The sequence below is a fragment of the Nonomuraea polychroma genome (genome assembly GCF_004011505.1).
Classification (GTDB): Bacteria; Actinomycetota; Actinomycetes; order Streptosporangiales; family Streptosporangiaceae; genus Nonomuraea; species Nonomuraea polychroma.
This window is the reverse complement of sequence record NZ_SAUN01000001.1, coordinates 11,458,019-11,515,238: the sequence shown is the minus strand read 5'-3', so window position 1 is coordinate 11,515,238 and position 57,220 is coordinate 11,458,019. Positions and strand designations below refer to the sequence as shown.

Here is a 57,220-nt window from a genome sequence, read left to right as displayed (position 1 = left end):
AGGTCTTCTCCCCCGGCCCTGAGGAACTGGACCGCTGCGCCCGGCTGGTGGCGGCCGTGGAGACGGCGCAGGCGAGCGGGTCGGGGGCGGTGCGGTTCGAGGGCGAGATGGTGGACGAGGCCATGGCCGCCACCGCCCGCCTCCTCCTTGAGCGCCACCGAGCCTGAGAAGAAGGACGGGCCCGCATCCTCGACCTCGGCTGCGGCGAGGCTGCGTGGTCACTGCGAGCGCTCGAACTCGTCCCGTCGGCCGTCGCCGACGGCGTGGACCTCTCTCCGCACGCCATCGCCGCCGCCGAACGCGCCGCGGCCGCACGCGGCCTGTCCGACCGGTTGTCGCTGCACCTGACGCCCGCCACGGAGTTCCCCGCCACCGACCCGTACGACCTGGTGCTCTGCGTCGGCTCCACCCACGCCTTCGGCGGCCTGAAGGAGACCATGGACGCCGTCTCCCGTTTCGTCCGCCCCGGCGGGCTGGCGCTGATCGGCGAGGGATTCTGGGAACGCACTCCCGATCCCGCCCTCGCCGCGGCCCTCGGGACGTTCCCCGACCTGGCCGGCACGATCGCGGCGGCGGAGTACGGCGGCTGGGTGACCGTCTACGGCCATGTGAGCGACCTGGCCGAATGGGACGAGTATGAGTTGTCGTGGACCGGCACGCTGGCCCGCTGGGCCGCCGCAACCCCGCCCCCGATGGCGAGCACGCCATGGCCGTCATGCCGGAGCACCGTGACATGTGGCTCACCGGCTACCGCGGCGTGCTCGGTTTCGTCACCCTCCTGCTCCAGCGTGTGTGAGCAGCGGTTGCCCTAGAGCCACCCATCACACGCCCGTTTCTATCAATTGATTGACAGCCTTCAGGGCCTGCGGCTAGCTTTCTATCAGTTGATAGAAAGGGCGGGCACCATGACGGTCAAGCGCGCCAGGCCCGGGCCACGCGCCGAGGAACGCCGCGAGCGACTGATCTCCGCGGGCTACCGCGCCATGGTCCGCTCCGGCCTGGAGGGGGCGCGCACCCGCGACATCGCCGCCGAGGCCGGCATCACGGTCGCCACCCTGCACTATTACTTCCCCACCAAGAACGACCTGGTCCGAGCCGTGCTGGAGCACACGATCCGTGAGCAGATGCTCGCTCCCCTGCGGTTGGACGCCGACTGGGACGACGGGCCGGCCGCACTGCGGACGATGCTCACCGGGCTGTCCCGCCAGGCCGAGGCGGAGCCGGGACGTTTCCGGCTGCTCAACGAGATGACCTGGGCCGCGCGTGAGGACGCCGAACTGCGAGCCATGCTCGCCACCTGGCACGGCGCCTGGCACGAGACCATCGTCGAATGGTTGCGCGCCGGGCAGCGCGACGGACGCGTACGCGGCGATATCGACACGGACGCCGCCGCAACCATGATCGTCTACCTCGTCCTCGGCATGGTGATGCGCCCTCCCCTTCCTGCCGGTGTCGAGGAGCACGTCAGTGACGAGCTCCACCGGCTGCTGGCCGCCTTCGAGCCAAAGGAATGACGACATGTCTCAGGAACGCACGCACGTGTTGATCGCCGGCGGGAGCCTGGTCGGCCTGTCCATCGCCCTGTTCCTGCGGCGGCACGGCGCGGACGTGGTGCTGGCCGAACGCCATCCCGGCACGTCCATCCACCCGCGCACCCCTGGCTACAACGCCCGGACCATGGAACTGTTCCGGGCGGCGGGGCTGGAGGAGGCCGTACGCGCCGCCGGCCCCTGGCAGCTGACCGGCTCCGGACTGCTGTGGGCCGAGAGCCTGACCAGCCCCAACCACCACTGGCTCAGCCCACCGAACGCCCGTGGCGCCCAGGAAGGTTTCTCCGACGTCAGCCCCTGCGACGACGCGGTCCTGTCCCAGGACGTGCTCGAGCCGGTGTTACGTGAGCACGCGGAAGCGCTCGGAGCCGACCTGCGCTTCGGAACCGAGCTCCAGTCGTTCGACAACGGGCCGGAGGGGATCTCCGCGATCCTGGCCGACCGCGCCACCGGCGCCCGCACCATGGTGCACGCCGACTACCTCGTCGCCGCCGACGGCGCGAACAGCCCCATCCGCGCCCGGCTCGGCGTCGGCCGGAGCGGTGTGGGTGTGCTGGAGCACGTCGCCGGCATCATGGTCCGCGCCGACCTCGGTGACGCGCTCGGCGACAAAAGCTTCGCCATCTGCCAAGTGAACAACCCAGGCTTCTCCGGCATGGTCCGGGTCATCGGCGACAAGATGGCGCTGCACGTCCCGTACCGTCCCGACCTCGGGGAGAGCCCCGGCCAGTTCACCCCGGAGAGATGTGTGGAGCTGGCCAGGGCGGCCGCGGGCATCCCCGACCTGGCGGTCGAGCCGCTCGACGTCCTGCCGTGGCAGACCACCGCCGCCGTGGCCGATCGGTTCGCGGCGGGCCGGGTGTTCCTGGCCGGGGATGCCGCCCATGTCATGCCTCCCGCCGGAGCATATGGGGCCAACACCGGCATCCAGGACGCAGCCAACCTCGCCTGGAAACTCGCCTACGTCGTGCGCGGTTGGGCGAGCCTGGCCCTCCTCGACACCTACGACGCCGAACGGCGGCCCGTCGCCCAGTTGACCGTGGACCAGGCACTGGCCACGGGCAGGGAGTGGTTCGGCGCCGCCTTGCCCTCGGACGCGGGAGCGATCGAGCTCCTTGACGAGGTGACTCTGAAGTTCGGCTACCGGTACGGCCCCGGCGACCCCTTCGAGGACCCGCGGCACCCCAGCGGCGCTCCCGGCACCCGGGCTCCCCACGTGTGGCTGGAGCGGGACGGCAAGCAGGTGTCCACCGTGGACCTGTGGGCCGATGGGCTCGTGCTCCTGGCGGGACCGGGCGGCGCGGCCTGGACGGAGGCCGCTGCCCGCATCGCCGAACGCGACGGACAGCCGCTGAGGCCTTACCGGCTCGCCGGACGCGACGGACTACCGTCGACGACGAGCCGGCTCACAGACGGGGGAGCTCCCTTCGTCATAGACCGCGACAACCGCTGCCTGGCTGCGTTCGGAATCACCAGCACAGGCGCGGTGCTGATCCGCCCGGACGGATTCATCGGGTGGCGTGCTCCGGAAACGGCCGGGCGCCGCTGCGGGGCCGTACTCGACGACGCCTGCCGCCAAGTGCTCGGCCGGGCGAATTCCTGAGCGACCTCACTCCCCCGTCATCGCGGCGTGGAGCCGCAGGTACGGCTCGGCTTCCTTCGGCCTGCTCTGGCGCTGCAGCGTGCGGCCGAGCAGCAGGCAGGCGTACCCCTCGGCCGGGTCGCGCTCCAGGATCACCCGGAGCTCGGCCTCGGCCCGGCCGAGCTGGGCCGAGTGGTAGTAGGCACGGGCCAGCAGCAGGCGGGCCGCCAGGTTCTCCGGGGCGGCCGCGACCACCTCGGCCAGGATGCGAGCGGCCCCGATGTAGTCCTCCGAGTCGAAGAACAGGCGGCCGCGCTCGTACTGCTCGGCCAGGTTCTCGATGACCATGTCATTCCTCTCCCGGGACGGGCCCGTCGGCGTGCGGGACACGTTCGGCGGGAACGACGCCCAGGCGGCCGGCCTGGTAGTCCTCCATCGCCTGAACGATCTCGGCGCGGGTGTTCATCACGAAGGGGCCGTAGTGGACGACCGGCTCCCGGATCGGCTGCCCGCCGAGCAGCAGCACCTCCAGGTTGGGCTCGGCCTGGGGCTGGGCGGTGTCGGCGGCGACGGTGATCGCCCCGCCCTGGCCGAAGACGACCAGCTGCCCCTTGCGCACCGGCCTGCGCTCCTCCCCGGCGAAGCCCTGCCCGGCCAGCACGTACGCGAGGGCGTTGAAGCCGGGGTTCCACGGCACCTCCAGCCGCGCGCCGGGGCTCACGGTCGCGTGCACCATCGTGATCGGGGTGAACGTGACGCCGGGACCGGCGTGCCCGTCCAGCTCACCGGCGATCACCCGCAGCAGCGCGCCGCCGTCGGCCGAGGCGAGCAGCGCCGCCTGGCGACCGCGGATGTCCTGGTAGCGGGGCAGGTGGAACTTGTGGGCGCGGGGCAGGTTGACCCACAGCTGCACGCCGTGGAACAGCCCGCCCGACACCACCAGGTGCTCCGGGGGCTTCTCGATGTGCAGCAGCCCGGACCCGGCGGTCATCCACTGGGTGTCGCCGTCGGTGATCGTGCCACCGCCGCCGTTGGAGTCCTGGTGCTCGAAAATGCCGTCGAGGATGTAGGTGACGGTCTCGAAGCCGCGGTGCGGGTGCCAGGGGGTGCCCTTGGGCTCGCCGGGCGCGTACTCGATCTCGCCCATCTGGTCCATGTGGATGAACGGGTCCAGCGCGGACTGCGGCACGCCGGCGAACGCCCGCCGCACCGGGAAGCCCTCGCCCTCGAACCCGCTGGGCGCGGTCGTCACCGACCGCACGGGGCGGCGTCCGACGACGGCCGGGTCGGGTACGGCGACGCGCGGCAGTGTCAGGGTGTCGGCGGTGATGGCGGGCATGACCCCTCCTAGCTGTTGAAAGTTCAATCAGTGCTCGCCTCAACGCAGACCCCACACTCCGCATTCCCGGATGCACATATACGACCGATCGGTCGTGCCCACATGACACCCGACGAAGTGGCAGCACCGTGCTGAAGTCGCGCCGGATCGCCGGACCCGCGGCGGCGGAGCCCGGCCCGCTGGTGGCCGCACTGACCGACTTCCGGATGAACCGGATCCTCGACCTGCCCGGCATCGCCCGGCGCGGCCTGTCGCTGAGCCGCCTGTGGCCGACGCTGCCGGGGGCGGTGGGCATGTGGCTGTGGACCGACGTGGCCACCCGCCGGGTGGGTTCGCTCTGCCTGTCCTACTGGCCTCCGCTTTCCCGCTCGGCCAGGAAGTCCTCCCAGGTCCGGCGGCCGACGGCGTGATCGGGAGCGAGGTTGGCGCCGGCACGGAACGCGGCCGCGGCTTTGCCCGGACTCCGGACCGGCAGGATCAGCCGCCGCTTGCCGGTGGCCTTCACGTAGTCGCGGGCCAGCTCCTCCATCCGGTACACGCGCGGCCCGGCGATGTCAGGCACGAGCCCGGCCGGCTGGTCCAGGGCGAGCTCGACCAGCCGGGCCGCCACCTCACCGGCGTCGACCGGCTGGAACCGGACACCGCCCCACGTCATCAGCACCGGTAGCTTGGCCATCATCCCCAGCGTCAGCCAGACCCAGTCGTGGAACTGGGTGGCACGCAGCGTGGTCCACGGCAGTCCGGACTCGGCGATGATCTGCTCGGCCTCCCGCTTGGCCGCGAAGTAGCCGAACATCGCGCGGTCGATGCCGCTGACGACCGGGACCCGATCGGCGCCGACGACCGAGACGAACACCACATGCGGGGCACCCGCCTGCGACGCCGCCCGCACCAGGTTCCGAGCCTTGACCTCATCGCCCTTGGCGCTCCCTGCACAGTGCACGATCGTCTCTACGCCGTCCACCGCGGCCTGGAGCCCCTCACCGGTGGAGATGTCGCCGGTCACGTACTCGATGCCGTCCTCGGGCGCGTGGGGGCCCCGGGTGAGCACCCGTACCTCGCAGCCGGCCTTCCGCAGCAGCGGCACCACCAGGCGTCCCAGCGTGCCCGTCCCACCGGTGACCAGGATCGGTGACGTCATGACTTCCTCCTCGTTTGCAGGTCTCTGGTGCGATGAACCGCGGCGAGTGAGAAATGTGACACGGGGGTACGCGGGCGGTTGCTAGCTCGGCACGTCCTTGATGTCGTACTCGCCGCTCTCAGCCAGCACGCGGCGATCGCCGCCACCGTGCGAATCGGCCGCCTGAGCTGCGTGAACGCAGGCCACAACGGCAGTGGCGGCCAGCGCCGCCGTCAGGATCATCTTCTTCGTCTTCATGCCCGACACTCTGGCGGCCGCCGCTTGGGTGTCAGTTGCAATCGGCGTGGGGCGCCAGACTCGCAGCGGCTTCAGGAATAGCATCAGATGCCGGGGCCGTTGGGCACGAGGGCCACGAAGGATCTGGATGCCGCGGCATATGCCCTCCCGGGGGAGGCGCCACCGCCTGACTCAGGGAGCAGCTTTTGTCTCGCAACTCGGCCGATTTACGTCCCAGGACCGCCTCCGCGGTCTATCCCGCCGGTCTGCTGGCGTCGCCACCCCGCACGTTGCTCGACATCCTCGACGAGACCACGCGCCTTCATCCCGAGGCGCCTGCGCTGGACGACGGCACCGTGCGCCTCGACTATCGCTCGTTGCGTGCCGAGGTGGACCGGGTCGCCGGCGAGCTCGCGGAAGCCGGCATCGGCCGCGGCGCCAGGGTCGGCGTGCGCATCGCGTCCGGGACCGCCGAGTTGTACGTCTCCATCCTCGCCGTGCTCGCGGCCGGCGCCGCGTACGTGCCCGTCGACGCCGACGACCCGGACGAACGGGCCGAACTGGTCTTCACAGAAGCCCGGGTCGACGCCGTCATCGGCGACAACCTGACGATCCGCGAAGGCGCGGGAACGGCCGCCGCGCCGTCCGGGAGCCTGGGAACGGCTCCGGCGGCGCCGCTGCCGGACGACGACGCGTGGATCATCTTCACGTCCGGGTCCACCGGCAGGCCGAAGGGCGTCGCCGTGACGCACCGGTCCGCGGCCGCCTTCGCCGACGCGGAAGCGGGGCTCTTCCTTCATGAGCGGCCGCTGGGCCCCGGCGACCGGGTGCTGGCCGGGCTCTCCGTGGCCTTCGACGCCTCCTGTGAGGAGATGTGGCTGGCCTGGCGGCACGGCGCCTGCCTCGTGCCCGCGCCCAGGGCCCTCGTACGCACCGGGTTGGACCTGGGACCCTGGCTGGCGGCCCAGCGCATCACGGCCGTCTCCACCGTGCCGACGCTGGCCGCGCTCTGGCCCGTCGAGCATCTCGGCGGGATCCGGCTGCTCATCTTCGGCGGCGAGGCATGCCCTCCGGAGCTCGCGGAGCGGCTCGCCGTTCCGGGCCGGGAGGTGTGGAACACGTACGGGCCCACCGAGGCGACCGTCGTCGCGTCCGCGGCCCGGCTCACGGGCGACGGGCCCGTACGCATCGGGCTGCCCCTCGACGGGTGGGACCTGGCGGTGATCGGCGACTCGGGCGAGCCGGTGGCCATGGGCGAGACCGGCGAGCTCGTCATCGGGGGCGTGGGGCTGGCCCGCTACCTGGACCCGGTGAAGGACGCCGAGAAGTATGCGCCGCTGCCATCGCTGGGCTGGGAACGCGCCTACCGCAGCGGTGACCTCGTACGGGCCGACCCCGAGGGCCTCGTCTTCGTCGGCCGGGCCGACGACCAGGTGAAGCTCGGCGGGCGCAGGATCGAGCTGGGCGAGGTGGACGCCGCGTTGCAGGCATTGCCCGGCGTCACCGGCGCCGCCGCCGCCGTCCGCACCGCGGGCGGCGGCCACCAGGTGCTCGTGGGGTACGTCGTCACCGGACCCGGCTTCGACGCCGGTGAGGCGCGCGAGCTGCTCGCCGACTCGCTACCCGCCGCCCTGGTGCCGCGCCTGGCGCCGGTCGACTCGCTCCCGACCAGGACCTCGGGCAAGATCGATCGTGACGCGCTGCCCTGGCCGCTGGCCGAGCCGTCCGCGCCCGCAGCCGAGTGGAGCCCGGCCGAGGCGCTGCTGGCGGAGCGGTGGACCGGCATCCTCGGCGTGGCGCCCGAAGGACCCGGCGCGGACTTCTTCGCCGACGGCGGCACCAGCCTGGCCGCGGCCAGGCTGGTCTCCGTGCTGCGCCCCGACTACCCGGATGTGGCGGTGGGCGACGTGTACGCACAGCCGACGCTCGCCGGACTGGCGCGGCTCCTGGTGGCGGGGAGCGGGCGCGAGCCCGCGCGGCCGCCCGTGACTCCCATGCCCCGGCGGGCCGCCCTGGTGCAGTCCTTGCTCATGGTCCCGCTGCTCACCGTCGGCGCGATGCGCTGGATCGTGCTGCTCGCCGCGCTCAACAACCTGCTCGCACCGGCATGGGCACCGGCTCTGTCGTGGTGGTGGGTGGCCCTGGGCGGACTGGCGTTCGTCACGCCCATGGGACGGATGGGCCTGTCCGCGGCGGTGGCCCGGCTGCTGCTGCGCGGCGTACGGCCGGGCAGCCACCCACGAGGGAGCGGCGTCCATCTGAGACTGTGGTTCGCCGAGCAGTTCGCGGCCAGGCTCGGTGTCCCCGACCTGGCCGGCGCGCCCTGGATGGCGTGGTACGCCCGGCTGCTCGGCGCCAAGGTAGGCGTGGACGCCGACCTGCACTCGCCACCGCCCGTCACCGGACTGCTCAGGCTGGGCCGTGGCGCGTCGGTCGAGCAGGAGGTCGACCTCAGCGGCCACTGGTACGACGGCGACCTGCTGCACATCGGCGAGATCCGGATCGGCGCGGGCGCCATCGTCGGTTCCCGCTCGACGCTGCTACCCGGTGCGCGGATCGGGAAGAACTCCCGGATAGCTCCGGGATCGGCGGTCTCCGGCGCCGTGCCCTCGGGCGAACTCTGGGCCGGCGTGCCGGCGTTCAGGCAGGGCAAAGCCCGTAAACCGGGAGAGCGGGCCACCCGGTCCCGCTTCTGGGCGTCGCTGTACGGCCTGACCGCCATCGCACTCAGCCTGCTCCCGGCGGTCGCGGCCGGAGCCGGCCTCGCGGTCCTGGCCACGTTCGCGGGGGACGCCCGCACGCTCGGCGATGCCCTCGCCGCCGCTCTGACCGGCGTACCGCTGGCGACGATCGCCGGTATGGCGGCCTTCGCCCTGATCACGCTGGTCAGCGTGCGCTTGCTCGGGCTGCGCCTGCACCCGGGGCAACATCCGGTGCACAGCCGCCAGGCCTGGCAGGCCTGGGCGACCGGACGCCTGATGGCCTCGGCACGCGTCTGGCTCTTCCCGCTGTACGCGAGCGTCCTGACCCCCGCGTGGCTGCGAGCCCTCGGCATGAAGGTGGGCCGAGGCGTCGAGCTGTCCACGGTCCTCGCACTGCCCACGATGACGTCGGTCGGCGACGGCGCCTTCCTGGCGGACGACACGATGGTGGCCCCGTACGAGCTCGACGGCGGCTGGATGCGCATCGCGTCCGCGCGGATCGGCAAGCGCGCCTTCCTCGGCAACTCCGGGATGACCGCGCCGGGCCGCAAGGTGCCCAAGGACGGCCTGGTCGGGGTGCTCTCGGCGGCGCCGAAGAAGGCCAAGTCCGGCTCCTCCTACGTGGGCATGCCTCCCATGGAGCTGCGCCGCACCGCCGAAGCGGCCGACAGGAGCCGGACCTACGACCCGCCCGCGCGGTACAAGGCGGCCAGGGCGCTCGTCGAGGTCTTCCGCGTGGTGCCCGCGATGGGCGCGGTGGCGCTCGCCGTCCTGGTCGCCGCCGCCTTCGAAGGGCTCGCGGCAGGCTACGGCTTCGCCGCGGCGGCCGCCCTGTCCGGCGTCGTCATGCTGGCCGCCGGGGTGCTCGCGGCGGCGGTCGCGACAGCCGCCAAGTGGGCGCTGGTCGGCCGGATCGGGATCGGGAACCAGCCGCTGTGGAGCTCGTTCGTGTGGCGCAACGAGCTGGCGGACAACTTCGTCGAAGTGCTGGCCGCCCCCTGGTTCGCGCAGCCGTGGCTGGGCACCGCGCCGCTGAACGTGTGGCTGCGTTCGCTCGGGGCACGCATTGGGCATGGGGTCACGTGTGACACGTACTGGCTTCCCGAGGCGGATCTTGTGACACTTGGCGACGGTGCGTGCGTCAACCGGGGCTGCGTTCTGCAGACACATCTCTTCCATGACCGCGTCATGAGCATGGACACGGTGACGCTCGAGGCCGGCGCGACGCTGGGCCCGCACGGCGTGGTGCTGCCGGCCGCGAGGGTGGGCGCGGACACCACGATCGGCCCCGCCTCGCTGGTCATGCGCGGCGAGACCGTGCCGAGCCGGGCCAGGTGGTTCGGCAACCCCATCTCGGCGTGGCGATGACGTCATACTTCCCAGAGCACGGCGACCACCGGTACGGCGTCACGCACTACGACCTGACGCTGAGCTACCGGGTCCAGGCCAACCGGCTCGACGGCACGGCACGGCTGACGGTGTCCGCCGCTGAACCTCTCAGCGCCCTCGACCTGGACCTCGGCAAGTTCCGGGTTTCGGGCGTCACCGTGGACGGCGGCGCCGCCCGCTATTCGTACGGCAGGGGCAAGCTACGCGTGAGCCTGCCCAGGTCGCTGCCCGCGGGAGCGCGCGCCGGGGTGGAGGTGCGCTACTCGGGCAGCCCCGTACCGGTGCCGAGCCCTTGGGGCGGCCTGGGCTGGGAGGAGCTGACCGACGGCGCGCTCGTCGCCGGCCAGCCGATCGGCGCGCCTTCCTGGTTCCCGTGCAACGATCGGCCCGACGACAAGGCGTCCTACCGGATCTCCGTGACGACCGCGTCGCCGTACCACGTCATCGCGAACGGCGTGCTCGTCGGCAAGCGCCGCGCGGGCGCGAACACGACGTGGATCTACGATCAGACCGAGCCCATGGCGAGTTACCTGGCCAGCGTGCAGATCGGGCGTTACCAGCTCTCGGACGTCGCCGGCACCCGGCTGGCGTACCCGGCGCGCCTCGCCACGCGGGTGCGGCGGGACTTCGGCCGGCAGGGCGAGATGATGGAGCTGTTCACCGACCTGTTCGGGCCCTATCCGTTCACCGGCTACACCGTCGTGGTGGCCGACGACGACCTGGACATCCCGGTCGAGGCCCAGGGCATGTCGATCTTCGGCAGGAACCATGTCGACGGCATGCGCGGGTTCGAACGCCTCATCGCGCACGAGCTGGCGCACCAGTGGTTCGGCAACAGCCTCACCGTGGCCTGCTGGCGCGACATCTGGTTGCAGGAGGGCTTCGCCGCCTACGCCGAGTGGCTCTGGTCGGAGGCGTCCGGCGGCCCGCCCGCGGGTGCCCACGCCCAGCGCTGGCACCAAAGGCTCGCCCTGCTTCCGCAGGACTTCGTCCTGGCCGATCCCGGCGCGGCCATGCTGTTCGACGACCGCGTCTACAAGCGGGGCGCGCTGACCCTGCACGCGTTGCGCCGGGCCCTCGGCGACGAGGTCTTCTTCCGGGTGCTGCTCGCCTGGACGACCGAGCGGCGGCACGGGAGCGTCACCACGCAGGAGTTCGCCGGACACGTCCAGCGGCACACCTCCCGGCCGGCCGGACCGCTGCTGTCCTCCTGGCTGTACGGCAAGCCGCTCCCACCCATGGACCCGCCTCCGCGCCTTTGAGCCCCGCCGGAGGGGGTGGGTGCCGCCAGGGAACCTACGGCCAGACGGCACCCGGTGAACGTCTATACGGGCGTGTGCATGTGGCGGGTCAGGGCGTGCTCCACCAAGGTGATCAGAGTCGACTTCACCGACTCCCGCTGCCGGGCGTCCAGGCGCACGATCGGGATGTGTCCGCCGACGGACAGGGCCTCGCGGATTTCCTCATCCGCATGTGCGAACTGGCCGTCCCAGCCGTTGATGCCGATCACGAAGGGCAGTTTCGCCTCTTCGAAGTAGTCGATCGCGGGGAAGCTGTCGGCCAGGCGGCGGGTGTCCACCAGGACGACCGCGCCGATCGCGCCCCGCACCAGGTCGTCCCACATGAACCAGAACCGGTGCTGCCCGGGCGTGCCGAACAGGTACAGGATCAGGTCACGGTCCAGCGAGACCCGGCCGAAGTCCATGGCGACGGTCGTGGTCGTCTTGTTCGGCGTGAGCGAGACATCGTCGACGTGCGCGGAGGCGTCGGTCATGACCGCCTCCGTGGTGAGCGGGAGGATCTCCGACACCGCACCCACGAACGTCGTCTTGCCCACGCCGAAGCCCCCGGCCACGACGATCTTCGTCGAGGTCAGGCCGGGACTAGAGCCTGCGAAGTCCACTGAGCACCCTTTCGAGCAAGTTGAGGTCCGGCTTTCCCGCGTCCAGCGCAGGCTGGTGCACGCGGATCAGGCCTTCCGACGCCATGTCGGCGATCAGCACCCGGACCACGCCAAGGGGCTGGCGTAAAAGGGCGGAGATTTCAGCAACCGACCGGACGTTCCGGGTCAGTTGGATGATCGCCTGATACTCCGGACTCAGTAGGGAAATGTCTTGGTATTCCGACGTCACGGAGGACACCAGTGCCTCCATGGCGAACTTCATCCGCGGCGCGGTACGCCCCCCGGTCACGGCATACGGCCGGACCAGGGAGCTCGGCTTCTGCGGACGGGGAGCCGCCGGATGCGGCGGAGTGCTATCACCAGCCCAACCCTGACCTGTCACCATGATCTCCTGTCACACGCCCCCGCTAGCGAGGGCGGGCCGCTTGCAGCTCAGCGCGTACGGCCGGAGTGAGAACCTGCCCCGCCCGTTCGACCAGCAGGGTCATCTGGTACGCCACCAGGCCCATGTCACAGTCCGGTGCGGCCAGGACCGCCAAACAGGATCCATCGCTGATGGACATGATCATCAATAGCCCGCGCTGCATCTCGATGACGGTCTGCGTCACCATACCGCCTTCGAAGACCCGCGCGGCGCCCTGGGTCAAACTGATCACACCAGAGGCGACCGCCGCGAGCTGGTCGGCCCGGTCCTTGGGAAAACCCTCGGAGAAGGCCAGCGGCAAGCCGTCGGACGAGACCACGACCGTGTGCGCGACACCTGGCACGTTGTTCACGAAATCCGTGATCAGCCAGCTAATGCCGCGTGCTCCCTGGCTCATCTCTCTCATTTGTCCTCCTCATTCTCTTCGCCGCGGGTGAACGCCCGGCCCTGCCGGACACCCTGCTGGAAGCTGGAGAGCCGGTTACGCAGTCGCTCAGGCGAGATCTGCGGCGCCGGTGACGTGGGCTGGGGCTCGGCGAGGCTGGCCGTTCCGGGCACCAGGTTGGCCTTGGGGACGCGGCGCGGCAGGCCCGAGGCGGTCGTGCCGCCCAGCGTGGGCTGCGCGGCCGCCTGCGCGGCCTGGAAGCCGGAGTCCGCGGGAGACGACCAGGACGCGCCCGCGCCCGACTGACCCGGCTTGCGCTGCGGCAACGACGTCCTCCCCGAAGGCGCGGGCGAGTCCGCCGGGATGGCCGGATGCACCGCGGTGATCTCCGGCTCGTCCTCTGCCGAGTGCCTTGCCCTCGCCTGAGGCGCTGCCTGTGGTTGAGACTCGTCCGAGAACGGGGGCTCGGAACGTGGCCTCAGCTGCTCGGGGTCCGGCCGGCGGAACCAGTCCGAGCCGACCGACGAGAAGATCGGCAGGTACTCCTCGTTCTGCTCCTCCATGGGCGAGTTGCGCACCACCGGGAGCGGGCCGGTCATGTCCTGGGAGGAGTAGCGGCCGGGCCCGAACGGGTCGTAGTCGGAGCGCCCGTTCTGCTCGAACCTGTCGGCGGGCTTGGGCTCCTGGGCGAACGGGGCGCGGTGGTCATCGCCGAACTGCGGCGCGGGCCGGTCCTCCGACTCGAACAGCGACCTGCGCGGCAGCGGATCGGCAAAGGACGACCACCCGGCGGACGGCTCCTCCCGGTCCTTCGGCGGCTCCGTGGAGAACGAGGGCCAGCGCGGCTCCTCCTCCTGCAGGGGCGGCGGCTGCTCGGCGAAGGACGGCCACTGGTTCTCCGCGAACGACTGAGGCTGCGCCGGAGCGGGCGGCGGCTCCTCCGCGAACGACGGCCAGCGCGAGTCCTCGAACCAGCGGTGATCCTCCTGCTGCCGGCCGGCAGGCGGTTCCTCGGCGAACGACGGCCAGCGCGGCTCGTCGCTCAGGCCACCTGGCGTCACGCCCGGCGCCCCGGCAGGCGTCCCACCCACCGGCTGCTCCCCGAACGCGGCCGGCTGCTCGCCAAAGGCCGCAGGCTGCTCGCCGAAGGACGGCCAGGCACCGGTCCCGGGTGCGGGCAACGAGCCCGGCCACTGGGTGTCCACCACCTGTTCGGACGGATCCACGGACTGGGCGCCGTGCCGCGGCCCCGACCCGTTCGTCGACGGCTCAGCGAACATGCTCGGGTCGAACGTCGTGAACGCCTCGTACTGCCCGCCCCTCTGGGGCACCCCGGCCGCGCTGGTGATCAGGACGTCGGGCAGCATGACCAGCGCGCTCAGGCCACCGGTCTCCCGCATGCTGAGCTGGACCCTGATGCCGTGCCGCAGCGCCAGCCGGCCGACCACGAACAGGCCCATGCGCCGCGACACCGACACGTCCACGACCGGCGGGTTGGCCAGCCGCCAGTTGGTCTCGGCCAGTTCCTCCTGGCTCATGCCGATGCCCAGGTCGTTGATGGTGACCAGCACGCCGCCCTCGGCAGGCGTGCTGGTGACCGTGACCTTGCTCTCGCGCGGGGAGAACGAGATCGCGTTCTCGATCAGCTCGGCCAGCAAGTGGACGGCGTCGGTGACGGCCGGGCCGACGATCAGCGTGCCGGACGGAATCTGGATCTGGACGCGTTCGTAGTTCTCGACCTCCGACAACGAGGCCCGGGCGATGTCGACCAGCGGCACCGGCTCGCTCCACTTGCGCGCGGCCTCCTGGCCGGCGAGGACCAGGAGGTTCTCGCTGTTGCGGCGCATGCGGGTGGCCAGGTGGTCGAGGCGGAAGAGGTTCGCGAGCCGCTGCTCGTCCTCCTCGCCCTGCTCCAGGCCCTCGATGAGCTGCAGCTGCCGCTCGACGAGCGTCTGGCTGCGGCGGGAGAGGTTGACGAACATGGCGTTGACGTTGGCACGCAGCTTGGCCTCGTCGCCGGCCAGCCGGATCGCCTCGCGGTGGACCTCGTCGAACGCCCGCGCCACTTCACCGATCTCGTCGCGGGAGTTGACGCCGACCGTCGGCACCTCGGGAACGTGCGCGCCCTCACCCTGCTCGCGCAGCACGCGGACGGTCTCGGGCAGCCGGGTGGTGGCGACCTGCAGCGCCTCGGCCCGGAGCCGCCGCAGCGGGCGGACCAGCGAGCCGGCCACGCGGGTGGTGATGATCAGGACGAGCAGCAGCAGGACGAGAATCATCGCGCCGGAGATGATCGCGCTGCGCTGCTCGGCGTCGCTCAGCTCGCGGGTCCTGGCCACGAGCTCGGTGGCCAGGTCCTCCTCGGCCTCGCGCATGGCGGTGGCGGTCACCGCCATGCCGTCGTGCCAGAGGGTCAGGTCGCGGGAGGTGGTGACGTCGAGATCCCGGATCCGGTTGTACTCCCGCATCTGGGCCAGCGCGCGCTGCCGCATGGCGTCGGTGCGGTCGATCTGCCTTCCCCTGACGAGCTGCCGGTACTCCTGCAGATGCTCGGGCTCGGCGACCTGCTCGAAAGTGACCAGCTCGGCCTGCTGCGTCTCCCAGGAGCCCAGGAAGTCGGTGAGCGCCTCGTTGTCCAGCTGGCGCTGGACAAGCGCGACGAGGAGGATGACCTGCTGGCGCGAGACCTCCTCCTTCATGCCCTCCAGCGCGCCGAGCGCGGCCACGTCCCGCTGCACATGGTCGTCGTTGACGCCGCCGGCCAGGCTGGAGTTGACCGACGACAGGACCTCGATCATGGTGGTGTACGTGTTGATGGCCGCGCGTGGCGGCACGTTCGCCGCCACCATGGAGTTGCGCAGGCTGTCGAGGCCGTCGAGCCAGCGGCGCGCGTCCTCCGCGCCTTCGCGGAGGCGCTCCGAGTACGACTCGTCGATGCCGGACACGGCGCTCAACACCAGCGCCTTGGCCTCGTCCGTGGCCTGTCGCTGAGTCTTCAGCTGGACGAGCCGCCCGGCCCGGCGGTCGGTGACGTACCACGCGGTGAGCGTGCGCTCCTTGGCGAGCTCGTGGTTGAGCCCGCCGATGCGCTGGACGAGCTCGGCCGCCTTGGTCAGGCGCTGGTACTCGACGCTGGTGCCGATGGCGTTGGCCAACTGGATGCCGGCGAGGAGCACGCCCACCACCGTGGGGATGAGGATGAGCGCGACCAGCCTCGAGCGCACACGCCAGTTAGCCAGCCGGAATCTTCCGCCTGCGTACTCCCCAGGCCGAGTGTGCCTGGGGTTTTTCGTCCTCACTGAGTCTCGCAACCTCTCGCCGGTACGTGCTCGAAAATCAGACACGCGTGGGGCGCTTGGGAGTTAGTCCGGCTGGGTAATTGGAGCACAACCCGTACCAGATAGGCCAACAGAACATATCCCATCAAACACGCCCCACGCATCACACCTGGGCGTGTTTCGCCGTCCACGATTTCAGGCGGGCCGGAAAGAGTCCCGCTCGGCCGGTGCCGCGTGCTTCACCATGAGATGCCGCGTCACCGAGTACTCCAGGACCGCCTCCTGGCTCATGTCCTTGCCGAACCCGCTGCCCTTCACCCCGCCGTGCGGCGCCTCGCTGGCAATGGGCAGATGGTCGTTCACCCAGGTCACCCCCACGTCGAGCCGGTGGGAGACGCGCATCGCCCTGGACACGTCACGCGTCCACACCGAGGAGGCCAGGCCGTAGGTGGTGTCGTTGGCCAGCCGGACCGCCTCGTCCTCGCCGTCGAACGGCAGCGCCACCAGGACCGGCCCGAACAGTTCGCCCTGCACGATGTCACTGTCCTGTGAGACATCCGTTACCAGCGTGGGCGGGTAGAAGAACCCGGGCCCGTCGCCGGGGACGCCGCCGTGCAGCACGCGGCCTCCGGAGCGGGAGACGAACCCGTGCACCCGCTCCCGGTGAGCGGCCGAGATCAGCGGCCCGATGTCCGTCGCCGGGTCCCACGGGTCGCCGAAGGATATTTCGGCAAGTGTTGCCCGGAGCGCCTCGACCGCGTCACCGAAGACCTCCCTGGCGACGTAGACGCGGGTGGCGGCCGTGCAGTCCTGCCCGGTGTTGTACGTCGCCCCCATCGCCACGCCGCGAGCCATCTCCGCCAGGTCGGCGTCCTCGAAGACCAGCGCCGGCGCCTTGCCGCCGAGCTCCAGGTGCACCCGCTTGAGCGTGGCGGCGGCGCCGGACATCACGGCCCGGCCGGTCTCCGTGGAGCCCGTGACGCTGACCATGTCCACACCGGGATCGGTGACCAGCGCCTGACCGACCTCGGCGTCGCCGGTGACCGCCTGGACGAGCCCGTCGGGCGCGCCTGCCTTGGCGAACAGCTCGGCCAGCCGCAACGTCGTACGCGGCGTCTGCGGGGCCGGCTTGATCACTACGGCGTTGCCGGCGGCCACCGCCGGGCCGACCTTCCATACGGCCATGACGAACGGGAAGTTCCACGGCGCGATCGACCCCACCACCCCGACGGGACGGCGCAGCATGACCGAGGTGTAACCGGGGCTGAACACCCCGGCACCCGAGCCGTCCGGCGAGCGGGCGGCGCCGGCGAAGAAGCGCAGGTTGTCCACGGCGAACGGCAGCTCGCCGTCCCTGAACACCGTCGCGGGCTTGCCCGTCTCCTCGACCTCGAGCCTGGTCAGCTCCTCGGCGTCGGCCTCCACGAGGTCGGCCAGCCGCAGCAGCAGCCGCGCGCGCTCGGCCGGGGTGGTCTGCGACCACTCCTCGTACGCGGCGCGCGCCGCCCGTACGGCCGACGCCACACCCTCCACCGGCGTGTCCGGAATTTCGGCACACGGGAGCCCGGTGGCGGGGTTGATCAGTTCACGCATGGAAGATCCTTTACTGGCCGAGCTGCTCGATCAGGTCGGCGGCCTTGCGCAGGCCGTCGCGACGCCGGATCTCCTCGCCCGCGGCGGCGAGCCGCGCCCGCAGCTCGGTGTCGCCGAGCAGCCGGGCGATCGCCCCGGTCAGTTCCTCGTCGGTGAAGGTGTAGGTCGAAAGTTTGACACCATAGCCCAATTCATCGACCCGCTGGGCGTTGTCGTACTGGTCCCAGAAGAGCGGCAGCAGGATCATCGGCTTGCCGAAGTGCAGCGCCTCGGTGGTCGTGTTGTTGCCGCCGTGGGTGATGACCAGGTCGCACTGCGGGATGATCTTGGTCTGCGGGAGGAACTCGGCGCCCCACATGTTGTCGGCGAGCTTGATCTCCTCGTGCAGCGGGCCCTTGGAGACGATGTACTGGTGCGGGGTGGTGGCCAGCACGTCGATCACCCGCTGCATGAGCTCCACGTCGGAGGAGCCCAGCGAACCGAGCGAGAAGTAGATCAGCGCGCCGTCGTTGCGCTGGAAGGGCAGCGCGAACTCCTCGTCCGTCTCGCGGACCGAGGAGTCGAGCCGGTGCCAGGCAGGGCCGAGCGGGCGGGCGTCGGTGTAGTCGAGGATCTCCGGGTAGACGTAGAGGTTCAGGTCGCCCTCGTGGATGAAGGTGAGGTCGGGCAGCGGCTCGGTGCCCTGCTCGACGCACCACTCGTTGAAGGCGCTCCACAGCTCGCGGTGGGTGCGGTCGTACTCGGTGCGGAAGGCGTCCCACTCGGAGCGGTCGTCCGCGGGCAGTCCGGAGAAGACCGGCGCGATGTTCTCCCCGCGCACCTCCAGCGGGTTGCACGAGACGATGCGGACGAACTTCTTGCCCGCCGTGAGCAGCGCCGGGAACGTGATCACGTTGTCCTCGACGATCACGTCCGGGTTCACGCGCTCGATGATGGCCTTGAGCTGCGGCTCGCAGTACTTCGCGCCGTCGATCAGCTCGGCCCAGATGGGCGCGGTGACGGTCTCGAGCTGCTCCTTCGTGCTCTTGCGGTATTCGGGCGCGGTCTCGCGGATGAAGTCCTTCCAGAACTGGCCCGGGTCCTGCTCAGCGCCTCCAGTGGCGTCCTCGGCTGGAGGCGCGAGGTCGACCAGGTCTTCCTCGAAGCCGAGCGCCTCCAGCTTGCCCTTCCACGACGCCTCGGCGGCGAAGACGACGCGGTGGCCACGGCGGCGCAGGATGTCGCCGATGCCGATGGAGTTGTTGGTCGGACCGTACGCGCTTTCCGGCATGAACAGGATCGTGAGAGACATCGACACTCCGGGGAAGTTCAGCGAGTTGAAGGGCAATTCAAAAACGTGTCTAGCGTGAAGGTCAAGTTAAGGGCACTATGGTCACGGCTAACTGAACGGTAACCAAACATGTGAAGGTGGTGAGGGTGGCACAGCGCAAGAGCAGGAGCGACCGCCGTCTCGACTTGATCGAGGCGGCGCGCAAAGCCATCGTCCGCCACGGCATCGACCGGGTACAGCTCTCGCACGTCGCCGAGGAGGCCGGGCTCACCTCCGGAGCCGTCCTCTACCACTACCCCGACCTCAGCGAGCTGCTGGTCGAGGCACAACACGCGGGGATGGAGCGCTTCTACGAGCAGCGGATGCGCCGGCTGGCCGACTTCACCGACCCGGCCGAGAAGCTGGTCGTCACGATCAAGTCCGGGCTGCCGACCGGGCCGCTCGACCCGGACGTGCGCCTGCTCAACGAGCTGGGCGGAGCCGCCGGTCGCAACCGGGTCTACGGCGTCCTGCTCACCTCGCTCTACGACCGCCAGGTGTCGATGTACCAGGCCATCCTGGACACGGGAGCCGCCCTCGGCGTGTTCCGGCTGGGCTCGGACTCGCTGACGATCGCGCGCAACCTGGTCGCCCTGGAGGATGCGTACGGTTACCGCATCACGGCCAGGCACCCGGTGATCGGCCCGGATGAGGCGGCGGAGCTGATCCTTTCGTACGCCCGTGCGGCCACGGGCAACGATCTGGCACTCTGACCGGCTCACTGGTCGACCGCCATGAGCACCGCGTCCTGGGCGTTCCAGCGCACCTTGACCCTGGCCCCCGCCTGCATCGAGCTCGCCCCCTGCACGGCCACCAGCACCGGCTTGGGATGCCCAGGCACGTCGACAGAGATGTGCGACACGCCGCCGTAGAAGCTGACGTCCAGGACGCTGCCCGTGAGGCCCCTGACGGCGCTCTCGTCGGCGAGCTCGACCTTCTCCGGGCGCACCGCCAGCAGGGCCTCTGAGCCCGCGGCGAGCTCCGTCAGAGGGGTGCCCGGCAACATGCCGAACTTCTCGCTCTTGAGCGCGTCCATGCCGCTCGCCGTGCCGTGGAAGAGGTTGTTGGCGCCGACGAAGTCGGCCACGAACGGCGAACGCGGCCGCTCGTAGAGCACGACCGGCTCGTCCACCTGGCGCACCCTGCCGCTGTCGAAGACCGCGATGCGGTCGGCCAGCGACATGGCCTCCTCCTGGTCGTGGGTGACGACCACGAACGTGATCCCGACCTCGTGCTGCAGGCGCTTGAGCTCCAGCTGCATGTCGGCGCGGACCTTCTTGTCCAGGGCCGACAGGGGTTCGTCGAGCAGCAGCAGGCGGGGCCGCTTGACGATGGAGCGGGCCAGCGCGACCCGCTGCCGCTGCCCGCCGGACAGCTGCGCGGGCTTGCGGCTCGCGTGCTGGGAAAGGCCCACCGTCTCCAGCACCTCGCCGACGCGCTGCTTGATCTCCTGGCGGGGCAGGCGCTCGCGCTCCAGCCCGTACGCCACGTTCTTGGCGACGGTCATGTGTGGAAAGAGTGCATACGACTGGAACATGAGGCTGATCGGCCGCCGGTTGGGCGCCTTCGACAGCAGATCGTCCCCGTCGAGCGTCACCTTGCCCGCGTCCGGCGTCTCGAACCCGGCGACGATGCGCAGCAGTGTGGTCTTGCCGCAGCCGGAGGGCCCCAGGAGGGCGAAGAACTCGCCCTGCTCGATCTGGAGCGAGACGTCGTCGAGCGCGGTGACGTTCCCGAACCTGCGGCTGATGCCGTCAATCTTGAGCACGTGACTTCTCCCCGATCTTGGTCAGCCGCTGCCCGGCGATCACCGCCGTGAAGCTCAGCAGGAGCAGGATCGCGGCCAGCGCGTTGATCTTCGGGGTCACCCCGAAACGGATCATTGAATAGATCACGATCGGCAGCGTCGGCTCGTCGTTCCCGATCGTGAAGAAGGCGATCACGAACTCGTCCACCGACAGCGTGAACGCCAGCAGCGCGCCCGCGACGATGCCGGGCGTCAGCTGCGGCAGCGTGATCTTCAAGAACGTGACCACCGGCCCGGCCCCGAGGTCGCGCGAGGCCTCCTCCAGAGAGGAGTCGGCGCCCGCGAGCCTGGTGCGCACCACCGCCGCGACGAACGCCATCGAGAACAGCGCGTGCGAGAGCATCACCGAGTGCAGGCCGAGCGTCATGTCGATCAGGCCGTAGAAGAGCATCAGCCCGATCGCCAGCACCAGGTCGGGCAGCACGGCCGGCATCATCGCCAGCGCGTCCAGGGCCTTCGACCGGGTGTACCGGAGCAGGCCGACGGCCAGCAGCGTGCCGAGCACGGTCGCGATCACCGTCGAGCCGGCGGCCACGACGAGCGTGTTGACCACACCGGTCCTGATCCGCTCGTCGGCGGCCAGCTCGCCGTACCACTTGAGGCTGAACCCCTCGTAGGTGTAGGCGGACCTGCCGGCGTTGAACGACATGACCACCAGCACGACGATCGGCAGGTAGAGGAAGACGTACGTGGCCCAGAACGGGACGTACAAGACCTTGGACCTACGCACGGCGGGCCGCCCATGCCTGTGCGAGCAGCAGCACGACCAGCACCGCGATGAGCGCCAGCGTCACCGTCGAGGCGAACGGCCAGTCGCGCGCCTTCAGGAACTCGTTGCGGACGACGTTGCCGACCATCAGCGTCTTGCTGCCGCCGAGTATCTCGGGAATGACGAAGTTCCCGAAGCTCGGCACGAACACGAACATGCAACCGGTCAGCACGCCCGGCACCGTGAGCGGCAGCGTCACCTTGCGGAACGTCGTGAACCCGGAGGCGCCGAGGTTGGCCGACGCCTCGCGCAGCTGCGGGTCGAGCTTCTCGATGGCCGCGTACAGCGGCAGCACCATCAGCGGCAGATACGAGTAGAGCAGGCCGACCACGATCGTGCCCTGCTTGTAGAGCAGCTCCAGCTGCGTGCCGAGCACCGAGTTCACCAGGCCGGGCCCGCTGAGCAGGATGATCCAGGCGTAGACCCGGATGATGAAGTTCGTCCAGAACGGCAGCACGATGGCGACCAACGCGGCCGTCTTCCACCTGGACGGCAGCTGGGCGATCACGTAGGCCGTCGGATAGCCGAGCAGCAGGGCGATCAGCGTCGTCAGGGCCGCGATCTGCAGGGAGTCGCCGAGCACGCCCAGGTAGAGCGGGTCCAGCAGACGGGCGAAGTTCTCGGTGGTGAACTCGTACACCACGCCGCCGAAGCGCCCGCGCTGGAACACCGTGTAGCTCAGCACCAGTGCCAGCGGCACCAGCAGCAGCACGACGAGGTACGCCAGCCCGGGCGAGAGGAAAACGAACGCACCCAGCCGACGTCCCCGGGAACGGGGCGCCGGCCGGGTCTGTGTCTCAGACTTCACCGCGACTACGACTGTGTCGCGACTTCGCTCGACAGACGGGTGTACTTGGTCGACGACGGGCCCAGGTCGACGATCACCTCACCGTTGAGCAGTTCCGCGGGCTTGATGCCGAGCAGCGAACCCTCGGGGACCTGCACCCGCTCCATGGCGGCCTTGTTGGGGACCTTGTAGTTGATGTTCTCGGCGGCCCAGCTGTGGATCTCGGGGTCGAGGATGTAGTTGATCAGGGCGTGCGCGGCCTCCTTGTTCTTGGAGGTCTTCATGATCACCATGGTGTCCACCCAGAGGTCGCTGCCCTCCTTCGGCAACACGAACTTGATGTTCTTCTCCGACGTCGGGCACCAGCCGTCCCACGCCTCGACCATGAGGGCCTCGCCGGACTTCAGCTTGTCGCCGAACGTGGTGTCGTCGTAGGTGAGGAGGTGGGGTTTGGCCGCGAGCAGCAGCTCCTTGGCCTTGGCGATCTCCTGGTCATTGTCGGAGTTGACCGAGTAGCCGAGCGCCTTGAGCGCGGGCAGGGCCAGCCAGCGCTCGGTGGTCATCATGGTGACCTTCTTGTCGGCCCAGGCCGGCGGCTTCAGAATGTCGTTCCAGCTCGTCGGCGGCGTCTTCACCAGGTCCGAGCGGTAGCAGATGCCGGTGGTGCCCCAGGTGTAGGGCACGGAGTACTTGTTGCCCTTGTCATAGGCGAGCTGGGTGGCCTCGGGGTAGAGGTTGGCCAGGTTGGGGATCAGCTCCGGATGGATCGGCTCCAGCAGGCCCTGCTCGTTGAGCGCCTGGGCGTACTGGCCGGACACGAACGCCACGTCGATGCCGCTGTCACCGGAGGAGGTGAGCTTGGCCATCGCCGTCTCGTTGGTGTCGTGGAAACCGATCTTCACGTCCTTGACCTTGAGCTTCTCCTTGGCCTTCTCGGGAAGCTCCTTGGGCGTGTAGCCCTCCCAAACCGTGATCTGGAGCGATTGCTGCGTCAGGTCCGCGTTGGCCTTGAGTTCGGCCTTGGCCACGGTCGTGCCTTCTGGGCTGGTCGACGACTCACCGCCGCACGCCGCGACGGCGAGCGCGAGGCCGGCCGCCGCCACGGCGGCCGGAAGACGACGGGTGAACCGGATACGGGACACGGCCGCTACTCCTTCTGGATGTGCGTTGTACAAGGGGTCGCGCGACCTTACCGGACACAGCAGACCAGACCAGGAGTGTTGCAGCAGATATCAACATGAGCAAGACTTTTCCCCATATTGCGACCAGGAAGTTTGCTATCCGTGTTGAATTGGCATTCAATAGCCCCGAGATTGATCTCTCTCGGTGAGAAACCCCTTACCGCCCGCGAGCGCGGGTTCACGGCCGCCCTTCTGGCGGTGTTGGAGGGAGACGCGCCACCGCCGTTCGCGGTGCGCCGCTTCCTTCCGCTGCCCACCCTCTCGTACGACCGGAGGGATCTCCACACTGGGGCCCCCGCTGAGCGTGACTTCGGGGCCCACGTGGACCAGACGAACTACTCGGTCGTGGTGGACGAGAAGGTGGTCGTCAAGTGGATGACGCCGCCGGTGCCGCTCCCGCATCCCGCCCCTGACATCCTCGCCCACCTCGTTGAGGCCGGCTTCAACGACACCGCGCCTCCGTACGCGGCGCTGACCGGCCCGGTGGACGGACGCGACTGCCTCCTGGCTCTGGTGACCGGGTATCTTCCCGGGGCCAGAGACGGCTGGGAGTGGTGCGTGGACGAGGCCCAAGCAGGCACCACCGCGTTCGCCGCCGACCTCGGCCGCCTCACCGCCGACCTCCACCTCGCCCTCGCCACCCTCCCGCCGCCGACCGCCGCGCCCCTTCCCGAGAACGGGCCCACCCCGGCCCTCCTCACCAGCACCGACACGCCCACCGGCGCCGGCCGACCCGGCGCCGGTACGGCGAGCACCCGTGCGGCGGAGCCCGGCGCCACGTCGGCCGCGGCCAGGGCGGAGGGGGCGTTGGCCGAGGCGCTGGAGGTCACCGATGGCGAGGACGGCCGCTGGCTGGCCGCCAGAGCCCAGGACCTGAGACGCGATCTAGCAGCCCTGAGCCGGCGACCCATCACCACCCCACGCGTCAGGATCCACGGCGACCTCCACGTGGGCCAGATACTCAGATGGCGAGACGGCTACGCGGTCATAGACTTCGACGGCAACCCCACCGTCACGGACGCGGACCCGCACCAGCCCCCCGCCAGGGACGTGGCCCAGCTCACGACCAGCCTGGAACACGCCGCCCAGGTGGCGATCAAGAGAAGGGGCACCCCGCCCGAAGCCGCGGCCGCCTGGGCAGCCGAGGCTCGCGCCATCATGGTGACCGCCTACAAGGCCCGCCTGACCGCGAGAAACCGCCCAGACCTGCTGGACGAGACCCTGATCCGCCCCTTCGAGGTGGAGCAGGAGTGCCGCGAGCTGATCTACGCCGCCCGCCACCTGCCCCGCTGGCGCTACGCCCCCATGGGCGTCCTGCGCACCTGGTACCCGGAGCAGAACCCCGAGGAGAACATCGCGTGAATTCTGAGCTCTACCTCTCCGACCTGGAGTCCAAGCCGGATTCCCTGGCGGCCTTGGCCGACGCCCTCACCGGCGAAGACCCCTTCGAGAAGCTCCCGGAGCACGCGGCACGGGTGCTGTTCCTGGGCATGGGCAGCTCCCGCTACGCGGCGGGGGTGGCGGCCCTGCGCCTGCGTGCCTCCGGCGTCGACGCGTACGCCGACTACGCCTCCGCCGCGGCTACGTACCCGGCCTCTAAGGACACCCTGGTCATCCCGATCTCGGCGACGGGTGGCAGCAGGGAGACCCTGGACGCGACCGACCGCTACGCGCGGGGCCCGGCGTTCGTGGCGGCCCTCACGAACGCGCCCGCCTCGCCCCTGGCCGAGCGAGCCGACCTGGTGATCCCGATGCGGGCGGGCGAGGAACGCGGCGGCGTGGCCTGCCGCACGTTCCAGCACACCCTGGCACTGCTCCTGGCCCTGGAGGCGAAGCTCACCGGAGCGGACAGCGACGTGCCCGCCCTGATCAAGAAGACCGCGGAGGCCACGGCGGACCTCCTGGATCGCCGGGACGAGTGGCTGCCCCTGACCATGGAGCTGCTTGACGGCCCGCACGGGGTCTACACGATCGCCCCGGCCGAGCGTCTGTCGTCGGCCGAGCAGTCGGCGTTGATGTTCAGGGAGGGCCCGCGCCGCCCCGCCGACGCCTGCGAGACGGGCGACTGGGCGCACGTGGACGTGTACCTCACCAAAACCCTCGACTACCGCGCCCTGCTCTTCCCCGGCTCCCGCTACGACGCCCAGGCCATGGACTGGGTACGCGAGCGCGGGTCCACCGTGATCACCGTGGGCGCCGAGGTGCCGGACGCCGCGGCTGCCGTCCGCTACCTGCACGACGACGACCCGGACGTGGCCCTGCTGACCGAGACGCTGGTGGCCGAGCTGGTGGCCGCGTACTGGTGGGCTCAGTGAGCGCGCACCGCGAGTGCGTGCTCCACGAGCGTGATGAGCGTGCTCTTGACCGCCTGGCGGTCCCTGGCGTCCGTGCGGATGATCGGCACGTGGCCCGATAGCGTGAGCGCCTCCCGCACCTCGCTCTCGACGTGCGGGAACTCGCCGTTCCAGCCGTTCAGCCCGACCAGGAACGGCATCCCCGACTCCTCGAAGTAGTCGACGGCGGGGAAGCTGTCGGCCAGCCGCAGCGAGTCCACGAGCACCACGGCTCCGATGGCCCCGCGGACGAGGTCGTCCCACATGAACCAGAACCGGTGCTGCCCGGGCGTGCCGAACAGGTAAAGAATCAGATCGCTGTCGAGCGTGAGCCTGCCGAAGTCCATCGCCACGGTGGTGGTGGTCTTGCCCGGCGTGTGATCGAGGTCGTCGATGCCCTGGGAGGCCTCGGTCATCACCGCTTCGGTGGTCAGCGGCATGATCTCGGAGACCGAGCCCACGAACGTGGTCTTCCCCACACCGAACCCGCCCGCCACGACGATCTTCGTGGAGGTGAGCCGGCTAGAGCCTGCGAAGTCCACTCAAAACCCTTTCGAGCAGGCCCCTGTCCGGAAGGCCTGCCTCCAACTGCGGCTGGTACACCCTGACCAGCCCGTCCGCCTCCATGTCGGCGACCAGCACCCGCGCCACGCCGAGCGGGACGCTCAGCAGCGCGGAGATCTCCGCCACGGACCTGACCTGACGGCACAGCTCGCTGATCGCACGGTATTCGCGGGCGTAGGTTGGGCCGAGCTGCGCCGAGGTGGCCGACGATACCAGTGCCTCCATGGCGAGGTCGCTACGCGGAGCGGTCCTGCCGCCCGTGACGGCGTACATCCGGACCAGCGAGCTGCGCTCGGCCTCCGGCTCACCGTTATGCCACGATCCCACGTCTGCTCCTCACCACGAGCGCCCAGTAGACAACTCCGCCCGCACAGCCGGCGTCAGCACCTGTCCTGCGCGTTCGACCAGGATCGTCATCTGGTACGCCACCAGCCCCATGTCGCAGTCGGGCGCGGCCAGCACCGCCAAGGAGGATCCGTCACTGATCGACATCACCAGCAGCAACCCGCGGTCCATCTCGACGAGCGTCTGGGTGACGCTCCCGCCCTCGAAGACCCGCGCAGAGCCCTGAGTGAGGCTGACGAGCCCGGCCGCGATGGCGGCCAGCTGGTCGGCCCGATCCTTGGGGAAGCCTCGGGAGAACGCCATGGGCAGGCCGTCCGCGGAGACGACCACAGCGTGAGCGACGCCAGGGACCTCGTCGACGAAGCTGGTGACCAGCCAGTTCATGTCCCTGGCGGCTTGGCTCAGCTCCTTCATGAGTCCTCCTCGAGCTCTGAGCGACCCTTGCGCACACCCTGCTGGTAGCTGGCCAGCCGGTCGCGCAGGCGATCAGGGGACAGCGATGGAGCGGGAGCGGGCGGCGGTTTCGGGTTCGCGGTGCCCGGTACCAGATTCGCTCTCGGCGTCCGCTTCGGCAAGCCGGAGTTTGTGGTCCCGCCCTGCGCGGGCTCGGCGGCCGCCCCGGCCGCCTGCCACCCCTGATCGACCGGCGACGGCCAGGAGGGGTCGCGGCGGTCGGCGGTGGGCGCCGCCTTGGTGAACCAGCTGCTGTCCTCCACAGACGCGAAGATCGGCAGGAAGTCGTCCCTGGACGGGGCGGCCGGTGTGGCGAACGACGGGTACGTCGCCGGCGGCGTGGTCAGCTCCGGCGGCGGCTCCAGCGATGCCGAGCCGGACGGCGCGTGCGGCGAGCTGAACCACGACGACGGCTCCGGAGCCGGCGGCGCGACGTCCAAAGACGGGTGCCCTGGCCCGAAGGACGGCATGGCCGGCTGCCCCTGCCGCGGCACCTGCAGGTCCGCCTGGCGCCCCGACGACAACGGCTCCGACGCGAACGGCCCCGAAGCGAACGACTCCGACCCGAACGGCCCCGAAGCGAACGACTCCGACCCGAACGGCCCGGAAGCGAACGACTCAGATGCGAACGGCTGGGAGGCGAACGGCTCCGACGAGAATGAACCGAACGACTGCGAGCCCGACGACTGCGAGCCGAACGATTGCGCGGTGGGCGACGGGGTGGCGGGCGACTGGGCGGCGGGCATCGTGCCTGGCACGGCGGTGAGCAACGTCGGCGGGATGAGCACCATGGCGGTCAGCCCGCCGATGTCCTGCCGGCGCAACTGGACCCGGATGTTGTGCCGCAGCGCCAGCCGGCCGACCACGAACAGTCCCATGCGGCGCGACACCGACACGTCCACCACCGGCGGGTTGGCCAGCCGCCAGTTCGCCTCCGTCAGCTCCTCCTGGCTCATGCCGATGCCGTTGTCGGTGACCGACAACATCAGCGAGCCGCCGTCGATACGGCTGCTGGAGATCACGACCTTGGTGTCCCGCGACGAGAACGAGACCGCGTTCTCGATCAGCTCGGCCAGCAGGTGCACCGCGTCCGTGACGGCCTGCCCGGCGATCGCGACGTCCGACTGCACCTGGATGCTGACCCGATCGTAGCTCTCGACCTCGCCGAGCGCGGCCCGCACGATGTCCATCAGCTCGACCGGCTCGCTCCACTTGCGCGCGGCCTCCTGCCCGGCCAGGACGAGCAGGTTCTCGCTGTTGCGGCGCATGCGGGTGGCCAGGTGGTCGAGCTTGAACAGGTCGCCGAGCCGGGTGTCGTCGCGCTCGCCGCGCTCCAGCTTCTCGATCAGCGTCAGCTGCCGCTCGACCAGCGTCTGGCTGCGCCTGGACAGGTTGACGAACATCGCGTTGACGTTGGCGCGCAGCCGCGCCTCGTCGCCGGCCAGCCGCACCGCCTCACGGTGCACCTCGTCGAAGGCCCGGGCGACCTCGCCGACCTCGTCCTTGGAGAAGATCCCGATGGGCGGCACCTCGGCGTCGACCGCGCCGTCCCGGGATTCGCGCAGGTGCTGGACGAAGGCGGGCAGCCGCTTGCCGGCGATCTCCAGGGCCTCGCCGCGCAGCCGGCGCAGCGGCCGCACGAGCGATCTGGCCACGCCGGTGGTGATCAGCAGCACGGCCACCATCAGCGCGAGCACGGCGCCCGCGGTCACGAACGCCCGCTGCCGCTCGTCCGCGCTGAGCGCCTCGCTCCGGGCCACGATGCCGCCGGCCTGACGTTCCTCGACCTTGCGCATGGAGTCGACGACGACCTTGGACGCCTCGTACCACTCCTTGGCGTCGTCGCGCTTGCTCAGGTCGAGGCCGCGCAGCGGCAGCCCGTCCGTGGCCCTGATCAGCACCAGCTCACGCAGGAACAACATGCGATCGGCGGTGTTGCCGTTGACCGTCTCGTCGAAGTAGCGGCGCTCCTCCGCCGTGGCCTCGGCCACGAAGGCCTGGCGCTCGTTGGTCTCCTTGGACTGCTCGCCGAGGAAACGCTTGAGCTGGTCCTGGTCGAACGCCCCCTCGACCAGCGCGACCGTGACCAGCGCCTGCTGGTAGGAGACGCTCTCCTTGGCCCGCGCCAGGGCGTCGAGCATGCGGGTCTGGCGGAACAGCTCGTCGTCGGCGCTCCCCTTGATCAGCTCGTTGTGCACCGAGAGCAGGTCGTTGATCACCTTCGTGTAGAGCTCGACGGCGGGCCCGGGCAGAAGGTTGGCGTCGAGCGCCTGCTTGCGCAGGGCCGTCAGGTCGTCCAGGCGGTTGAGCAACTGCTCGAGCTGGTCGGCGGTGCGACCGGTGACCTCGCTCGTCAGCTGCCTGGCGATGCCCCGCACGTCCTTGGCCGCCGTGTCCACGTCGGCCATCTGGGCCTGCACCTCGGACAGCCCGTTCGCGGGCCGGTTGCGGGCGATGTACCAGGCGGTCCTGGCACGCTCGCTGGAGACGGCGTGGGTGAGCGCGCCCAGTTCCTCCGACAGCTGGGCGAACTGGTTCGTCCGCGCGAATTCGCCGGCCGCGGCCGTCGAGGTGAGCACCTGAATGCCGCCCAGCAGCACGGCGGCCGCCGTCGGAATCAGGATCAGGGCGACGAGCCGTGCGCGGACACGCCAATTGCGCAGGCGCCAGTTACCCTCGCTGGCCTGCCTCTGGCCCAGCTCTGTGCTCACCGAACGCACCTCGCCCGCTATCGGCGTATTTGAGGGGTGCTGTGTCCCCGGGGGAAATCAGCAAGTGCCGGTAATTGGAACACATCACACGCAGCGGAGGCTACCCGAACATATCTTGGCAAAATTCAATTTCTGTGGCTCATGTGACGAAGCTGGAACTCCATCTACGAAGTTCGAGAAGCCAGAAATAAACCGCCAACTAACCTCATGTCTAGATATGGGTGATTTGAACGTTTCAAACGCATAACACGCCGGAAGCACCCTGGTCTCCTGACGGTCACATCGTTGAGATTCACGTTATTCCCGACATATGTTGAGCCCCGGCAAACGAGGAGGCGAGTGTGGGGGATTCTCCCGACAGCGCGGCTATCACCGTTGAGGGCCTTTGGAAGATCTTCGGATCCAGGGCGCAAAGGGTGCTGGACAGCGAGGATCGGCATCTCGAACCCGCCGCGCTGCGCGAGAAGACCGGCTGCACCGCCGCCGTCAGAGACGTGAGCTTCGAGGTGCGCCCCGGCGAGGTCTTCGTGGTCATGGGCCTGTCGGGCAGTGGCAAGTCCACCCTCGTACGCTGCCTCACCCGGCTCATCGAACCCACCGCGGGAGAGATCAGGATCGGCGGCGAGGACATCGGCCGCGCCTCCCCAGCCCGGCTCCGCGAGATCCGCCGCCACCAGGTCAGCATGGTCTTCCAGCACTTCGGCCTGCTGCCGCACCGCAAGGTGATCGACAACGTGGCGTACGGCCTGGAGATCCAGGGCACGCCCAAGGCCGCCAGGCACACCCGTGCCGGGGAGATCCTCTCGCTCGTCGGCCTCGACGGGTACGCCGACGCCTACCCGGACCAGCTCTCCGGCGGCATGCAGCAGCGCGTCGGCCTGGCCAGGGCGCTGGCGGTCGACCCGCAGGTGATGTTGTTCGACGAGCCGTTCAGCGCGCTCGACCCGCTGATCAGGCGGGACATGCAGGCCGAGGTGATCCGCCTGCACCGCGAGGTCGGCAAGACCATGGTGTTCATCACCCACGATCTGTCCGAGGCGCTCAAGCTGGGCGAGCGCATCGCGATCATGCGGGCGGGCTCGATCGTGCAACTCGGCACCCCGGAGGAGCTGGTGGGCGCGCCGGCCGACGACTACGTGTCCGACTTCATCCGCGACGTGCCCAGGAGCCACGTGCTGACGTTGCGCTGGATCTGCCGCGACCCCGAGCCCGGCGAGCCGTTGGACGGACCGGAGCTGCCGGTCACCACGGTCATCAAGGACGCGATCGGCATGGCCTCCGCCTCGGGCCGCCCGATCAAGGTGGTGGACGGCGACGAACTGGTGGGCGTCGTGGACCGTGTGGACCTGCTGACCTTCCTCTCGGGGCAGGGCGTCTCCGTCAAGGCGGGGGTATGAGCAGTACCACTACTGCCGTCAGCGTGCCTTCCAGAGCAGGACTGCCCCGGTGGGCGGCGCCGGTGGGGGCCGCGGTCCTGTTCGCGGCGGCGTACCTGGTCTTCCGTGGCACGGGGACGCTGCCCCACGACAAGGACGCGCCGCAGTTCCTGGCCGTCACCGAGTTACGTGAGTGGATCGACGACCACCGCAACGACAATCCGCTCTTCCTGTACTTCCTCAACTACATCAGGCTCTTCGTCGGCGGGCTCTACGACCTGTTCCACACCGCCCTGTACGCTCTCGGCTGGCCCGGCGTCACCGGGGTCATGGGCGCGCTGGCCTGGCTGGCCGGGGGCTGGCGGATCGCGTTGCTCGCGGTCGCGGGCGTCAGCGCGTTCGGCCTCCTGGGGTTGTGGCAGTCGAGCATCGACACGCTGGCCCTGGTCGCGGCGGCCGTGCTGCTCTCGCTGGCGATCGGGATCCCGATCGGCATCTGGGCCGGACTGTCGGAGCGGGTGCGGCGGGCGGTCACGCCGGTGCTGGACGTCATGCAGATCATGCCGACGTTCGCGTACCTGGCGCCGCTGGCGTTGTTCTTCCACATCGGCGCACCGGCCGGGGCCATCGCGACGATGATCTACTCGATCCCGCCGGCCATCCGCATCACCGCGCTGGCCATCTCGGGAGTCTCCCCCACGGCGGTCGAGGCGTCCGCGTCGCTGGGCGCCACCCGCGGACAGACGTTGATCAAGGTCTACCTGCCGCTGGCCAGGTCCACGATGGCGCTGGCGGTGAACCAGACGATCATGATGGCCCTGTCCATGGTCGTCATCGCGAACCTGATCTCCGCACCCGGCCTGGGCGGCGACATCATCCGCGGCCTGTCGCGGGCCCAGGTCGGCATCATGCTCCCGGCAGGCGTGGCCATCGTGATCATGGCGGTGGTGCTCGACCGGATGATGATGTCGGTTTCCAGACGCGGCCCGCACTCGAAGCCGAGCAAGGTCGACCTGGCGGCGGCGGGCGTGCTCGGCGCGGCCGGGCTCGCGCTCATCCCCGTGCTGCCGCGCGCGTGGCCGGAGGACTGGACGATCAACGTCGTCGCCCCGGTCAACGACGCCGTCCGCTGGGCCGAGACCACCTGGTATCCCGTCACCACGTTCATCAAGGACCTCACCACCAGCGCCCTGCTCAACCCCCTGGAGAAGCTGCTCACCACGGCCCCTTGGTGGCTCGTCGCGCTCGCCCTGCTGGCCGTCGCGTGGCGGGTCAGCGGTGTACGACCGGCGCTGACCGCGCTCGGTTGCCTGCTGGCGATCGCCCTGCTCGGCACGTGGGAACACGCCATGCAGACGATGACCACGGTCGCCGTCGCGGTGCTGGTAACCCTCGTCATCGGCCTGCTGCTCGGGGTGGCCGCGGCCCGCTCGCCGCGGTACTCGGCCGTGCAGCGTCCCCTGCTGGACGCCGCTCAGACGATGCCGGCCTTCGTCTACCTGCTGCCGGCGCTGGCGTTGTTCGAGACCACCAGGTTCACCGCGATCTTCGCCTCGATCATCTACGCGGTGCCGCCGGTGGTGCGCCTGGTCGAGGACGGCATCAAGACCGTACCCGCCACGGTCGTGGAGGCGGCGGCCTCGGCCGGCTCGACCCCCGGCCAGCTGCTGTGGAAGGTGCAGCTGCCGATGGCCAGGCGGGCCATCCTGCTCGCCGCCAACCAGGGCATCGTGATGACCCTGGCCATGGTCGTCGTCGGTGGCCTGGTGGGGGCCGGTGCGCTCGGCTACGACGTGGTCCTCGGCTTCTCCCAGCGAACCGACTTCGGACTCGGCTTCGTGGCCGGCATCGCGACAGTGCTCCTCGGAGTCATGCTCGACCGCATCACGCAGGGTGCCGAGAGGCGCCCTTCCCCCCGAAAGAGGAAGTCCTCATGAAGATTCGCCTGCTCGCAGGCCTCCTCGCACTTGGGCTCGCCGCCACCGCATGTGGCGGGGCCAAGGTCGAGACCTCTCCCAGCTCCACCGCCGCGCCGCAGGGCGGCGCCAGCAGCGCCGGGGGCACGGTCAAGATCGCGATCAATCCGTGGGTGGGGTACGAGGCCAGCGCGAACGTGGTCGCGTACCTGCTGAAGAACGAGCTCGGCTACACCGTCGAGCTGCCCGAGATCAAGGAGCAGCTGGCCTGGGAGGGCTTCGAGACCGGCGACGTCGACGTCATCATCGAGAACTGGGGCCACCCGGACCTGAAGAAGACGTTCATCGAGGAGAAGAAGGTCGCGGTCGAGGCCGGCTCCACCGGCAACAAGGGCGTCATCGGCTGGTACATCCCGAAGTGGATGGCCGACAAGTACCCGGACATCACCGACTACAAGAACCTCAACAAGTACGCCGAGCTGTTCAAGACGTCGGAGTCCGGTGACAAGGGTCAGCTGCTGTTCGGCGACCCGTCGTACGTCAGCAACGAGGAAGCGCTGATCAAGAACCTCAAGCTGAACTACAAGGTCGTGGTCGGCGGCAGCGAGGCCGCCCTGATCAAGGGCGCTCAGCAGGCGCAGGCGCAGCAGAAGCCGCTGCTGTTCTACTTCTGGGATCCGCACTGGCTGTTCAGCAAGACGGAGCTGGTCCGGGTCAACCTGCCCGCCTACACCGAGGGCTGCGACGCCGACCCCAAGAAGGTCGCCTGCGACTACCCCGAGATGGACCTCGACAAGATCGTGAGCACGAAGTTCGCCACGAGCGGCGGCAAGGCCTACGAGCTCGTCAAGAACTTCAACTGGACCAACGAGGACCAGAACGCCGTCGCCGACGACATGACCAACAACGGCATGACCGGCGAGCAGGCCGCCAAGAAGTGGGTGGAGGCCAACACCGCCAAGTGGCAGGCCTGGATCCCCAAGTGACCCCGCCGTGCGATCTCAGAAGTCGGCATGAGATCGCCATGTCACGCCGCGCCCCCTGGGGGCGCGGCCGTGGAGACTTCCCATGCGCTTGAAGACGCTCGTCGGGCCGCTGGTCGCGGCCCTGCTCCTGACCGCCTGCACCGGCGAGGAGCCCCGAACCGCCGCCGGATCCAAGGGGACGGTCAACCTCGACATCCACGCCTGGGTCGGGTACGAGGCCCAGGCCGCCGTACTGGCGCACCTGCTGGAGCACGAGCTGGGCTACACGGTGAACAAGCGGGCGGTGAAGGAAGATCAATCCTGGCGGGATTTCGAATCCGGCAAGGTCGATGTGATCGTCGAGAACTGGGGCCACCCGGATCTGAAGAAGGAGTACATCGAGGAGAAGAAGGTGGCGCTGTCGGCCGGCCTCACCGGGAACAAGGGAGTGATCGGCTGGTACGTCCCCGAGTGGATGGTCAAGAAATATCCCGACATTACGGACTATCGAAACCTCAACAAGTACGCATCTCTCTTCCGGACCGACAAAACCGGAAATGCCGGACAAATCCTGGATGGCGACCCGACGTTCGTCACCAATGACGAGGCTCTCGTCAAGAACCTCGGGCTGAATTACAAGGTCGTCTACTCGGGCAGCGAGAACGCGTTGATCAAGGCGGCGCAGAACGCGACCCGGAACCGGACGCCCCTTTTGATGTATTTCTACGAGCCGCAATGGTTGTTCACCAAGGTCAAACTGGTGAAGATCGCGCTCCCTGCGTACGCCGTCGGTTGTGACGCGGTCCCGCAGAAGGTCGCCTGCGACTACCCGCCGTACCTGCTCGACAAGATCGTCAGCAAGCGGTTCGCGGAGAACGGCGGCAAGGCGTACGAACTGGTGCGCAACTTCACCTGGACCAACGACGACCAGAACGCGGTCGCCGGCGACATGATCAACGAGAAGATGTCCGCCGAGGACGCCGCCGCCCGCTGGGTGGCGGAGAACAAGATCGTATGGAAGGACTGGATCCCCCGTTGAGGTTCGGCCACGTCATCGCGGGCGGCGGCTGTTCACCAGGACCTCGATGCCGTCGAGGACCCGCTGCAGGCCGAACTCGAAGGCGTGTTCCGGGCTGTAGGCGGCATTGAGCGCCTCACCGGCCGCCTGCCCTACCCTGCTCGCCGTCGGGAAGCGGTCGGCGTGGGCGATCCGGCTCAAGAAGGGCGCGTGCGCGGCCCACCACTGCTCGTCGGTCATGCCCGTCTGGCTCTCGGCCTGCGCGGCCTCGACCGCGCCCCTGGCCGCCCCGTGCACGAAGCCGGTGATCAGGGTGATGACCGAGTCCATCTCCAGATCCGTCAGGCCGATGCCGTCCACGGCACGCAGCTCGTAGTCGTATTTGGCGGTGACGTTCGGCCCGAGCACCGGCCGGCTGGCCGCCACCTGGAGCAGCCACGGATGCCGCAGGTAAAGGGCCCAGTTCTCCCTGGCGATCTGCTCCAGCCTGCCCCGCCAGCCACCCGGCACGTCCTCCGGCTTGGCGGTCTCGCCGTAAACCGTGTCGAGCATGACGTCGAACAGCTCGGGTTTGCCCGGCACGTACGTGTAGAGCGACATCGTCCCCACGCCCAGCCGCTCGGCGACGCGCCGCATGGACAGCGCCTGCAGCCCCTCGGCATCGGCGACCTCGATGGCGGCACGCACGATGCGATCCACGCTGAGCTCCGGCTTGCCCTTGCGGCTGGCCCGCTCGCTGGTCCGCCAGAGCAGGGCAAGGCTGCGGGCCGGGTCGCCCTTCCCCGAATATTCCACGGTCACCTTCGTACGGTACAACGTACGGTTGTCGGCGTGAATCGTATAGCGTACGGTACAGCGTATGTCGGCGGTGACAGCGCAAGGACTGCGCAAGACGTATGGCGGACAGGCCGCACTCGATGGCATCGACCTGCGGGTGGACCGGGGCACGGTCTGCGGCCTCCTGGGCCCCAACGGCGCGGGCAAGACCACGGCGGTCCGCATCCTCACCACGCTCCTGCGCCCCTCGGGCGGCCGCGCGGAGGTGGCCGGCTTCGACGTGGTGACCCAGCCTCGCCAGGTACGCCGCAACATCGGCCTGGTCGGCCAGCACACGGCCGTGGACGAGCTGCTGACCGGGCGGCAGAACCTGGAGCTCTTCGGCCGCCTCTACCACCTGGGTGCGGCGGCGGCCCGGGCCCGGGCGGAGGAGCTGCTCGAACGCTTCGGCCTGGAGCACGCGGGCCCGGTCAAGGAGTATTCGGGCGGCATGCGCCGCCGGCTCGACCTGGCGGCGAGCATGATCCTCGCACCCCCGGTGCTCTTCCTCGACGAACCGACCACCGGGCTCGACCCGCGCAGCCGGGCGGAGATCTGGCGCACGGTCCGCGATCTGGTGTCCGGCGGCACCACCGTGCTGCTGACCACGCAATACCTGGAGGAGGCCGACCAGCTCGCGGACCGGATCTCGGTGATCGACGCGGGCCGGGTGGTGGCCGAGGGCACGCCCGACGAACTCAAGTCCAAGCTCGGCGGCGACCGGCTCGATGTGGTGATCCACGACCCCGGGCGGCTTGAGGAGGCCGCGGGAATCGTCGGGCGGGCGGCGTCGGGCCCGGCCGAGGTCGATCACGACACCAGGCACGTGTCCGCGCCGGTGAGCGAGCGGGTGCAGGCACTCACGCAGGTGCTGGCGGCGCTGGCGGCGGCCGGGATCGAGGCCGAGGACGTCGCGTTGCGCAGACCGACGCTGGACGAAGTCTTCCTCGACCTCACCAACAAGGGAGGCAGCGCTAAATGACCGGCACATCACTGCAAGAAGGGCGGCTGGCGTGGGCACTGGCCGACGGGTGGACGGTCGCCCGGCGCGACCTGATCCACTGGGCGAACCAGCCGATGACGGTGGTCTTCGGTGTGGCCTTCCCCGTGGTGATCACGCTGGCCTTCGGCTACCTGTTCGGCGGCGCGGTCAAGGTGCCGGAAGGGGCGGACTACTTCGCGTTCCTCATGCCAGGCATGTACGGCATGACGATGCTGTTCGGCCTGAGCGCCACCATGATCGCCGTCACCACGGACGCGTCCAAAGGTGTCACGGACCGCTTCCGCTCGATGCCCATGGCGCCCTCGGCGGTGCTCGTCGGCCGTGCCATCGCCGATCTGCTGCATTCGGTGCTGGTCCTGGCCGGCCTGCTGGCCTGTGGGCTGGCGGTCGGCTGGCGTCCGGCCACGTTGCCGGGCGCGCTGGGCGCGGTGTGCCTGCTGCTGCTCCTGCGTTTCGCGTTGTTGTGGGCCGGCATTTACCTGGGGCTGCTGACCAAGGATCCGGGCGGCGTGGTGGCGATCCAGACGCTGGAGTTCCCGATCGGGTTCCTGTCGAACGCCTTCGTCGCCCCGGACACCATGCCGGGCTGGTTGGGCGCGATCTCGGAGTGGAACCCACTGTCGTCAACGGTCGCGGCAGCCAGGGAGCTGTTCGGCAATCCGGGGTGGGGCGGGGACTCGTGGGTGGCGCAGCACGCGGTGCTCATGGCGGTGCTCTGGCCGCTGGCGATCACCGCCGTGTTCTTCGTCCTGTCGGTCCGCCTCTACCAGCGCCTCGATCGGTAGCGCTTGGACGGCTCCGGCGACACTGGACCAGCGTCGCCGGCAAGCTCGCGGCCCACTGCCGCCTGCGAGGAGCGGGAGGTCTAGTGAACGGGCGCGGCACGCAGGCGGACGACGTGCTCGACCAGCGCGATCAGCGTCGACTTCACCGACTCCCGGTCGCGGGCGTCCGTACGCACCACCGGCACATGCGGCGAGAGCGCGAGCGCCTCCCTGACCTCATTGTCGGAGTGCAGGAACTGGCCGTCCCACCCGTTGATGCCGATCACGAAGGGCAGCTTGGCCTCTTCGAAGTAGTCGATCGCGGGAAAGCTGTCGGCCAGGCGGCGGGTGTCGGTCAGCACGACCGCACCGATCGCGCCCCGCACCAGGTCGTCCCACATGAACCAGAACCGGTGCTGCCCAGGCGTGCCGAACAGGTACAGGATCAGGTCACGGTCCAGCGAGACCCGGCCGAAGTCCATGGCCACGGTCGTGGTCTGCTTGTTCGGGGTCATCCCGAGGTCGTCGATGCCCGCGGACGCGTCGGTCATCACGGCTTCCGTGGTGAGCGGGAGGATCTCGGACACCGCCCCCACGAACGTCGTCTTGCCCACGCCGAATCCCCCGGCGACGACGATCTTCGTCGACGTGAGCCCGGGGCTAGAGCCTGCGTAGTCCACTGAGCACCCTTTCGAGCATGTTGAGGTCTGGCTGTCCCTGGCTGAGGCGTGGCTGGTGCAGGCGGACAAGCCCTTCGTCGGACATGTCCGCCACAAGCACCCTGGCCACGCCCAGCGGGACGCGGAGTAGGGCCGAGATCTCGGCGACCGACCGGAACGTCCTGCACAGCTGCATGATGGCCTCGTGCTCGGGGGTGAGCAGGGCCATCTCGGCGTCCGGGATCGACATCGACGAGACCAACGTCTCCATCGCGAGGTGATAGCGCGGCTCGGAACGGCCGCCGGTCACCGCGTAAGGACGGAACAGGGGCTCTTCTTCCCCGATTCCGTCAGTGCCGTACACGGCCCTCTCCCATCAGTTCCATCACATCACCGCGTCCTGGCTGCCTGGAGTTCGGCGCGCAGGGCCGGCGTCAGCGCTTGTCCCGCTCTGTCTACCAGCAGCGTCATCTGATACGCCACCAACCCCATGTCACAATCAGGACCCGCCAGCACCGTGAGCACCGAGCCGTCGCTGATGGCCATGACCAGCAGCAGTCCACGCTGCATCTCGACGACGGTCTGCGTCACCGCGCCGCCCTCGAACACCCTGGACGCGCCCACGGTGAGGCTCAGCAGGCCCGCGGAGACGGCGGCCAGCTGGTCCGCCCGGTCCGGCGGGAAGCCTTCCGAGGCGGCCAGGCACAGGCCGTCCGCGGAGACCACGACGGCATGCGCGACTCCGGGCGTGTTGCGGACGAAGTCGGTGATCAGCCAGTCGAACCTGTGCGCCTCATGGCTAAGGGTTGTCACGCATCCTCCCCGGCGGGACGCTTACTCACTCTGTTCCTCCTGTCCACGAAGTTCCTGGCGACCGCGGCGCACACCCTGCTGGAAGCTGGCCAACCGGCTGCGTACCCGGTCCGCGGAGACCGGCTGCGCCGCCGGCGCCTGCCGCTGCTGCGGCTGCTGAGCCGGCGTCGCCGGCTGGCTCGCCGTGCCCGGCACCAGGTTGGCCTTGGGGGTGCGCTTCGGCAGCCCGGCGGCGGTCACGCCGCCGAGGCTGGGTTCGCTGGCTGCGGCCGCCGCCCGCCATCCGGCGTCTGCGGCCGTTCGCCACGCTTCCTCCCCAGAGGGTACGGCTTGCGCGGGAGTGACCCCACCGTCGCCCGTCGTCTTCGGCTGCTCACCAGGCGGCCGGCGGAACCAGGCGGACTCCACCGACGCGAAGATCGGCAGGTACTCCTCCTGCTCCGGCTCCATCGGCGACACCTCGACCGACGGCGTCGGGGCCGGGTCGCCCGCCCCGCGAAAGCGCACGTCGTTCGTGGCGTAGGACGGCGGCGTCTGGAACGCACCAGTACCGGACGGGGCGGACCCCACGCTCGGGTACGACGAGTAGGACCCGGAGTCGAACGAGGTCGGCTGCCTGCGGTAGGAGCCCCCGTCGGTGTCGGCGGTGAACCCGGACACCGCACCGCGGGCGGGATCCGAGCCGAACGAGCCGAACGCGTGCCGCGGCGTGCCGTCGTGCGAGCCGGGCATGGCGGGGCCGTGGTCGACGGAGTCGAAACTGCCGAACGACCGGAACGTCCCGTTCGCCGGCGCCTGCGGTCCCGGCGTGCCGAACGCGGGGGTGGGCACGGTGCCACCGCCGAACGCCGGGCGCTGCGGCAACGGCTGCTGCGTGCCGTCGGCGATCAGCGCGGGCGGCAGCAGCACCATGGCGATCAGGCCGGCGCCCTCGCCCTTCCTGAGCTGCACCCGGATGCCGTGGCGCAGCGCGAGGCGGCCGACCACGAACAGACCCATGCGCCGCGACACCGACACGTCCACGACCGGCGGCTCGGCCAGCCGGCGGTTGGCCTCGGCCAGCTCCTCCTCGGTCATGCTGATGCCGGTGTCGCTCACCGACAGCAGCGCGCCGCCGCCCTCGATGAGGCTGCTCGTGACGATGACGTGAGAGGTGTTCGGGGAGAACTGGATGGCGTTCTCGACCAGCTCGGCGACCAGGTGGACGAGGTCGTTGGCGCAGCTGCCGAGCACCGACGTGGAACGGTGGACCCGCACCTGGACGCGCTCGTAGCCCTCGACCTCCGACAGCGCGGCGCGGACGACGTCGACCAGCTTGGCCGGCTGGCTGCGCCGGCGGGTGGCCTCGTGACCGGCGAGGACCAGGAGGTTCTCGGAGTTGCGGCGCATGCGGGTGGCCAGGTGGTCGAGCTTGAACAGGTCGGCCAGCCGGGCGCCGTCCTGCTCGCCCTTCTCCAGGCCGTCGATCAGCGAGATCTGCCGCTCGACCAGCGTCTGGGTGCGGCGCGAGAGGTTGACGAACATCGAGCTGATGTTGCCGCGCAGCTCGGCCTCCTCGCCCGCCAGGCGCACGGCCTGCCGGTGCACCTGGTCGAAGGCCCGCGCCACTTCGCCGATCTCGTCGTTGCCCTCGATCTCGATCGGCCGTACGTCGCCGACCGCCGCGTCGCCGTTGACCCGCAGCTGGCGGACCACGTCGGGCAGGCGGAAGCCGGCGATCTCCAGGGCTTCGGTGCGCAACCGGCGCAGCGGGGCGACCATGGACCGGGCGATGGCCACGGTGAACAGCAGGACCAGCACCAGCAGCGCGAGGATCAGCACGCCCGCGATGATCGCGTTGCGGATCTCGGCCTGGCGCAGCTCCTGGCCGCGCAGGTTCACCTTTCCGGCCAGGTCCTGCTCGATGTCGTGGAAGACGTCGATGACGACGCCGTTGTTCTCGAACCACTCCTGGCGGCTGGCCTTGGCGGAGATCAGGTTCTGCGTGATCCGGACGCCGGGCGCCCGCCCGCTGGCCAGCGTGATCGCGCGGGACTTGGTGAGCTGGACGCCGACGTACTCGGGCTTGGACGTCAACGTCTTGGACAGTTCCAGGCCGGCGTCGACGCCGGCCTCGGTGCCGACGGTGGAGATGTCATCGAGCTGGCGCGCGTTGGACGCGATGAACTGCTCGACGGTCTTGGCGTCGACGGCGTCGGGGTTGTAGGAGGCCTGGAGCAGCAGGACACGCTGCCGGGAGACCTCCTCCTTCGCCTTCGCGAGCGCGCTCAACGCGCGGAACTGGCCGGCGATCTGGGAGTCCTCGGACATGAGGCTCAGCTCGTCGTGCAGGTTGAGCAGGCTGTCGGTGAGGAAGTCGTACTCGATGGTGCGGGTCTGGCCCTCGGCCCTGATCCTCGCCAGCCGGCTCAGGTCGCCCCGCGCCTCCTCGGCGGCCTTGACCACACGCTCGCCGTAGGAGTCGTCGATCGCGTCGAGGTCGCTGCGGACGGTCGCGACCAGCTTGTCGACGGCGGCCTTGCGCTGGGCGAGCGGCTGCGCGAGCGTCCTGCGCATTGCGCGGCTGGCGCCGATCCAGCCGCCGGTGTCACGCTCCAGACCGATCGCTTGGGTCAGGTCGCGGATGCGTCCCGCCGCCTCGGCGGCGGTGGCCGTGCGGTCGTATTCCGCGATGCTCTGCACCGATTCCACCACGCGCGTGCCGCCCAGCACGACGGCGGCAATGGTGGGAACAAGGATGAGCGCGGTGAGACGCCACCGCACGCGCCAGTTGCGCAGGGCCAGGCGTGGCAGCGGCCGCCTCCCGCGGTCCCGCGCTGCGGCGAGGCCGCTCTCGGAGTTCCCCGTAGTCACTGCTTCCGCTACCCCTCAATCGTCCCGTTCGGCAACGGGCCCTCAAGCCGTCCACAAGGTATCCGAGCAACCGACTTAACCGGCAATTCCGACACAATCGTTACAAATGTGACCGGGAGTCGTGTGCTGTTGGTTATCGCAGTGCAGCAAGCACTTGATCGCGAACTTGTGCCCTCTGCGCGTCGTCGCTGAGGGGGCGACCGGCGCGGTCGACGACGTAGAAGACGTCAACCGCCTCCGCGCCGAGAGTCTCTACGCGAGCGGCTCGCACGTCAAGACCGCACTCGCCGAACGCCCGTCCGATGCGCCACAGCAGTCCCGGCCTGTCATGGGCCCTGACTTCCACGACGGTGGCCGTCGCGGAGGCGTCGTCGACCAGCGTCACCCGAGGTGGGGCCACGGGTACGCGGGGCGGCCGCACCGCACGGGAACGGCGGGCCAGCCGCTGCTCTATGTCAAGACGGCCAGCAAGGACGAGACGGAGATCGGACTCCAGTGTGGCGGGGTCGGGCGGGGTGCCGTACTCAGGGATGACGGAGAACTCGATCACCGCCGTGGAGCCCGCGGAGGCGGACGAGGCGGAGCGCACGATGAGCCGGTGGGCGGACAGCACGCCGGCCGCGCTCCAGAGCAGTCCCACCCGGTCAGGGGCGACGACCGTGACGGATCCCCCGTTGACACGCACGGCGCCGCCGCCGTGCCTGGCCAGCGAGGTCTGCTCCGGCGACAGGGTGGGCGGCTTGGGCGGCGGCGAGCCGGCCAGCACGGACCTCACCCGGCGTACGAGGTCGGCGACCAGCCCGGCCTTCCAGCTGTTCCAGGCGGCGGGCCCGGTCGCGTGACCGTCGGCGACCGCCAGCGCGGCCAGCAGGTCGAGGACCTCCCGGGAGCCTACGGTGGCGGCGACCTTCTCGATCGTGACCGGGTCGTCGAGATCCCTGCGGGTGGCGGTCTCGGGCAGCAGCAGGTGGTGGCGTACGACCGTGGCCAGCGTGTCCACGTCGTGCGCGGGCAGGCCGAGGCGGGTGGCGATGTCGCGTACCACGACCTCGCCTGTGGCCGAGTGGTCGCCGGGCCAGCCCTTGCCGATGTCGTGCAGGAGCGCCCCGATCAGCAGCAGGTCGGGACGGGAGACCTCGCGGGTGTGGCTGGCGGCGTTCGCGGCGGCCTCGATGAGGTGCCGGTCGACGGTGAAGCGGTGGATCGGGTGACGCTGTGGACGGTGACGCACCCGCTCCCAGTCAGGAAGCAGCTTGACAAGGATGCCCGCCTGATCGAGCTCCTCCCACACGGGCACGGCGGCGCGGCCGGCGCCGAGGATCGACACCAGCGCGTCGCGGGCCTCGTCGGGCCACGGCACCGGCATGGGGGGCGACTGAGCTGCGAGAACGGACACCGTCGCGGGTGCGAGAGGCAGCCCGGAGTCGGCCGCGGCGGCCGCCGCGCGCAACACGAGAACGGGGTCCTTGCGAGGGTTGATCCCCCTGGCGAGCACCACTTCGCCGCCGTGCTCGACCACGCCGTCCGCCAGCGGGCGGCGACCTCGGGGAGCGGGGCCTGACAGAAGTCTGTCAACGGTGCGCCAGGTGCCGTCGAAGGCATGAGAGATCGTGCGGCCCGCCTCGGCGAGCCTGCGCATGAGCGCCTCGGCGTCGAGCAGGCCGAGCAACCCGGCCACGGCGTCCTGCTCCTGCAGGACCAGCCGGTCGGTGCCGCGGGCGGTGACGACGTGCAGTGCGTGCCGTACGTCGAGAATGAATTCGTAGGCCTCTCGCGCGCGGGGTCCCGGCGCGGAGGCGACCCAGGCCGCCGCGACGGCCTGCATCGCTTGGACGTCGCGGAGCCCGCCGCGGCCGTCCTTGAGATCAGGTTCGAGGAGGAAGGCCAGCTCGCCGCTGACCTCGGCCCGCTTGTCGACCGCGTCACGCAGCTCGCCGAGCCTGCGCCGGGAGTCCGCCCGCCACTCGGCGAGCACCGCCTCCCTGGCCTTCCTGGTGAGCTCGGGGTCGCCGGCCACGTGCCGGGCCTGGATGAGGCCGAGCACGGCCTTCAGGTCCTGCCGGGCGACGGCCACGGCCTCTTCGACCGTGCGTACGGAGTGGTCGAGGTTGACCGCAGAGTCCCAGACCGGATACCAGATCCGGTCGGCGATCCTGGCCACATCGGGCCGTCCGTTGTGCAGCAGGACCAGGTCGAGATCGCTGCCGGGGGCCAGCTCACCCCTTCCGAGGCTGCCGACGGCGACCAACGAAACCTGGTCGCCGTCGCTCGCCGTGCGGAAGAGATCCTTGAGCCAGCGGTCGGTGTCCGCGGTCCGCTCCTTGCGGGCCGCGGCGTACGAACGGGCCTCTCCCCTCACTCCTGTGCCCCCTTGCCGAGCTCCGCCCGGACACCGTTGTCCGGGCTTCGCCGCACATCAATGGTGGAAACCCTGTCGTGCTCAGAGGTCACAGGGCCTCCGGGCCCCTCTCTCCCGTACGCACGCGGATGACGGTGTCCACGGGCACGGACCAGACCTTGCCGTCACCGATCTTGCCGGTGTGGGCGGCCTTGACGATGACGTCGATGACGTCCTCGGCGTCGTCCTCCTCGGCGAGGACCTCCAGCCGGACCTTCGGCACCAGGTCGACCTGGTACTCGGCGCCGCGGTAGACCTCGGTGTGGCCGCGCTGCCGGCCGTAGCCGCTCGCCTCGCTGACCGTCATTCCCTTGATGCCGAACTGTTCCAGCGCGGCCTTCACGTCATCCAGCTTGAAGGGCTTGATGATCGCCGTAATGAGCCTCATGCGTCCACCTTCTTAGGAGCGGGGGCGGGGCCGTTGGAGGACGTCACGCCCGAGGCGTGGAAGGTGCCGATGTCGTAGCCGGTCTCGGCGTGGGTGGTGATGTCGACGCCGGTGACCTCGGCATCTTCGGGGATCCGGAAGCCCATCGTCTTGTCGATGATCTTACCGAGGATCCAGGAGATCACGAAGGAGTAGAGGCCGACCACGACCGGGCCGAGCACCTGGAGGCCGAGCTGGCTGATCTGCCCGCCCTCGATCAGGATGCCCTTGTTCTGACCGGGCAGGAACGGGTAGGCCGCGACGAAGCCCAGCGCCACGGCGCCGATCACGCCGCCGACCAGGTGCACGCCGACCACGTCGAGGGAGTCGTCGTAGCCGAGCTTGTACTTCAGGCCCACGGCGTAGGCGCAGCCCACACCGGCGAGCAGGCCGATGACCACGGCCGCCCACGGGTCGACGAAACCACAGGCCGGGGTGATGGCGACCAGACCGGCCACCGCACCGGAGGCGACGCCGAGCGTGGTCGCATGACCGTCGCGCAGCTTCTCCACCAGGAGCCAGGCGCCCGCGGCGACGGCGGTGGCGACCTGGGTGTTCATGAACGCCAGACCGGCGGTCTGGTCGGGGGCCAGCTCGGAGCCGGCGTTGAAGCCGAACCAGCCGAACCACAGCAGACCGGTGCCGAGCAGCACCATCGTCAGGTTGTGCGGCCGCATGGGCTCCTTCTGCCAGCCCTTGCGCTTGCCCAGGACGAGCGCGAGCGCGAGCGCCGCGGCACCGGCGTTGATGTGGACGACCGTACCGCCGGCGAAGTCCTCGATGCCGAGCTGCCCCAGCCAGCCGCCGCCCCAGACCCAGTGAGCGACGGGGAAGTAGACCAGGGTGGCCCACAGCAGCGAGAACACCACCCACGCGCCGAACTTGGCGCGGTCGGCGATCGCACCGCTGATCAGCGCCACGGTGATGACGGCGAAGGTCAGCTGGAAGGCGGAGAAGACCATGAGCGGGAAGTTGTCGGCCGCGGCGGCTTCGGCGGTGATGTTGCCACCCTCGACGATGAGGCCTTCGTAGACGGCGTTGAACACCCCGCTCAAGCCGACGTAGTCCAACCCTCCGATGATCTTGTTGACGACGCCGGAGCCATCGCCGACGGCGTCGAACGCGAGGGAGTAACCGTAGAGGACCCAAGCGACCGTGACGACGACGATGCTGACGAACGACATCATCATCATGTTCAGGACGCTCTTGGCCCTGGTCATGCCCCCGTAGAAGAACGCGAGGCCCGGAGTCATCAGCAGCACCAGGGCGGTGCATACCAGCATCCAGGCAGTAGTGCCGCTGTCGATCATCGAAGCGACCCTCCTTACGTGTGACGTGTTGCCACAGCGTGTTCTCCCGGAGTTTCGTGGCGCGACCAGGCTTGTTTCACATTCGTGAATCTCGCCAGATGGGTGTTTCATGTACGTTTCGGACGCCTCACAGGTCCCATTCCTGCACGGCAAATTCCGGCATGCGATACTTAGGGTTGCCTAACCTAATCGATCAAGGAATGCCCATGCGTCTCCGCCTGGCCGTCGCCGCCATGCTCCCCCTGCTCGCCCTCGCCGCGTGCTCCGGTACCTCGACCTCCTCTCAGGAGACAGGCCCCACCCGGACCGTCAAGCACGCCATGGGAGAGACGAAGGTGCCGATGACCCCGCAGCGGGTCGTAGTGCTCGACACGGACAAGCTCGACACGATGGTCACGCTCGGACTGGCGCCCGTGGGTGCGGCGCAGGCCCAGGAGAACCAGAAGTGGCCGGCGTACCTGGGCTCGGCCCTGTCCGCCACCAAGGCGGTGGGCACCCTCCAGGCCCCGAACATCGAGGCCATCATGGCGCTCAAGCCGGACCTCATCCTCGGCTCCAAGTTCCGGCAGGCCTCCTTCTACGACAAGCTCAGCAAGATCGCGCCCACGGTGTTCACCGAGAAGGTCGGCGTCACGTGGAAGGAGAACTTCCTGCTCGACGCCGAGGCGCTGGGCAAGAAGGACCAGGCCACGCAGTTGCTGTCCGCCTATGAGACGCGGGCCAAGGAGGTCGGCGCGAAGTTCTCGAAGGTGGAGGTCGGCATCGTGCGGTTCATGCCGACCGAGATCCGGGTGTACGGCCCCGAATCGTTCAGCGGCATCGTCGTGGGCGACGCCGGCATCCCCAGGCCGGCGGCGCAGCAGCTCGCCGACCAGCAGGACAAGCGCTTCGGCAAGCTGAGCCAGGAGAACATCGCCAAGGGCGACGCCGACGCGATCTTCTACAGCGCGTACGGCGAGGCGGCCGCCAAGTCGCAGGCCACGGTGACCGGCGGGCCGCTGTGGAAGGGTCTGAAGGCCGTCAAGTCGGGCAACGCCCACAACGTGGACGACGAGATCTGGATGCTCGGCATCGGCGTCACGGCCGCCGGCAAGATCCTCGACGACCTGGAGAAGTACCTGACGCCGCTGGCATGAGTCAGGTGAGGCGTACCGGATCGCCCTTGCTGATCCGGCCGGGCCGCAGCACCCGCGCGTACACCCCCGCGCACGGCTGCGGCCCCATGTCGAACACCGGCACCCGGTTGTGCCTGGCCACCGTGCGCAACGCCTCGACGTCACGCGCGAGCGGCCCGTGCGCCAGCGTCGGCACGGCGCAGCGCGGGCTGGCCACGATGACCTCCAGCACCACGTCGTCACCGACGTGCAGCTCCCGGCCCACCCAGTCGTTCTCGGGGAAGCCCGGATGGTCGGTGGCGATGACCAGGTTGGGCCGGTAGCGCAGGGTCTCGACGTGCCCGCGCGGGCTGAGCGCGCCGATCCGCTGGACGGCGGAGGTCGAGATCAGGTGGACCGGCGCGAAATCGAAGAACGTGCCCTCAGGCGAGGCGCCCCCCAGCGTGCCGACCGTGTGGGGCACCTCCGCCTCGATACCCTCGGCCAGCACCCGCTCCGGAACGGAGCGCTCGAACTCGGCGCCCTCCGGCGGCACGTCGATCAGCCGCACCTCGCGCCCGAGCAGCCGGGACAACTCCGCGTCGCCCGGGACCCGCGCCCCTTCGATCGTCAGCAGATCGCGCCAGAGCCGCGGGTTCTTCGCGCTGGCGATCTTCCCGGTGGCGACGTCGAGCACCGCCCGCACCCGATCACCGGTCAGCCCGCGCGCGGTCACCTCGCTCTCGCCGATCTCCTCACCCAGCATCGATTTGACCGGATAACGACGCAGCGTTTCGACATGCACGCAAGGCAGCCTATGACTTCTGCGCCGCCCAGAAGCGCCGCAAATGCGGCACCAGCTCGGCGGCCCGCTCGTCGGGGAAGAACAACCGGCCGCCTTCGACCTCGACGATCTCCCTGACACCGGGGATCGTGTCGCGCAGCCAGCGGGCCCAGCTCACGTCGAAGAACACATCGCCCGTGCCCCACACCACGAGCGTCGGCACGGTGAGCACGGTGAGCTGCGGCTCGATGGCGATCATGTCCTTGGCGTCGATGGAGGCCAGCAGGCGCTCGAAGGCCCGGCCGCCGTCCGGCTTGGCCAGGATCGGCCGCAGGTACGCGTCCACCAGCGCGGCCGGGTCGTCGATTCGCTCGTAACCCTCCCCGAAGGCGGTTTTCGCCACCAGCTCCGGCTGGTCGAGCACGGCGGCGGTGAGCGCGGCCAGCTCGCCCCTGGCCGCCAGCTCGACGGTGGGCTTGAACGCCTCGGGCGGGGCGTTGGTGTGCACGTCGCAGTTGGTGAGGGTGAGCGTACGGAGCCGGTGGCGGTGCCGTACGGCGAAGATCTGGGCGACGGCGCCGCCCGTGTCGTTGGCGACGAGATCCACGTCGGTGAGGCCGAGCTCTTCGCACAGCTCCTCCACGGCCTCGGCGAGCGCGGGCATCGACAGGTCGTCGCGCGGTGCGCTGCCGCCGTGCAGCGGTAGGTCGATGGCGACGCAGCGGCGCTCGTCGCGGAGCTCGGCGATGACGTTGCGCCACAGGTACGAGCTGGTGCCGACGCCGTGCACGAACAGTGCCACCGGCCCCTGCCCGACGTCCACGTAGGTGATGCCGTCCACGGATGGCCTCCATCCCGGATTACAGACCGACTGTCGGTCTATGAAATTACCGACTGACTGACGGTTTGTCTACAGTGATTCCATGAACCTGAAGGCGGAGCGCGGCGCGGCCACCCGCGACAAGGTCCTGGCCATCGCCACGCGGCTGTTCGCCGAGCGGGGCTACGACGACACCTCGATCGAGACGGTCCTGCAGGAGACCGGGCTGAGCAGGGGGGCGCTCTACCACCATTACGCGGGCAAGGACGTCTTGTTCGAGGCGGTGCTCGAGGCCACTGAGTCGGCCGTCCAGGTCAAGATCATGGAGGCGGTCCGCGGCATCACCGACCCTGCCGCGTCACTGAGGGCCGGGGTCCTGGCCTGGCTCAGGCTCGCCGGTGACCCGGTCATCAAGCAGATCGTGCTCATCGACGCGCCTGCGGTGCTGGGCTGGGAGCGGTGGCGGGCCATGGAGGAGCGCTACTCGTTCGGCATGCTGAAGTCGGCCCTGAAGGCCACGAAGGCGGTGCCGGCCGAGTTTCTTGACCTGCACGCGCACATGCTGCTGGCCGCCATCAACGAGAGCGTGCTGCTGGTGGCGCGGCGCGGCGACCACGCCGCCGCCGAGGCGGCCGTCGAAGAATTCCTCCGCCGCCTCCTCCACTCCACCTGACGCCACCCGCCAGGCCGGCCCCGCGAAGCCGCCACCCCGCGCCCGGTCCGACACCCGCGCCCGACCGGCCACGCCGAACAACCCACGTCAGCCTCCCCCCTCCCCCCCGCGACCCCGCGCCGTAGTGGCCGGGCGCGTGGGGGCCGAGCCGACGCGCGGCCCAGCCGGCATGTGACCGGGCGCGTGGGGGGCGAGCCGACGCGCGGCCCAGCCGGCATGTGACCGGGGGGACGGCGGGCGTGGGGATGGGGCGGCGTCGGTGAAGGGCCGGGCAAAAGTGAGCCGCCGGCTCCGAGTACGGAACCGGCGGCTGGGAAAGAAGGAGGTCAGGCGGCGGCCGTGGCCATCTTGCGGAGGCGGGCCAGGGCGTCGCGTTCGATGCGGCGGGCGCGGTCGCGGCCGATGCCGTACCGTTCGCCCACCTCCGTCAACGTGTGCTCACGCCCGTCCACCAGCCCATACCGCCACCGCAACATCTCGCTGGTCGGCCCCTCGAGCCCGGTCAGCCACAACTCCAGCCGCTCCCGCTCCAGGATGTCGATGGCCTGCTGCTCGGGATCGGCCCACGTCTCGTCCGCGATCATGTCACCGAGCTCGGTCTCGTCCTCGTCACCCACCCCGAGCTGGAGCGAGACCGGGTCGGAGGCCCAGCGCCGCAGCTCCCGCACCCGCTCGATCGGCAGGTCGAGGATCTCGGCGAGGTCGTCATCGGTCGGCTCGGCGTCGAACTCGGCCAGCATGTCCCGGCGTACCCGCATCAACCGGGTCATCTGCTCCCCCGCGTGCGTCGGCAGCCGCACAGGCCGCGCCTGCTCGTGGATGGCCCGCCCCACCGACTGCCTGATCCACCACGTCGCGTATGTCGAGAACTTGTACCCCCGCCGGTAGTCGAACTTCTCCACCGCCCGCACCAGGCCCAGGTTCCCCTCCTGGACCAGATCGATGAGCGGCATCCCCCGGCCCGAGTATTTCCTGGCCACCGCCACCACCAGGCGCAGGTTGGCCTGGATGAACTCGTCCTTGGCCCGCTGACCCGAGATGGCCAGGCGCTCAAGCTCCTCGTCGGCCGCGTCCCCGATGCGCGGCTCCGAGCCCCCGCTGTCGAGCAACTGCTCGGCGAAGAGTCCCGCCTCGATCCGCTTGGCGAGCTCCACCTCTTCCTCCGCTGTGAGCAGCGGGACCCGGCCGATTTCCGCCAGGTATGTCCCTAGCAGATCGCGATCCGCGACGTGCTGCTCCTGCGTGCGACTCCCCGTAGGCCTTGCCATCCCCAGGCACCTCGTTCCGCAGCTGCGTTCTATATCCGGCCAACGTCCGACCAGATGCAAAGATTCCCTAAAGCACTACGTCCGAGGGAGGGTTCTGGATGTCCTCCTCAAGGAGGAGACCGTCCTGGAACACCTGGTGAACGAGGGGAACGCCGGGCCGGTAGGCCAGATGGACGTATGACGGGGCGTCGAGCACGACAAGGTTCGCGCGGGCTCCAGGCCGCAGCCACCCTACGTCCGTACGCCGCAACGCGCGTGCCCCGCCGTACGTGGCCGCCCTGATCGCCTCCAGCGGCGTCATCCGCATCTCGCGCACGGCCAGCGCGACGCAGAACGCCATCGACGACGTGTACGACGACCCGGGGTTGCAGTCGGTGGCCAGCGCCACGGTGACCCCGGCGTCGATCAGCCGCCTGGCGTCCGGGTACGGCGACCTCGTCGAGAACTCGGCCCCGGGCAGCAACGTCGCGACCGTCTCCGAGGCGGCCAGCGCGTCCACGTCCGCCGCGGTCAGGTGCGTGCAGTGGTCCGCCGAGGCGGCGCCCAGCTCGCAGGCGATCCGCACCCCCGGCCCCTCGCCAAGCTGGTTGGCGTGCACCCGCACCCCCAGCCCCGCCTTCATCCCGGCGCTGAGGATCTCCCGCGTCTGGTCCCCGTCGAACGCCCCGCGCTCGCAGAACACGTCCACCCACTTGGCGTACGGCGCGCACGCCTCCAGCATCTCCCCGGCCACGAGCCGCACGTAGGAGTCGGCGTCCATGTCCGCGGGCACCACGTGCGCCCCCAGGAACGTCGTCTCGCCGGTCAGCCCGGCGGCGATCTCCAACGAGCGCCGCTCGTCCTCGACGGTCAGCCCGTAGCCGCTCTTGATCTCCACGGTGGTGGTGCCCTGGGCGCGCATCTCGTTCACGAGAGCGCGGGCGCGCGCCGCGAGCTCGGCGTCGCCGGCCTGGCGGGTGGCGGCGACGGTGGTCCTGATGCCGCCCCCGGTATAGGACTCGCCGGACATCCGGGCCTGGAACTCGGCCGTCCGGTCGCCGGCGAAGATCAGATGCGCGTGGCTGTCGACGAAGCCGGGGATGACGGCGCGCCCCCGCACGTCCACCCGCTCGTCGGCGTCGGGGGCCCGCGCGGCGGAGCCCACCCAGGCCACCAGGCCGTCGGCCAGGACCAGAGCCGCGTCGGCGATCTCCTCCCGCTCCGGGTCGCCGGTGTACAGCAGCCCGATGCCGTCGACGAGGGTCGTGGTCATCGCAGCGCTCCAATCGCCTCGGCCAGCAGGGATCCGACGTCGCCCAGCACGTGCCTGCCGTCCTCGACCACGCGACGCCCGTTGGACACCACCGAGTGCACGTCGGCCGCCGTGGCCGCGAACACCACGGCCTCCGGTCCTCTCGCGCCCGCCGTACGGACGGAGTCGAGGCGTACCGACACCAGGTCGGCTCGCGCGCCGGCCACGAGCATGCCCGCGTCGGCGAAGCCGAGCGAGGTGTGGCCGGCGCTCGTGGCGGCGGCGAGCAGGTCGGCGGCGGTCCAATGGCCGCGTTTCCCGCTGGCCAGCCGCTCGTCCAGCTCGACCGCCCTGGCCTCTTCGAACAGGTCGATCACGGCGTGGCTGTCGGAGCCGAGCGTGATCGGCGCGCCCCGGTCGGCGAGGGTCCTCGCGGGGCCGATCCCGTCGGCGAGGTCGCGTTCGGTGGTGGGGCACATGCAGATGTGCGTGCCCGAGTGGGCGAGCAACTCGACGTCCACGTCGGTCAGGTGGGTGGCGTGCACGGCGGTCGAGCGTGGTCCCAGCGCCCCGTGCTCGTGGAGAAGCTGGACGGGCGTGGCGGCGTACATCTCGACGCAGGCCGTGTTCTCCGCCCGCTGTTCGGAGACGTGCACGTGCAGGGGCGCGGCGTGCCGGTGGGAGAACTCGGCGATGACCGGCATCTGCTCCGGCCGCACCGCCCGTACCGAATGGATGGCCGCGCCGATCTCCACGTCCGGCTGACCTTCGTAGCGGGCGGCCAGGTCGTCGGCCCTGACGGCCCAGCGCTCGGCGTCCCCGTCCCCGAACCGGGTCTGCGCACCGGTCAGCGGGGCGCCCATGCCGCCGGACAGGTAGCAGGTGTCGAGCAGCGCGATGCGCAGCCCGGCGTCGCGGGCGGCCTGGACGAGGACGTGGCCCATGGCGTTGGGGTCGTCGTACGGCTTGCCGCCCGGCGCGTGGTGCAGGTAGTGGAACTCGCCCACGCAGGTCACCCCGGCCAGCGCCATCTCGGCGTAGACGGCCGTGGCCAGGCGCAGGTAGGTGTCGGGGTCGAGCCGGGCGGCCACCTCGTACATTCCATCGCGCCAGGTCCAGAAGTCGCCCTTGCCCTCCTGCGCGGCACCTCTGAGCGCGCGGTGGAACGCGTGCGAGTGGGCGTTGGCCAGGCCCGGAACGGTGATCCCTGCCAGCCGTACGGCGTCGGCGGGCGGCGGGCCCTGGCCGATCCGCGCGATCCTGTCGCCCTCGACCACGACGAGCACGTCCTCCACGACGCCGTCGGGCAGCCAGGCCTGCTCGCACCAGTACGTCAGCGACACAGATCCTCCAGCACGTGCGCCAGTGCCACGACTCCCGCCTCGCAGTCTGCCTGCTCGGCGTGCTCATCGGGGGAATGGGACACGCCGGTGGGATTCCTGACGAACAACATCCCGGCCGGCACGCCCGCCGCGGCCATGATTCCGGCGTCGTGCCCGGCGCCGGTCGGCAGGATCGGCGCGGGCGTGTCGCCGCCCGCCACCCGGGCCAGCCGGTCCCTGAGCGCCGCGTCGAAATCGACCACCGGCGTCCACGACTCCTCTTTCACATCCATCCCTTCCGCCAGCTCCGCCACCAATTGCCGCACGTCGCGCTCGTCCGCCCCGCGGGCGTCCAGCCAGGCGGAGACCCGGCCGGGGATGGCGTTGGCGTTGCCGGGCGAGACGTGCACCTTGCCGACCGTGGCCACCACGCCGCGCCGCTCCGCGCCCGCGCGGGCGGCCAGCACCATGCGGGCGAACGGCAGCATGGGGTCGTCGCGGTCGGCGAGCCTGGTGGTGCCCGCGTGGTCGGCCCGGCCGCGGAAGTCGATCCGCCAGCGCCCGTGGGGCCAGATCGCGCTGGCCACGCCTACCGGCCGTTCCTGGTCGACGAGCGCGCGGCCCTGCTCGACATGGAGCTCCACGAATGTGCCGACGGTGGCCAGCGTCTCGTCGTCCCGCCCGATCGCGTACGGCTTCCGCCCGGCCCTGGCCATGACGTCGGCCAGGGTGTCGCCGTCGTCATCGGTCAGCGCGAGCGCCCTGTCCGGCTTGATCGCGCCGGTGAGCAGGCGTGACCCCATGCACGGCACGCCGAACCTGGCGCCTTCCTCGTCGGTGAAGCAGACCACGCCCACGGGCCGCGCCGGCGTCACGCCGCGGTTCTTCAGCCGGTCGAGGGCGGCGAAGGCGGACACGACGCCGAGCGGGCCGTCGTACGCGCCGCCCTGCCGTACGGAGTCGAGGTGGCTGCCGGTCACCACGCCGGGCCGCGCCGCGGGGTCGCCCCACCACGCCCAGAGGTTGCCGTTGCGGTCCTCACGCAGGTCGAGGCCGCGTCGCGCGGCCTCCCCCGCGAACCACTCCCGTAGCTCCATGTCGGCCTCCGACCAGGCGTCCCTGACGTAGCCGCCGGTCGCCGGGTCCCGTCCTATGCGCGCGAGTGGTTCAAGCATGGACCCACTGTAGTGAATGGATCCATTCAACGTTCTTTTGCCGAGCCAATGGCTCGGAGAGCTGAATGGATGTCCTCACTTCGTTGCGGATCCATTCAGCTGACGGGCCCGGCCGCCGGTCGCAGGGTCAGCTCGGTGAGATGGGCATCGGGACCTGCGGTGACGGTCGCCAGCACGGCCCGCGCCACGCTCTCCGCCCGCAGGTATTTGCCGGGCTCGAACGGACCGCCCTCGTACCTGCGCACCTCGTGCTGCATGTCGGTGGCGACCCGGCCCGGGTAGACGGTGGTCACCCTGAGCTCGGGCTCCTCCAGCCGCAGGGCGTCGGCGAACGCCTTCAGCGCGAACTTGCTGGCCGCGTAGGCGGCCCAGTTGGGGTTCGCCCGCTGACCGGAGCCCGAGTTGACGCACACGACGTGGCCGCGGGCCGCCCTGAGCGCGGGCAGCAGCAGCCTGGTCAGCTCGGCCACCGCGACGACGTTCACTTCCATGGTGCGGCGCCAGACCTCGGCGGCCAGGTCGGCGATCCTGCCGAGCTCGGCGATGCCCGCGGAGTGCACCAGCACGTCGAGCCGCTCGATGCCCGCGACGTCGGCCTCAGCGATCTCGGTCAGCTCCACCGGCCAGGGCCGCGCGTCGGGCAGCTCCGCCGCCACCTCGGCGAGCGCCCTCTCGTCCCGCCCGCCCAGGATGACGTGATGCGTGGGTCCCAGCGCCCGGGCGACGGCCGCGCCGATGCCCCGGGAAGCGCCGGTGACCAGCGCCGTAGGTCGTTCAGTCATGAGGGTCAGCTTATTGATGTTGACGACCACTCAAATTTGAGTACAAACTTGAGCGCGTGTCATCGATGCGCGTCCTGATCCTCGGCGTCCTCCTCAACGGCCCCATGAACGGCTACGGGGTCCGCAGACGGCTGGAGGGGATGAGCGCCGACGTCTGGGCCAGCGTCGCCTACGGCTCGATCTACCACGGACTCGGCAAAATGGCCGACGAGGGCCTGCTGGAGATCGTCGAGGCAGGCAAGGGCGGCAAGGGCGTCTACGCGATCACGGAGGCGGGCCGCGAGGAGTTCCAGCGGCTGCTGCTGAAGGCCTGGCACGAGGTCAGACCCATCATCGACCCGTTCCAGGTCGCGCTGACGTTCATGGACAAGCTGGAAAAGCAAGAGCTTTTGAGTGCTCTGCATGGCAGGATGGCGCAGCTCAAGATGGGCGTCGAAACGATGGGCCACATCATGGACGTCAAACATCACCACGGCGCCCCTGGTCACATCCGCGAGAACCTGCTGCTGACGCGGGCCATGCTCCAAGCCCAGCTCGACTGGGTCGAGAAGGCGATTCCGCGCGTCGAGGCAGACGAATTGCCGTGAATTTCATCCAAGGAGTCTCATGATCGTTGAGGCGCACGACTTAAAGAAGACCTTCACCACCCGAAGCCGCAAGGGCCCGCAGACCGTCGAGGCCGTGCGCGGCGTCGACCTGGAGATCGCGAAAGGCGAGATCTTCGGTGTGCTCGGGCCCAACGGCGCCGGCAAGACGACCACGATCAGGATGCTGGCCACGCTGATCACCCCCGACGCGGGCACCGCCATGATCGCCGGGCACGACCTGCTCAAGGAGCCCGCCGCCGTCCGGAGCCGGCTCGGGTACGTCAGCCAGGCCGGCGGGGTCGAGGACACCACGACCGCCCGGGCTCAGGTCATGATGGCCGCCAAGATCCACGCCGTGGCCGATCCGAAGCAGGCGACGGCCGAGGTGCTGGAGCGCTTCGACCTCACCGAGATCGCCGACCGCCCCGGCCGTACGCTGTCCGGCGGCCAGAAGCGGCGGGTCGCCATCGCGATCGGCCTGGTGCACAACCCGCCGCTGCTCTTCCTCGACGAGCCCACCACCGGCCTGGACCCGCAGAACCGGGCCAACCTGTGGGACCGCATCGAGCAGCTCCGCGAGTCGGGCACCAGCGTGCTGCTCAGCACCCACTACCTGGACGAGGCCGACGCGTTGTGCGACCGGCTGGTGATCGTCGACCACGGCCGGGTCGTGGCCGAGGGCACCCCCGCCGCGCTCAAGCGCGAGGTCTCCGGCGACGTGATCACGCTCAGGGTCGACGACCCCGAGCGGGCCGCCGAGACGCTCGGGCCGCTCGCCCGCGAGACCCGCCTCGACGACGACCTGCTGCGCGTGTACGTGGACGACGGTGAGCACACGCTGCCCGCGCTGCTGCGGGCGCTGGAAGAGCAGGGCGTCAAGCTGAGCTCGATCGCGCTCGACCGCTCCACGCTGGACGACGTGTTCCTCGCCAAGACCGGCCGTTCGCTGCGTGACACCGGAGCCGCCGCATGATCCGCCACACCGCCCTCTTCACCGGCTATGAGCTGAAGAAGTCGTTCAGCAATCCGATCTGGCCGCTGTTCGGCATCCTGCAGCCGGTGCTCTACCTGGTGATGTTCGCACCGCTGCTGAAGACCATGACGCCCGGCGGCACGACGGTGGACGCCCTGCGCATGTTCACCCCGGCGGCGATGATGATGATCGCGGTCTTCGGGTCGATGTTCTCCGGGTTCGGGCTGATCGCCGAGCTGCGCGGCGGCTCGATCGAACGGTACGCCGTCAGCCCCGCGTGGCGCCCGGCCATCGTGCTCGGGCGGGTGGCCAAGGACATGGTCCAGCTGGTCCTCCAGGCGATCCTGGTGCTGATCGTGGCGATCGCGATGGGCGTGCGCATCGGGGCCGTCGAGCTGGTGCTCGTGCTGTTGCTCATGGCCGCGACGGGCC

54 protein-coding genes (2 of these 54 cut by a window edge) are annotated in these 57,220 nt (G+C 70.0%); 21 read left to right on the top strand and 33 right to left on the bottom strand.

Going from position 1 to position 57,220, the window contains the following annotated elements; translation table 11 throughout:
• The 4 genes from EDD27_RS53780 to EDD27_RS53765 form a co-directional block, all read left to right on the top strand.
• Positions 1–167: the 3' end of an HpcH/HpaI aldolase/citrate lyase family protein gene (locus tag EDD27_RS53780; protein ID WP_127940363.1), read on the top strand. Its footprint begins 526 nt before the window's first position; only the last 167 of its 693 coding nucleotides appear in the window; the start codon falls outside the window, past its left edge; the stop codon is at positions 165–167.
• An 18-nt stretch (positions 168–185) separates the two neighbouring features.
• Positions 186–812, top strand: coding sequence for a methyltransferase domain-containing protein (locus EDD27_RS53775; RefSeq protein ID WP_206642346.1), 627 nt, complete (start codon positions 186–188; stop codon positions 810–812).
• Positions 813–905: 93 nt separating this feature from the next.
• Positions 906–1,514, top strand: coding sequence for a TetR/AcrR family transcriptional regulator (locus tag EDD27_RS53770; RefSeq protein ID WP_127940362.1), 609 nt, complete (start codon positions 906–908; stop codon positions 1,512–1,514).
• Between the two features lie 4 nt (positions 1,515–1,518).
• A complete protein-coding gene (locus EDD27_RS53765; protein WP_127940361.1) occupies positions 1,519–3,153 on the top strand; it encodes an FAD-dependent oxidoreductase in 1,635 nt (544 codons plus the stop codon).
• Positions 3,154–3,159: 6 nt separating this feature from the next.
• On the opposite strand, the gene EDD27_RS53760 is transcribed toward EDD27_RS53765, so the two are convergent.
• Together EDD27_RS53760 and EDD27_RS53755 are read right to left on the bottom strand one after the other, a co-directional pair.
• A complete protein-coding gene (locus tag EDD27_RS53760; RefSeq protein WP_127940360.1) occupies positions 3,160–3,480 on the bottom strand; it encodes a tetratricopeptide repeat protein in 321 nt (106 codons plus the stop codon).
• A 1-nt stretch (position 3,481) separates the two neighbouring features.
• Positions 3,482–4,471 carry a pirin family protein gene (locus EDD27_RS53755; protein ID WP_127940359.1) on the bottom strand — a complete coding sequence of 330 codons (990 nt, stop codon included), beginning with the start codon at positions 4,469–4,471 and terminating at the stop codon, positions 3,482–3,484.
• 128 nt (positions 4,472–4,599) lie between these two features.
• On the opposite strand from EDD27_RS53755, the gene EDD27_RS53750 reads away from it, so the two are divergent.
• Positions 4,600–4,881 (top strand): hypothetical protein, encoded by a 282-nt coding sequence (locus tag EDD27_RS53750; RefSeq protein ID WP_127940358.1) that lies wholly within the window; start codon positions 4,600–4,602, stop codon positions 4,879–4,881.
• Here the strand turns inward: EDD27_RS53750 and EDD27_RS53745 are convergent.
• A complete protein-coding gene (locus EDD27_RS53745) occupies positions 4,818–5,612 on the bottom strand; it encodes an SDR family oxidoreductase (protein WP_127940357.1) in 795 nt (264 codons plus the stop codon). The genes EDD27_RS53750 and EDD27_RS53745 overlap by 64 nt on opposite strands.
• Before the next feature lie 81 nt (positions 5,613–5,693).
• Positions 5,694–5,849 carry a hypothetical protein gene (locus EDD27_RS55185; protein WP_164904175.1) on the bottom strand — a complete coding sequence of 52 codons (156 nt, stop codon included), beginning with the start codon at positions 5,847–5,849 and terminating at the stop codon, positions 5,694–5,696.
• A 185-nt stretch (positions 5,850–6,034) separates the two neighbouring features.
• On the opposite strand from EDD27_RS55185, the gene EDD27_RS53740 reads away from it, so the two are divergent.
• The gene (locus EDD27_RS53740; RefSeq protein ID WP_127940356.1) at positions 6,035–9,898 is read left to right on the top strand and encodes a Pls/PosA family non-ribosomal peptide synthetase; all 3,864 of its coding nucleotides are present in this window, start codon (positions 6,035–6,037) and stop codon (positions 9,896–9,898) included.
• Positions 9,895–11,181 carry a M1 family metallopeptidase gene (locus EDD27_RS53735; RefSeq protein WP_127941562.1) on the top strand — a complete coding sequence of 429 codons (1,287 nt, stop codon included), beginning with the start codon at positions 9,895–9,897 and terminating at the stop codon, positions 11,179–11,181. Before EDD27_RS53740 ends, EDD27_RS53735 begins: the two co-directional genes overlap by 4 nt.
• A 62-nt stretch (positions 11,182–11,243) precedes the next feature.
• On the opposite strand, the gene EDD27_RS53730 is transcribed toward EDD27_RS53735, so the two are convergent.
• From EDD27_RS53730 to EDD27_RS53705, 6 genes are all read right to left on the bottom strand, one after another.
• Positions 11,244–11,822 carry a GTP-binding protein gene (locus EDD27_RS53730; protein WP_127940355.1) on the bottom strand — a complete coding sequence of 193 codons (579 nt, stop codon included), beginning with the start codon at positions 11,820–11,822 and terminating at the stop codon, positions 11,244–11,246.
• Entirely contained in the window at positions 11,803–12,207 is a 405-nt protein-coding gene (locus EDD27_RS53725; RefSeq protein WP_241564763.1) for a DUF742 domain-containing protein, read from the bottom strand. The genes EDD27_RS53730 and EDD27_RS53725 overlap by 20 nt, the downstream gene beginning before the upstream one ends.
• 22 nt (positions 12,208–12,229) lie before the next feature.
• Positions 12,230–12,652 carry a roadblock/LC7 domain-containing protein gene (locus tag EDD27_RS53720; protein WP_090935862.1) on the bottom strand — a complete coding sequence of 141 codons (423 nt, stop codon included), beginning with the start codon at positions 12,650–12,652 and terminating at the stop codon, positions 12,230–12,232.
• Positions 12,649–15,855: a nitrate- and nitrite sensing domain-containing protein gene (locus tag EDD27_RS53715; protein WP_164904174.1), complete on the bottom strand. Its 3,207-nt coding sequence runs from the start codon at positions 15,853–15,855 to the stop codon at positions 12,649–12,651. Before EDD27_RS53715 ends, EDD27_RS53720 begins: the two co-directional genes overlap by 4 nt.
• Positions 15,856–16,104: 249 nt before the next feature.
• On the bottom strand, positions 16,105–17,502 hold the full coding sequence (locus EDD27_RS53710) for an aminobutyraldehyde dehydrogenase (protein WP_127940353.1): 1,398 nt from the start codon (positions 17,500–17,502) through the stop codon (positions 16,105–16,107).
• A gap of 10 nt (positions 17,503–17,512) precedes the next feature.
• On the bottom strand, positions 17,513–18,793 hold the full coding sequence (locus EDD27_RS53705) for a glycosyltransferase (RefSeq protein ID WP_127940352.1): 1,281 nt from the start codon (positions 18,791–18,793) through the stop codon (positions 17,513–17,515).
• A 125-nt stretch (positions 18,794–18,918) separates the two neighbouring features.
• On the opposite strand from EDD27_RS53705, the gene EDD27_RS53700 reads away from it, so the two are divergent.
• The gene (locus EDD27_RS53700) at positions 18,919–19,524 is read left to right on the top strand and encodes a TetR/AcrR family transcriptional regulator (protein WP_164904173.1); all 606 of its coding nucleotides are present in this window, start codon (positions 18,919–18,921) and stop codon (positions 19,522–19,524) included.
• A gap of 5 nt (positions 19,525–19,529) precedes the next feature.
• Here EDD27_RS53700 and EDD27_RS53695 read toward each other — a convergent pair whose 3' ends face one another.
• The 4 genes from EDD27_RS53695 to EDD27_RS53680 are packed head-to-tail and all read right to left on the bottom strand — an operon-like array spanning position 19,530 to position 23,316.
• A complete protein-coding gene (locus EDD27_RS53695) occupies positions 19,530–20,579 on the bottom strand; it encodes an ABC transporter ATP-binding protein (RefSeq protein ID WP_127940351.1) in 1,050 nt (349 codons plus the stop codon).
• Complete coding sequence (locus EDD27_RS53690) at positions 20,566–21,348, bottom strand: ABC transporter permease (RefSeq protein WP_127940350.1); 783 nt, start codon at positions 21,346–21,348, stop codon at positions 20,566–20,568. Before EDD27_RS53690 ends, EDD27_RS53695 begins: the two co-directional genes overlap by 14 nt.
• Positions 21,341–22,195, bottom strand: coding sequence for an ABC transporter permease (locus EDD27_RS53685; protein ID WP_241564762.1), 855 nt, complete (start codon positions 22,193–22,195; stop codon positions 21,341–21,343). Before EDD27_RS53685 ends, EDD27_RS53690 begins: the two co-directional genes overlap by 8 nt.
• Positions 22,196–22,200: 5 nt before the next feature.
• Positions 22,201–23,316 (bottom strand): polyamine ABC transporter substrate-binding protein, encoded by a 1,116-nt coding sequence (locus EDD27_RS53680; protein ID WP_127940349.1) that lies wholly within the window; start codon positions 23,314–23,316, stop codon positions 22,201–22,203.
• Between the two features lie 171 nt (positions 23,317–23,487).
• Between EDD27_RS53680 and EDD27_RS53675 the strand changes: the two genes are divergently transcribed.
• Both EDD27_RS53675 and EDD27_RS53670 read left to right on the top strand, forming a co-directional pair.
• Positions 23,488–24,717 carry a phosphotransferase gene (locus EDD27_RS53675; protein WP_127940348.1) on the top strand — a complete coding sequence of 410 codons (1,230 nt, stop codon included), beginning with the start codon at positions 23,488–23,490 and terminating at the stop codon, positions 24,715–24,717.
• Positions 24,714–25,670, top strand: coding sequence for an SIS domain-containing protein (locus EDD27_RS53670; RefSeq protein ID WP_127940347.1), 957 nt, complete (start codon positions 24,714–24,716; stop codon positions 25,668–25,670). The genes EDD27_RS53675 and EDD27_RS53670 overlap by 4 nt, the downstream gene beginning before the upstream one ends.
• Here EDD27_RS53670 and EDD27_RS53665 read toward each other — a convergent pair.
• The 4 genes from EDD27_RS53665 to EDD27_RS53650 form a co-directional block, all read right to left on the bottom strand.
• Positions 25,664–26,230 (bottom strand): GTP-binding protein, encoded by a 567-nt coding sequence (locus tag EDD27_RS53665; protein WP_127940346.1) that lies wholly within the window; start codon positions 26,228–26,230, stop codon positions 25,664–25,666. The genes EDD27_RS53670 and EDD27_RS53665 overlap by 7 nt on opposite strands.
• A complete protein-coding gene (locus tag EDD27_RS53660) occupies positions 26,211–26,525 on the bottom strand; it encodes a DUF742 domain-containing protein (protein WP_241564953.1) in 315 nt (104 codons plus the stop codon). The genes EDD27_RS53665 and EDD27_RS53660 overlap by 20 nt, the downstream gene beginning before the upstream one ends.
• Before the next feature lie 63 nt (positions 26,526–26,588).
• Entirely contained in the window at positions 26,589–27,011 is a 423-nt protein-coding gene (locus tag EDD27_RS53655; RefSeq protein WP_127940344.1) for a roadblock/LC7 domain-containing protein, read from the bottom strand.
• Positions 27,008–29,761: a sensor histidine kinase gene (locus tag EDD27_RS53650; protein WP_241564761.1), complete on the bottom strand. Its 2,754-nt coding sequence runs from the start codon at positions 29,759–29,761 to the stop codon at positions 27,008–27,010. The genes EDD27_RS53655 and EDD27_RS53650 overlap by 4 nt, the downstream gene beginning before the upstream one ends.
• A 368-nt stretch (positions 29,762–30,129) precedes the next feature.
• Here EDD27_RS53650 and EDD27_RS53645 point away from each other — a divergent pair, with 368 nt between their 5' ends.
• The 4 genes from EDD27_RS53645 (at position 30,130) to EDD27_RS53630 (ending at position 35,057) form a co-directional block, all read left to right on the top strand.
• Positions 30,130–31,158 (top strand): quaternary amine ABC transporter ATP-binding protein, encoded by a 1,029-nt coding sequence (locus tag EDD27_RS53645; RefSeq protein ID WP_206642342.1) that lies wholly within the window; start codon positions 30,130–30,132, stop codon positions 31,156–31,158.
• A complete protein-coding gene (locus EDD27_RS53640; RefSeq protein ID WP_127940342.1) occupies positions 31,155–33,074 on the top strand; it encodes an ABC transporter permease in 1,920 nt (639 codons plus the stop codon). Before EDD27_RS53645 ends, EDD27_RS53640 begins: the two co-directional genes overlap by 4 nt.
• On the top strand, positions 33,071–34,039 hold the full coding sequence (locus EDD27_RS53635; RefSeq protein ID WP_127940341.1) for an ABC transporter substrate-binding protein: 969 nt from the start codon (positions 33,071–33,073) through the stop codon (positions 34,037–34,039). Before EDD27_RS53640 ends, EDD27_RS53635 begins: the two co-directional genes overlap by 4 nt.
• Positions 34,040–34,121: 82 nt before the next feature.
• Positions 34,122–35,057, top strand: a complete 936-nt coding sequence (locus EDD27_RS53630; RefSeq protein ID WP_127940340.1) for an ABC transporter substrate-binding protein — start codon at positions 34,122–34,124, stop codon at positions 35,055–35,057.
• A gap of 12 nt (positions 35,058–35,069) precedes the next feature.
• Here the strand turns inward: EDD27_RS53630 and EDD27_RS53625 are convergent, their stop codons facing one another.
• A complete protein-coding gene (locus EDD27_RS53625) occupies positions 35,070–35,837 on the bottom strand; it encodes a TetR/AcrR family transcriptional regulator (protein WP_127940339.1) in 768 nt (255 codons plus the stop codon).
• 58 nt (positions 35,838–35,895) lie between these two features.
• Between EDD27_RS53625 and EDD27_RS53620 the strand changes: the two genes are divergently transcribed.
• Positions 35,896–36,834 carry an ATP-binding cassette domain-containing protein gene (locus EDD27_RS53620; RefSeq protein WP_127940338.1) on the top strand — a complete coding sequence of 313 codons (939 nt, stop codon included), beginning with the start codon at positions 35,896–35,898 and terminating at the stop codon, positions 36,832–36,834.
• A complete protein-coding gene (locus EDD27_RS53615) occupies positions 36,831–37,640 on the top strand; it encodes an ABC transporter permease (protein WP_127940337.1) in 810 nt (269 codons plus the stop codon). The genes EDD27_RS53620 and EDD27_RS53615 overlap by 4 nt, the downstream gene beginning before the upstream one ends.
• An 80-nt stretch (positions 37,641–37,720) precedes the next feature.
• Here EDD27_RS53615 and EDD27_RS53610 read toward each other — a convergent pair whose 3' ends face one another.
• The 7 genes from EDD27_RS53610 to EDD27_RS53580 form a co-directional block, all read right to left on the bottom strand.
• The gene (locus EDD27_RS53610) at positions 37,721–38,299 is read right to left on the bottom strand and encodes a GTP-binding protein (protein ID WP_127940336.1); all 579 of its coding nucleotides are present in this window, start codon (positions 38,297–38,299) and stop codon (positions 37,721–37,723) included.
• On the bottom strand, positions 38,280–38,642 hold the full coding sequence (locus EDD27_RS53605; protein WP_127940335.1) for a DUF742 domain-containing protein: 363 nt from the start codon (positions 38,640–38,642) through the stop codon (positions 38,280–38,282). Before EDD27_RS53605 ends, EDD27_RS53610 begins: the two co-directional genes overlap by 20 nt.
• A 26-nt stretch (positions 38,643–38,668) precedes the next feature.
• Positions 38,669–39,091, bottom strand: a complete 423-nt coding sequence (locus EDD27_RS53600; RefSeq protein WP_043616017.1) for a roadblock/LC7 domain-containing protein — start codon at positions 39,089–39,091, stop codon at positions 38,669–38,671.
• Between the two features lie 21 nt (positions 39,092–39,112).
• Entirely contained in the window at positions 39,113–41,944 is a 2,832-nt protein-coding gene (locus EDD27_RS53595; RefSeq protein ID WP_127940334.1) for a nitrate- and nitrite sensing domain-containing protein, read from the bottom strand.
• Positions 41,945–42,077: 133 nt separating this feature from the next.
• Positions 42,078–44,303, bottom strand: coding sequence for a [protein-PII] uridylyltransferase (locus EDD27_RS53590; protein ID WP_127940333.1), 2,226 nt, complete (start codon positions 44,301–44,303; stop codon positions 42,078–42,080).
• An 88-nt stretch (positions 44,304–44,391) separates the two neighbouring features.
• Entirely contained in the window at positions 44,392–44,730 is a 339-nt protein-coding gene (locus tag EDD27_RS53585; protein ID WP_043616024.1) for a P-II family nitrogen regulator, read from the bottom strand.
• Positions 44,727–46,079 (bottom strand): ammonium transporter, encoded by a 1,353-nt coding sequence (locus EDD27_RS53580; protein WP_127940332.1) that lies wholly within the window; start codon positions 46,077–46,079, stop codon positions 44,727–44,729. The genes EDD27_RS53585 and EDD27_RS53580 overlap by 4 nt, the downstream gene beginning before the upstream one ends.
• A 206-nt stretch (positions 46,080–46,285) precedes the next feature.
• Between EDD27_RS53580 and EDD27_RS53575 the strand changes: the two genes are divergently transcribed.
• Positions 46,286–47,215 (top strand): ABC transporter substrate-binding protein, encoded by a 930-nt coding sequence (locus tag EDD27_RS53575; protein WP_241564759.1) that lies wholly within the window; start codon positions 46,286–46,288, stop codon positions 47,213–47,215.
• 1 nt (position 47,216) lies between these two features.
• Here the strand turns inward: EDD27_RS53575 and EDD27_RS53570 are convergent, their stop codons facing one another.
• Positions 47,217–47,978 (bottom strand): MOSC domain-containing protein, encoded by a 762-nt coding sequence (locus EDD27_RS53570; RefSeq protein WP_241564758.1) that lies wholly within the window; start codon positions 47,976–47,978, stop codon positions 47,217–47,219.
• Positions 47,979–47,988: 10 nt separating this feature from the next.
• Positions 47,989–48,798, bottom strand: a complete 810-nt coding sequence (locus tag EDD27_RS53565; RefSeq protein WP_206642060.1) for an alpha/beta fold hydrolase — start codon at positions 48,796–48,798, stop codon at positions 47,989–47,991.
• Positions 48,799–48,880: 82 nt separating this feature from the next.
• On the opposite strand from EDD27_RS53565, the gene EDD27_RS53560 reads away from it, so the two are divergent.
• Positions 48,881–49,450, top strand: coding sequence for a TetR/AcrR family transcriptional regulator (locus EDD27_RS53560; protein WP_127940329.1), 570 nt, complete (start codon positions 48,881–48,883; stop codon positions 49,448–49,450).
• A gap of 326 nt (positions 49,451–49,776) precedes the next feature.
• Here the strand turns inward: EDD27_RS53560 and EDD27_RS53555 are convergent, their stop codons facing one another.
• The 5 genes from EDD27_RS53555 to EDD27_RS53535 form a co-directional block, all read right to left on the bottom strand.
• Complete coding sequence (locus EDD27_RS53555; protein ID WP_127940328.1) at positions 49,777–50,718, bottom strand: sigma-70 family RNA polymerase sigma factor; 942 nt, start codon at positions 50,716–50,718, stop codon at positions 49,777–49,779.
• A gap of 67 nt (positions 50,719–50,785) precedes the next feature.
• Entirely contained in the window at positions 50,786–51,970 is a 1,185-nt protein-coding gene (hutI, locus tag EDD27_RS53550; protein ID WP_127940327.1) for an imidazolonepropionase, read from the bottom strand.
• Positions 51,967–53,292 (bottom strand): formimidoylglutamate deiminase, encoded by a 1,326-nt coding sequence (locus EDD27_RS53545; protein WP_127940326.1) that lies wholly within the window; start codon positions 53,290–53,292, stop codon positions 51,967–51,969. Before EDD27_RS53545 ends, hutI begins: the two co-directional genes overlap by 4 nt.
• Complete coding sequence (locus EDD27_RS53540; RefSeq protein ID WP_127940325.1) at positions 53,283–54,446, bottom strand: allantoate amidohydrolase; 1,164 nt, start codon at positions 54,444–54,446, stop codon at positions 53,283–53,285. Before EDD27_RS53540 ends, EDD27_RS53545 begins: the two co-directional genes overlap by 10 nt.
• A 95-nt stretch (positions 54,447–54,541) precedes the next feature.
• A complete protein-coding gene (locus tag EDD27_RS53535; protein ID WP_127940324.1) occupies positions 54,542–55,228 on the bottom strand; it encodes an SDR family oxidoreductase in 687 nt (228 codons plus the stop codon).
• Between the two features lie 65 nt (positions 55,229–55,293).
• Between EDD27_RS53535 and EDD27_RS53530 the strand changes: the two genes are divergently transcribed.
• The 3 genes in view from EDD27_RS53530 to EDD27_RS53520 are tightly spaced (at most 19 nt apart) and all read left to right on the top strand, a layout consistent with a single transcriptional unit that may run on beyond the window.
• Complete coding sequence (locus EDD27_RS53530) at positions 55,294–55,815, top strand: PadR family transcriptional regulator (protein ID WP_241564952.1); 522 nt, start codon at positions 55,294–55,296, stop codon at positions 55,813–55,815.
• Positions 55,816–55,834: 19 nt separating this feature from the next.
• Complete coding sequence (locus EDD27_RS53525) at positions 55,835–56,788, top strand: ATP-binding cassette domain-containing protein (RefSeq protein WP_127940322.1); 954 nt, start codon at positions 55,835–55,837, stop codon at positions 56,786–56,788.
• Positions 56,785–57,220, top strand: the 5' portion of a protein-coding gene (locus EDD27_RS53520; protein WP_127940321.1) for an ABC transporter permease. 314 nt of this gene lie beyond the right edge of the window; the window shows 436 of its 750 coding nt (coding positions 1–436); it begins with the start codon at positions 56,785–56,787; the stop codon falls past the right edge of the window. The genes EDD27_RS53525 and EDD27_RS53520 overlap by 4 nt, the downstream gene beginning before the upstream one ends.

What these genes read in the sequence shown, in the direction of transcription:
- EDD27_RS53770 (WP_127940362.1), top strand. Translation starts at nt 906, where the DNA reads ATGACGGTCAAGCGCGCCAGGCCCGGGCCACGCGCCGAGGAACGCCGC.
- EDD27_RS53765 (WP_127940361.1), top strand. Translation starts at nt 1,519, where the DNA reads ATGTCTCAGGAACGCACGCACGTGTTGATCGCCGGCGGGAGCCTGGTC.
- EDD27_RS53760 (WP_127940360.1), bottom strand. Translation starts at nt 3,480, where the DNA reads ATGGTCATCGAGAACCTGGCCGAGCAGTACGAGCGCGGCCGCCTGTTC.
- EDD27_RS53755 (WP_127940359.1), bottom strand. Translation starts at nt 4,471, where the DNA reads ATGCCCGCCATCACCGCCGACACCCTGACACTGCCGCGCGTCGCCGTA.
- EDD27_RS53745 (WP_127940357.1), bottom strand. Translation starts at nt 5,612, where the DNA reads ATGACGTCACCGATCCTGGTCACCGGTGGGACGGGCACGCTGGGACGC.
- EDD27_RS55185 (WP_164904175.1), bottom strand. Translation starts at nt 5,849, where the DNA reads ATGAAGACGAAGAAGATGATCCTGACGGCGGCGCTGGCCGCCACTGCC.
- EDD27_RS53735 (WP_127941562.1), top strand. Translation starts at nt 9,895, where the DNA reads ATGACGTCATACTTCCCAGAGCACGGCGACCACCGGTACGGCGTCACG.
- EDD27_RS53725 (WP_241564763.1), bottom strand. Translation starts at nt 12,207, where the DNA reads ATGGTGACAGGTCAGGGTTGGGCTGGTGATAGCACTCCGCCGCATCCG.
- EDD27_RS53720 (WP_090935862.1), bottom strand. Translation starts at nt 12,652, where the DNA reads ATGAGAGAGATGAGCCAGGGAGCACGCGGCATTAGCTGGCTGATCACG.
- EDD27_RS53710 (WP_127940353.1), bottom strand. Translation starts at nt 17,502, where the DNA reads ATGCGTGAACTGATCAACCCCGCCACCGGGCTCCCGTGTGCCGAAATT.
- EDD27_RS53705 (WP_127940352.1), bottom strand. Translation starts at nt 18,793, where the DNA reads ATGTCTCTCACGATCCTGTTCATGCCGGAAAGCGCGTACGGTCCGACC.
- EDD27_RS53660 (WP_241564953.1), bottom strand. Translation starts at nt 26,525, where the DNA reads ATGTACGCCGTCACGGGCGGCAGGACCGCTCCGCGTAGCGACCTCGCC.
- EDD27_RS53655 (WP_127940344.1), bottom strand. Translation starts at nt 27,011, where the DNA reads ATGAAGGAGCTGAGCCAAGCCGCCAGGGACATGAACTGGCTGGTCACC.
- EDD27_RS53640 (WP_127940342.1), top strand. Translation starts at nt 31,155, where the DNA reads ATGAGCAGTACCACTACTGCCGTCAGCGTGCCTTCCAGAGCAGGACTG.
- EDD27_RS53635 (WP_127940341.1), top strand. Translation starts at nt 33,071, where the DNA reads ATGAAGATTCGCCTGCTCGCAGGCCTCCTCGCACTTGGGCTCGCCGCC.
- EDD27_RS53630 (WP_127940340.1), top strand. Translation starts at nt 34,122, where the DNA reads ATGCGCTTGAAGACGCTCGTCGGGCCGCTGGTCGCGGCCCTGCTCCTG.
- EDD27_RS53620 (WP_127940338.1), top strand. Translation starts at nt 35,896, where the DNA reads ATGTCGGCGGTGACAGCGCAAGGACTGCGCAAGACGTATGGCGGACAG.
- EDD27_RS53615 (WP_127940337.1), top strand. Translation starts at nt 36,831, where the DNA reads ATGACCGGCACATCACTGCAAGAAGGGCGGCTGGCGTGGGCACTGGCC.
- EDD27_RS53585 (WP_043616024.1), bottom strand. Translation starts at nt 44,730, where the DNA reads ATGAGGCTCATTACGGCGATCATCAAGCCCTTCAAGCTGGATGACGTG.
- EDD27_RS53580 (WP_127940332.1), bottom strand. Translation starts at nt 46,079, where the DNA reads ATGATCGACAGCGGCACTACTGCCTGGATGCTGGTATGCACCGCCCTG.
- EDD27_RS53575 (WP_241564759.1), top strand. Translation starts at nt 46,286, where the DNA reads ATGCGTCTCCGCCTGGCCGTCGCCGCCATGCTCCCCCTGCTCGCCCTC.
- EDD27_RS53560 (WP_127940329.1), top strand. Translation starts at nt 48,881, where the DNA reads ATGAACCTGAAGGCGGAGCGCGGCGCGGCCACCCGCGACAAGGTCCTG.
- EDD27_RS53555 (WP_127940328.1), bottom strand. Translation starts at nt 50,718, where the DNA reads ATGGCAAGGCCTACGGGGAGTCGCACGCAGGAGCAGCACGTCGCGGAT.
- hutI (WP_127940327.1), bottom strand. Translation starts at nt 51,970, where the DNA reads ATGACCACGACCCTCGTCGACGGCATCGGGCTGCTGTACACCGGCGAC.
- EDD27_RS53540 (WP_127940325.1), bottom strand. Translation starts at nt 54,446, where the DNA reads ATGCTTGAACCACTCGCGCGCATAGGACGGGACCCGGCGACCGGCGGC.
- EDD27_RS53535 (WP_127940324.1), bottom strand. Translation starts at nt 55,228, where the DNA reads ATGACTGAACGACCTACGGCGCTGGTCACCGGCGCTTCCCGGGGCATC.
- EDD27_RS53530 (WP_241564952.1), top strand. Translation starts at nt 55,294, where the DNA reads ATGCGCGTCCTGATCCTCGGCGTCCTCCTCAACGGCCCCATGAACGGC.
- EDD27_RS53525 (WP_127940322.1), top strand. Translation starts at nt 55,835, where the DNA reads ATGATCGTTGAGGCGCACGACTTAAAGAAGACCTTCACCACCCGAAGC.